Genomic DNA, 57,671 nt, shown 5'->3' on the forward strand with positions numbered 1-57,671 from the left:
GAGCACGGCGCGGATCTCCGGAAGCGGCATGTCCAACGCGCGCAGCCGCCGGATCAGCTGCGCCTGCTCTACCTGCGCCGTCGAGTACCGCCGATAACCCGAACTCGCGTCGATGTCGACCGGAGTGAGCAGGTCGATCTCGTGGTAGTAGCGCAGCGTCTTCACGCTGAGGTGGCTCAGCCTGGAGAACTCCCCGATCGGGACGGTCGCCGTCATGGCCTCAGCCAACACCCTCCAGTGACGGGAGGGTCAACCGCACCCCGGCGGCTAGGCGAGAACGAAGGTCAGCAGCAGGGTGGTCTGGAAGGCGCCGCGCCACCACGAGTAGCCGAACCACACGCCGGGGGTGACCTCGCGGATTTCGTCGTACACCTGAGGCGTCGGCGACGGCGTGTAGTTGAGCGCCCAGGCGGGGCCGCCGTCCAGCAGGGCGGGCGCGGCATAGACGTCGGCGCGCCAGCCTTCGATGCCCGCGCCGGTGAGACGGTTCATCAGATAACCGCCGTCCGGTCCGGTGTAGAAGGTCTTGCCGATCCAGAACGGCGGCGCGAGAGACTGCATGATCGGCGGGCGGGCCACCCAGCCTGCCTTCACGCCCATCGGGACCGCGCCGAGCGGCGCGTCGCGGAAGATGACGTCCTGCTGTTCCGGCGAGCAGCGAAACCGCAGCGAAGCGACGGTGGCCGCCTTGTCGTCCGGGTAGAGAACGCAGCCGCCGCCGTAGTCGGCCACGGCGGGAACGGGTTCCGCGTCGATGACTTCCGCGTCGAGCACCTCGGCCGCGGCCGCGGAGTCGGCGTCGGCGGACGCCGCCGGGCTGGCGGCGACCAGAAAGACGCCGGGGAGGATCGAGGTGAGCAGCACGCTGCTCAGGAAACGGTATGCCCTCATCGCTGTCTCCAGATTTGCCGCATCGGTCGCCGACCCGGTTCGATGGTAGGACGAGCTCGATGTTTCTCTACGGGAACTACCCAACCTGTTACCGGCAACGCGTCGAACACCTCGGACCGATCGGGCCGCGCCGGACATCCGGTGCGGCAGGACTAGGCTGGCCGATGACACCTTCTCCAGAGAGGACCCTCCCGTGCAGCCAGGTGGTCAGTTCGATATGCAACAGTTACTCGCCCAGGCGCAGCAGATGCAGCAGGCGGTGATGGAGGCCCAAGCCGAGATCGCGGCGAGCGAAGTGGACGGCGCGGCGGGCGGCGGGCTGGTCCGGGTCACGATCAAGGCGACCGGTGAGGTGGTGTCGCTGACCATCGACCCGAAGGCCGTCGACCCCGACGACATCGAGACGTTGCAGGACCTGGTGATCGGCGCGGTCAACGACGCGATGGCGAACGCGCAGCGTCTCGCCGCGGAACGGCTCGGACCGTTGTCCGGTGGTTTCGGCGGCGGATCGCTGCCCGGTTTCTGAGCCGAGGTAGCAGTTGTACGAGGGTCCGGTCCAGGATCTGATCGACGAATTGGGCAAGCTGCCCGGCGTCGGTCCGAAGAGCGCGCAGCGCATCGCCTTTCATCTGCTGCAGGTGGAGCCCCCGGAGATCGATCGGTTGCAGGCCGCCCTGCAGAAGGTGCGCGACGGCGTGCGGTTCTGCGTGGTCTGCGGGACGGTCTCCGACGGCGAGCTGTGCCGCATCTGTGCCGACCCGCGGCGCGACCGCACCATGATCTGCGTGGTCGAGGAGCCCAAGGACGTGCAGGCGATCGAGCGCACCAGGGAGTTCCGCGGCCGTTATCACGTGCTCGGCGGCGCGCTCGATCCGCTCAGCGGTATCGGCCCCGATCAGCTGCGGATCCGGGAGTTGCTGGCGCGCATCGCGAATCAGGAGGACGGCGTCGACGTCACCGAGGTGATCATCGCGACCGATCCGAACACCGAGGGCGAGGCCACCGCCACCTATCTGGTCCGGATGCTGCGCGACTTTCCCGGCCTGAGCGTGACCAGGCTGGCTTCGGGTCTGCCGATGGGCGGTGACCTGGAGTTCGCCGACGAGCTGACCCTCGGTCGCGCGCTGTCCGGGCGGCGCGCGCTGTAGCCGCTGATCGCGCGACAACCCATTGCGCCGGAGGGGATTGCGCGGCGGCGAACGTGGGTTACTGTGTCGGGGATGAGCATCGAATTCGTTCTGACGACGCTCGTCATCGTCGCCACTCCCGGTACCGGGGTGCTGTTCACCCTCGCGGCCGGTCTGTCGCGAGGCGCGAGGGCCAGCGTGATCGCGGCCTTCGGCTGCACGCTCGGCATCGTTCCGCACATGATCGCGGCGATCACCGGCTTGGCCGCGGTGCTCAACGCCAGCGCGGTCGCGTTCCAGACGCTGAAGTACCTCGGAGTCGCCTACCTGCTGTACATGGCATGGACCACGTTCCGGGACAAGGGCGCGCTCGCGGTCCCGGAGCAGACCGAGCAGGCCACGCCCTCGGCGCGGACGGTGATCACCTCAGCGGTGCTGCTCAACATCCTCAACCCCAAACTGACCATCTTTTTCTTCGCGTTCCTGCCCCAGTTCGTGCCCAGCGGCGCGCCGAACGCGTTGGCGCGCATGCTGGAGCTGAGCGGCATTTTCATGCTCGCCACCTTCGTGGTGTTCGCGATCTACGGCGCTTGCGCGGCCGCGGTGCGCGACCAGGTCATCTCGCGTCCGGCCGTGGTGACGTGGATGCGCAGAGCCTTCGGCGCTTCCTTCGTCGCCCTCGCGGGACGTCTGGCCACGCAGAACCAGTGAGCGGACGTCCGGAGCGGGGAGGCGCGCTCGGCGGTTGGCGATTCAGAGTTCGACGCGGGACCAGGGAAGGCTGGGGAAGCGGGTCCGGTTGTCGTTGGCCCATTCCCAGATGAGGGCGGCTACGGTGGCGGGATCGGCGACCGTGGTGCCGAAGTGCTTGTCGGGGGAGCCGTCCCGATATTCGAGGGTGTAGACCCCGGTGTTCTCGCGGTAGGTCTGGATATAGAACTGCTCGCCGCGCTCGACGACGAGGTACGGGTTCGGCGGGCTCAGCTCGGGAACCCACTGCTCGACAAGCGCTTTGGTCAGGTACGGGAACTCACCGGCGCCGCCGTGGGTGACAGTGGCCGGGATGTGCCCCGCGGGATCGATCAGCCAGGCCAGCTGCGGGTCGTAGACGGCGTAGTTCAGTGGCGTCGCGAGTTCGAACAGCAGGTGGCGTACGAATCCGATCGCGTCATACGGGCAGGAGACGTACAGCGCCGCGCCGGTCGCGGCGCCGCCCACCGGGGCGGTGCTGAGAAAGCTGTCCTCTTCGGGTAGCTCCGCGTCGCGTCTGTTGAGCTCGGCGGCGATCTGCGCCACCACCCCCGCTTCGGGTATGCCCTGCTGAGTGCTCAGGTAGGCGTCGACCTGCGCGATCGACGACGCGACACCGGAAGGCAGCAACACGTGGTCATAGCTCACCTCGGCCAGGGTACGGAACTGCGAAAACCCGCCGACGGGTCGCGTCGCCCTCGGTGCACCGGCAGCCGCCCGCGAGATCGCCGCAATCGATGACGAAGTCGTGTCGAGCATGGGCGGGATCGATGCACCGCTCATCGGTGCATTCGGAAATCCGGCCCGCATGCACGATCAAGGTTCCGTGGCAGTGGTCGAACGCTGAGTCGCAGGATGAACAACCTGTTGTGCGCATGTGACCTCCTGGAGAGATCGGAGTTGTCATTCGGTGATGTCGGCGCCGCAAGGGGTGCGGCGAGACCATTGTCGCGTGTGTTGCCACAGTTTCTCGATCATTCAGCAATCATGTCGCAACTTTTTCTCTGTGGCGGGTATCGTTCCTCACTCCGTCTGTCTCCGGGGCTGTTACGTGCGAAAATGGCAGCACAGCTCACCGATTCCAGTACGCGGGGCCCGCTCGCCGCATGTCTGATACGGAACGTATGCGGGATTCCGGCGACTGTTTAGCATCCTTGATGGCGGAAGTGAGGTCGGCGCGGTGGCGGTGCGCGATGAGCCGCGAGAGACGGCGACCGGTGCGAATGCGAGCGAGCAGTTCGCGCGCTACCGCGCCGAGAGTGCCGACAGCGCCGCGTATGACGAATGCGGCAGGCCCACCGCGGGTTACTACGACGAACTGGTCGATGCCGAGGGCAAGGTGCGGCCGATGTGGCGGGAGCTGTCCGCCGATTTCGTGAACCTCGGCAGCGACGGACTCGACCGGCTGGACAGCCGGGTGCGCAGGCTGGTCGATGACGACGGCATCACCTATTTCGAGGCGGGCGCGTCGGCCGAAAGCGCGGCGCCGAGCCCGTGGCGCCTCGACCCGATCCCCCTGCTGGTCTCCGCGGACGACTGGACCCGGCTGGAGGCGGGCCTGGAACAGCGTTCCCGACTACTCGACGAGGTACTCACCGACATCTACGGTCCGCGCAGGACACTCGGTTCGGGACTGCTCGCGCCGGAAGTCGTGTTCGGCAACCGCGGTTACGTGCGAGCCGCGCACGGCATCACCGTGCCGGGGCGGCATCAGCTGTTCCTGCACGCCTGCGACCTCAGCCGATGGAGCGACGGCCGGTTCCGAGTGATCGCCGACCGAGCGCAGGCGCCGTCCGGCGGCGGATACGCGCTGGCCGATCGCAGGGTCGTGGCGACCGCGATCCCGGAGTCGTTCGAGCACGCCAATCCGCGGCCGCTGACGCCGTTCGCCAGGGCGATGCGGGCGATGCTGATCGAGTCGGCACAGGCCGACGACGATGAACCGGTGATCGTGGTGCTCAGCCCGGGCGTGCACTCCGAGACCGCGTTCGATCAGGCGTACCTCGCTTCGACGCTGGGCTTTCCGCTGGTGGAAAGCGCGGATCTGGTGGTGCGCGACGGGTCGCTGTGGATGCGGTCGCTGGGCACGCTGAAGCGGGTGGATGTGGTGCTGCGGCGGGTGGACGCCGAGTTCTCCGATCCGCTGGACCTGCGCCCGGATTCCCGGCTCGGCGTGGTGGGACTGGTCGAGGTGCTGCGGCGCGGCGCGGTGACCGTGGTGAACACGCTGGGCAGCGGGCTGCTGGAGAATCCGGCGCTGGCCGGGTTCCTGCCTCGGCTCGCGCGCTCGCTGCTGGGGGAGGACCTGCTGCTGGAGAGCGCGCCGTCGTACTGGGGTGGCGACGACCGGGAGCGCGCACACCTGCTGGCGAATCTGGACACGCTGGTCATCCGCTCGGCGGTCGACGGCGCCACGCTGTTCGGACCGGAACTGAGCCGTGAGCAGCGTGACGACGTGATCGCCAGGATCCACGCGTGCGGATGGCAGTGGGTCGGTCAGGAACCGGCGCAGTTCTCCGTCGCGCCCGCCGTGCGGGAACATGGTGGACTCGCCGCTGCTCCGGTCGGCATGCGGCTGTTCTCGCTGGCCCGGCGGGGCGGCTACACCGTGATGTCCGGTGGTCTCGGCCAAGTGCGTGAGCGCGTCGCGCCCGATCGCGCCGTGATCAAAGTGGCCGCCAAAGACATCTGGGTACGGGCGGCGCCGACCACCGCCGCCGCGGTCGCCGCCGAGCCGCCGCGGGAGGAACGCGAGCGGCCCACCGTCCCGGTCGTGGAATCGATCAGTTCCCCGCGTGTGCTCAACGATCTGTTCTGGATGGGCCGCTACGGCGAGCGCGGCGAGGCCACCGCGCGGTTGCTGATCGCCACCCATGAGCGCTATCAGGAGTTCCGCTACCGTCCCTGGCTGGAGGGCGCGGACGCGCTGCCGGTCCTGCTGGCCGCCGTCGGCCGGACCACCGCCACCGCCGCGCCGACCGACGGGATGTTCGGCCCGGAGGTACAAGACCTTGCAGCGCAGCAGGATTCGGCCTCGCGCGAGGGGCACGACTACCTCGTCGCGTTGACGGTCGACCGGGAGCTGGCCGGGTCGCTGGCCTTCGCGGTCGACCGGTACGGCATCGCGGCGCGAGCCGTGCGCGACCAGCTGTCGGTGGACACCTGGATGATCCTCGGCGCGGTCGACCGAGCACTGGCCGACTACCGCGGAACCGCGAGCGACCAGGAGGCGGAGCTCTCGCAGGTGCATTCGCTGACCCTGGCCGGTCTGCTCGCACTGTCCGGCATCGACGCGGAATCGCTGGTACGCGAACCCGGCTGGTACGTCATGGACATCGGCAAGCGCATCGAACGCGGACTCACGCTGACCGCGCTGCTGTCGGCCGCGCTGGTCCAGGAGTATCCGGAGGAGACCGAGCGGGAGGTCACCGAATGGGTGCTGCGCGTCGCGGAGTCGTCGGTGAGTTACCGGCGCAGGCACCGGGATTCGGTGCGGATCGCCGCCGTCGCGGGGTTGCTGCTGTTCGACACCGGCAACCCGCGATCGCTGGCGTACCAACTGGACCGCCTGGACGCCGATTTCCGTGCGCTGCCCGGCGCGGCGCGATCGTCGCGCCCGCGGCGGCTACTCGCGGACGCGCAACGAATGCTGCGGCGCCTGGACCCCGACGACCTCGAAGTCACCGACACCGACGATCGGCGCGACGAGTTGGCCGAACTCCTGGACGGGGTGCACTCGCGGTTGCGCAAGCTGTCCGAATCGTTCGAGACCACCACATTGTCGCTGCCGGTCGGGTTTCAGCCACTCTGGGGCAGCACGCAGGTCGTCGGATGATCGTCGGCGGCGCGGCCCGGCGCTATCGAGTGGAGCACCGCACCACGTACTCGTATTCCGGGGAGGTCATCAGCTCGTACGGCCGCGCGTATCTGACGCCGCGTGACTTGCCAGGTCAACGGCTGCTGGCACACGACATCCACATCGAGCCGACGCCGTCGGACCGGTCGGTCGGCGCGGACGTGTACGGCAACATCACCTCCTTTTTCCATGTCACAGCCCAGCATCACGTCCTCGCCGTCACCGGTGCGTCGCTGGTGGAGGTGGACGCGCCCGTCATCGATCCGGCCGCCGCCGCGCAGCGGTGGGAGGTAGCGCGTCCGACCGGCGCGAATGGACCGCTGGCCGCGGAGTTCGCCCTCGACCTGCATCCGCAGGAGATCACTCCGGAGATCGTCGCGTACGCGGCCGAGTCTCTCCGGCCGGGCAGACCGCTGCTGGACGCGGTGGCCGAGCTGAACACCCGCATCTACACCGACTTCACCTACATGTCGGGCGCCACGACGGTGTCGAGCAAGGTGGCCGACGTGTTCGCCGACCGCGCGGGCGTCTGCCAGGATTTCGCGCGACTGGCCTGCGCCTGCCTGCGGTCGCACGGTCTGGCAGCCAGGTACGTGTCCGGCTACCTTGCCACCGATCCGCCCCCGGGCAAGGAGCGGATGGTCGGCGCCGACGCCACCCACGCCTGGGCGGCCGTGTGGCTGCCCGGCTCCGGCGAACACGACCGCGCCGGTCACTGGATCGATTTCGATCCCACCAACGACCAGTTCGGCGACGAGCGGTACGTCACCGTGGCGTGGGGCCGCGACTACGCCGACGTACCTCCGCTGCGCGGCATCATCTACACCGACGCAAAAGACAGCGTCATCACCGTCTCCGTCGACGTTTCCGAGGTCGACGGGTGAACTGTCTGGCTGGTCACAGGCTCGGCTCTCGGCGTGCGCGGGCCGGGAACTGTGGAAGCATCGTAGGTAACCCGTAGCCGACCGTCCGGCGGCGCCGCGGTACCAGCCGGAGTTTCGGGGACCTGACGCCGGAATGGGGACGTATGAACAGCGAGCACATGACCGACACGTGGACAGCGGACGAGCTCGGATTCCGGCCGGACATCTCCCAGGAGCACCTGCGCACGCTGGTGGAGCAGATCCGGGCGGAAGGTCTCCCGGATGCGCTGTGGCTGATCCTGCGGCCGTGGACCGCCGAACCACGCCGGTGGCACCCGGAGGTGTACGGCATCGATGTGCCCGAAACCGACGCCGGACCGTGGGTCTGCGAGCTCAACGCACCGGTCAGATGGCACTCGCTGATGGGTGGCCTGTCGTCGGTCGAGTGGGTGAACAACCGTCCGACCATCGACGAATTGGGCCGGGCCTGGGACGAACTCGAGACGGCAGGCCTGCGTCCCTCGGTCTGCGTCAACCTCGGCCCGGCCGGGCACGGCGGCCGCTGGCAGCTGCAAGTCGTGTCGGTGTCCGCGTTCGGCAAGATCGCCGACGACACCATGAGCGACGTCGGCGAGACCCTCGGTGGCCGACTGGGGTACTGGTCGATGAACCCCGAATGGATCTTGTGGCGAACCGACAACTGAGACTCGCCACACTGCGGACCGAGCCGTGGTTCAGGCGCGCAGGCGCTCGCGGCGGAGCTGGTCGACCTCGGGAAGGTCGAGGGGAGCCAGTTCGGTGACGCCGAGGGCGCGCATCAGCAGCAGATCGGCGAGTTCGGGGTTGCGGGCCAGCACGGGGCCGTGCATGTAGGTGCCGATCACCGAACCCTGGACGACGCCCTCCAGCCCGTCGCCGACACCGTTGCCGACCCCGCGCGAGACCCGCGCCAGGCCGGTCGCGTCGCCGCCGAGCTTCGTGCCACCGCGGTGGTTCTCGAAGCCCGTGAGCGGCGCGGTGAGCCCGTCGAGCAGCGGTGTGGTCGTCACCTCGCCGATGGCGCGCTTGTGCTGCGGCGACGTGGTGACGTCGATCATGCCGACGCCGTCCACCCGCTCGCCCGCCGAGGTCTCGTACCACTGGCCGAGCACCTGGATCGCCGCGCAGATCGCCAGCACCGGAGCGCCTTTCGCGGACGCCCGCTGCAAGCCGGGGTAGCGCTGGAGGTGCCGGGTGGCCAGCCGCTGCGCGGAGTCCTCCGCGCCGCCGAGGGTGTAGATGTCCAGCGAATCGGGCACCGGGTCGGGCAGCGTGATATCGACGATCTCGGCGTCGTAGCCGCGCATACGCAGCCGCTGACGCAGCACGAGCGCGTTGCCGCCGTCGCCGTAGGTACCCATCACGTCCGGCAGAACCAGGCCGATGCGAATGGTCGATTCACTCATACTGTGTCCTTTCTGGCCTGCGCGAATCCCTCCGTGGTCACGCTTCGCTGCCGCCTCCGGGCCTGCCCGCTCATGCCGGGTCCTTTCTGGCCTGCGTGGAGCCCTGCGCGGTCCGGCTCATGCCGTCCGCTGCTCGAGGTCGCGGTTGAGATCACGGAACGCGGTGTAGTTCGCCAGCACCTCGACGTGGCCCGCCGGGCAGGACGCGATCGCGCGCACCGGGTCCGGCACCGTGGTGTGCGCCACGCCGGCGTAGGTCAGCCGTACCGCGAGGTCGGTGGCGCGTTCGCCCGCCGCGACCACCTGCACGCCTTCGAAGTGCTCGAACCGCACGTCCCACAGCCAGGAGAGGTCTTCGCCGTCGGGCACCTGGCCGTTCACCGCGATGACCAGGCCCGCCGAGGCCGGGTCGATCATCGACAGCGCCTCCTGCCACCCGGCCGGATTCTTCGCCAGCAGCAGCCGCGCGTCGTGCTCGCCGACCTGCACGGTGCGGTAGCGGCCCGCGATCTCGCGCACCGTGCCCGCTGCCGCCACCGCCTGCGCGGCGTCGGCGCCCAGCGCGACGGCGGCGGCCACCGCCTGTGCGGCATTGCCGCGATTGGCCCGCCCCGGCAGCGCCAGCCGCAATGGGAAACGCGCGCCGCCGGGGCCGACCAGATCGTCTCCGTCCAGCCACCAATCCGGTTCGGGACGTTGGAAATCCGCGCCGGTGCTGCGCCAGTGCGCGCCCTCCCAGACGATCGGCTCGCCGCTGCGCGGGCAGCTGGTCGCGTCCATCGCCCAGCCGCTGCCCGCGGCTACCCACACCACATTGGGGTGGTCGTAGGCGATCGAGGTGACCAGCACGTCGTCGCAGTTCGCGATCACCACGGTGGCCGGGTGCTTCGCCAGGCCCGCGCGCAGTTTGCGCTCGATCATGTTGATCTCGCCGACCCGGTCGAGCTGGTCGCGGCTGAGGTTCAGCAGGATCACCGCCGAGGGGTTGAGCGCGTCGGTGACGTGCGGCAGATGCAGTTCGTCCACCTCGATCGCGGCCAGCGGCGCGCGCCGGTGCGCGTTGAGCGCGGCGACGATGCCCGCGTCCATGTTGGCGCCGTCGGCCTGGGTCGCGACCTGGCCGAGCGTGCTGAGCGCGGCGGTGGTCATCCTGGTGGTGGTCGACTTGCCGTTCGTGCCGGTGACCAGCACGGTGCGCCGCTGCCGTCCGAGCTGGTCCATGACCGTCGGATCGATCTTCAACGCGATCAGGCCGCCGATCATCGAACCCTTGCCGCGACCCGCCTTCTGCGAGGCCCAGGACGCCGCGCCCGCCGCCGCCAGCGCCAGTCGTCCGCGCACCGATATGTCTGCCACGTCGCGAGTCTATGTTCGCCCCGCGATCCGGGCGCGTCGCGGGCCAGTGGCGTGGACCACCCGGCTCAGTCGCGGTAGAGCTTCGCCTCGTAATTCTCCGGCGAGTAGTAGCGCTCCAGCTGCTCGACCGTCTCGGTGACGTCCTTCTGCACCTCTTTGACCAGGCAGGCCGGGCTCGGCAGGGTGTCGACGGGCCACTGTTGCGGCTCCCACAGATGGCTGCGCATGAACGCCTTGGCGCAGTGGAAGAAGATCTGCTCGATGTCCACCTCGACGGCGAGGATCGGGCGGTGGCCGCGCACCACCATGTCGTCGAAGTAGGGGGCGTCGCGCACCAGCCGGGCTCGTCCGTTGATCCGCAACGTCTCGCGGCGGCCCGGGATCAGGAACAGCAGGCCGACGTGCGGATTGGCCAGGATGTTGAGGTAGCCGTCTGCGCGCCGGTTGCCGGGACGCTCCGGGATGGCGAGCGTCCTGTCGTCGAGCACGTGCACGAACCCGGCCGGATCACCCTTCGGCGAGGCGTCGCAGTTGCCGTCCGCGTCGCTGGTGCTCATCACCAGGAACGGGGAGTGCGCGATCCACTCCCGGTCCCGCGCGTGCAGGGCGACCCGTTCCTTGGTGGCGGCGCGGGGCATGACTTCCCCGAGCAACTGCCGCAGGTCCGCCGCGTTGGTGATCTGGATCGGGACGGTGCTCTCGCGCATATTTCGATTCAAGCACCGCCCGGGACCGTGTGGCGATCGAATTGCGTTCGGGCGGAGGCGGACCGGTCGCCCGGCCGGGCTCAGACCGGCGTGTCGAACATGTTCGGCTGCCCGGCCGCGTAGCGGTCGGCGTCCATCCGGCGCAGCGGTTCCAGTTCCGGCGCCCGGTACAGCGTGAACAACCGGCAGCGCTGCGCGTTCGAACCGGCCACGTCCAGTAGCGCGTTCACCGCGGCGCGCGCGGATTCGTTGGCGCCCTCCATGGTGGCCAGATCGACGTTCGTGCGCACGTAATCGCCTGCCAGGAACAGGTTTTCCAGCGCGCCGTGCGGGGCGGGCCGGTACTCCCAGGAACCGGCCGTGTTGATCAGCAGCGGGTCGGCGTTGGCGTTGCGCCGCTGCCCCTGCTGCCAGCTGATGCCCGGGTCGAGGAACCAGGAGTGCAGGTCGGCGTCGCGCAGCACGTCACCGCGATCGTCGAGGTGAGCCTTGATCTGGGCCCATGCCTCGCGAGCGATCTCCTCGTGCGTGCATTCCTTGGCCGATTTGCCGAACAGTATGCCGGGGGTGTTCCAGTCGGAGATGTCCACCGACAGGCAGTCCTGCACGCTGCCGTCGCCGAATTCGGTGAGCTTGGTGCGCCAGTGCTGATTCTGGCTGATCGAGGTGAGCGACCACGGCGCGTCGATGTAGGCGGCGTGGCCGCGCGAGATGTCGGCCGGTCGGCGCAGGTAGAACTGGATGCCGTTCATCCAGTCGGTGACGAGCCGGTCCATCCCGGCCAATTCCGGCCGCACCGCGAGCACCTGCGGCGACCACAGCGTGCGGGCCTGCTCGGCGGGGAGCGCGACGACGAAGTAGTCGGCCTCGATGGTGCGCTCGGCGCCGGTCTCGTCCACCGCGCGGGCAGCGGTGATCCGGCGATCGCGCACCTCCAGCCCGCGAACTTCGGTGCCGAGCACGAATTCCGCGCCCAATTCGCGGATTCGCCGCGTCCACGGGTCGATCCAGACCGCGTTTGTCGGGCCGTTCAGCACACGGTCCAGTCCGCCGTCGTTGCCGATCTCGAAAGGATTGCCGAGGAACTGTTCGCCCATGGTGCCGATGGTGCGCACGCTCGCCACGTTTTCCTTCGCGGCGACCATGATGCTGGTCAGTGTGCGGGACAGCAGCGCACGGAACTCGTGCGAGCGCGCGTGGCCGCCGACGAAGTCGTGCCAGGAGGTCTGCTCCCACTGACCGAGCCTGCGGGCATCGCAGCTGGAGTTGAAGACCAGCAGGCGTTCGGCGAAGTAGATGCCTTCTCTGGGAGGCATTTTCAGTGCGGTCGCCAGGGTGGCGCCGAGCGTCTCGCGGAAGCCTTCCGGGGTGAACCCGGCGCGGGCGCGCGCACCGAGCGGCACGCGGAAGTCGTCGCCGCCGAGCCGGGCGAAGCGCGCCTCGGGCACCGCGACGAGGTTGTCCCAGACGCCATTCGGGTTACCCGGGAACGGGATTCGGCGCATGGTGTCCGGCACATGTTGATAGAAGCCGGGGAAGAAGCGAAACCCGTGTTCCCCGGGGAGGTCCGGCCGTCCCTCTGCTCCGGTGCCCGGCACTCCGACGCTGCGGGCTTTGCCGCCCCAGGCGCGCTTTTCGTAGACGGTGACCCGGAATCCACGTTCGGCCAGCTCATGCGCCGCGGTCAGACCGGCGACACCGCCGCCGAGGACCGCGACCCGCGGACCGCCCGGACTCGCCGCTACCGGCGCCGGTCGCAGCGCGCCCGCCGTCAGTCCCCCCGCCGTTGCCACCCCTGCCGCCACCGTGCCACGAAGCAATGCCCTTCGCGAGACGGTCCACCGATGTTCTGCCATGCGCCGATCTGCTGTCTAGCTTCGGGACCAACTTTCACGCTCGGGCACTACTGTAAAGCCGCAAATCTTCCCGGGCGCATCGACCCCGCAAACCCAGTTGGGGGATATCTCGAGCGGTCGAGCGGTACCGAACGTGCCGAGCATCCGCCTGCCCGTGGAGGACGAGCAGCGCCTCGGCCGGTCGGTTCTCCCTGACCGGCGCATCAGCACTCAGCAAGCTGATCGTCCCGTTTCCTCAGGTCCCGGCGGGTCGTCCCGCACCTATCAGAGCTTGCGTCGGCGGGACGGTGGCGTCCACGGGTGCCGGACGCGGCTTGCTCGCCGTCGCGGCAAAGGCTCCTGTGATCACCACCACACCACCGGCAAGCGACAGCACGGTAGGGGCCTCGCCGAGGAATGCCCAGGCCGCGGCTATCCCGACGACCGGAACCAGTAGCGAGAACGGGGCGACCATGCCCGCCGGGTAGCGGCCCATCAGATAGGTCCACAGTCCGGTGCCGACGACCGTGGCCATGACCGCGATATAAGCCAGCGCCACCAGGGCGGGCCAACCGGCGAGTGAGAAGGAGTCGGCGAGGGCGTGCAGACCGGTGGTCGGCCCCTCGGTGAACACCGACAGCGCGAACAGCGGCACCGGCGGGATGGCGGTGGTCCACAGCATCAGGTGCAGCGGCTTGACACCGGGGGCCTCGGTACCCGCCAAGCGCGCGCCGATGTTGCCGAATGCCCAGCCCAGCCCGCCCGCCAGCGTCAGCAGCACCGGAAGCAGCGTGGCGTGTTCCAGCCGGTCCCAACCGATCACCGCCATTCCGGCGACCGCCACGGCGATGCCCGCGACTTGCACCGGCCGAATCCGCTCGCCCAGCATGAGGGCACCGAGTACCACGGTGAACGGCGCGGAGGATTGCAGCACCAGGGAAGCCAGCCCGGTCGGCATGCCCACGCGCATGGCGGTGAACAGGAACGCGAACTGCAAGATGCCGAAACCGACGCCGTACAGCAGGATCCAGCGCATCCGCACCGGCGGGCGCGGAATGAACAGCAGCGCGGGAATCGCCAGCACCGCGAAACGCAGTGCCGCGAAGAAGAACGGCGGGAAGTGGTCGAGCCCCACCCGGATGGCGAGGAAGTTCAGGCCCCAGAGCAGGACGACGGTGCAGCCGAGCAGGCGATCGCGAGTGGTCACGCGTTTCATCGTGCGGCCGACCAACCATCAGAACAATCGAATAAATATGGACAAATAATGTAGTGTCGCTTAATGGTCTCCGGATCCGAGAAGGCTGTGCCAGGCCCGCCCATGGCCGTGGAACGGCTGCGCGTGCTGCGTGAACTCGCCGATCGCGGCACCGTCGCCGCCGTCGCCGCCGCGTTGTCGATGACGCCTTCCGCGGTCTCCCAGCAGCTCAAAGTGCTGGCCAGGGAAGCGGGCGTGGCACTGCTCGAACCCGACGGCCGACGCGTCCGGCTCACCGACGCCGGGCGCGCGTTGGTCGTGCGCGCCGACGAGGTGCTCGCGGCGATGGATCGCGCGGTCGCGGAGATGGCGCACTATCGCGGTTCCCCGCGCGGCCGGGTCCGCGTCGCGGTATTCCCTTCGGGTGGCGCGCTGTTGCTGCCGCACGCGCTGCGCGGCATGGCGGACAGCGGTGTGGACGTGGTCGCACGAGACGAGGACGTGCCCCCTTCCGAGGTGGCGCGACTACTCGCCGACTACGACGTGGTGCTGACCCATCGCGACGAACGCGCCGCGCCGATCGCCGATCCACGCGTCGCGACCCGGGTGCTCATGCGCGAACCGATCGATGTGGTCGCGGCCGCGACGCATCGGCTCGCCGGGCGCTCGGCCGTCGCGCCGGAGGAACTGGCCGACGAGACCTGGCTGAGTGTGCGCGGCGGTTTCCCGGTCGACGACGTGCTGCGCTCGATCGCCACCGTGACCGGCGTGCAACCGCGCATAGCGCAGCGTCTCAACGATTTCCGCGTCATCGAGGCGTTGGTCGCCACGGGCTACGGCGTCGCGCTCATGCCGCGCTACGCGGTGGGCGATCCCACGCTCGCGGTGCTGCGGCTGTCCGGTGTGCGCGCCGCCCGGATGTACGAACTGGCCACCCGCCCGCGCGCCGACGCGCGTCCGGCCATCGCCGCGGTGCTCGCGGCCTTCGAGTCGGCCGCCGCGCTGGCGACCGCCGACTCCGCGAAAGCCGGTGGATAGGCCGGTTTCCCGAGCGTCACGACATCACCGCGCCGCGGTGATGTGCGGTGTCGCGCGAACCGGTCACATTCCGGGCTGCCCAGGGTAACGGTAGGATTGCTGGGACTGCGTGCCGACGTAGTTGAAGTCGTCGGCCACCATCGCGGCCAGCTCGAGCAGCGCCCGCCGTGTGGGCTTGCTCACCAGTTCCAGATCGATCTCGGCTCCCTCGGCGAGGTGGTCGTCGAACGGCACCACCTGCACCGCGCGGGTGCGGTCGAGGAACAGCTTGCGCAACTGGTCGAGATCGACGGTCGACGCGCCGCGCCGGGAAGCGTTCACCACCACGACCGTTCGTTCCACCAGCTTGCCGTAGCCGTGGTGGTCGAGCCAGTCCAGGGTGGCCGACGCGCTGCGCGCGCCATCGATGGCCGGGGAGGTGACCAGCACCAGCGAACTGGCCATGTCGAGCACGCCCGCCATCGCGGAGTGCATCAAGCCGGTGCCGCAGTCGGTCAGGATGATGTTGTAGAACGACTGCAGGATGCCGATCGCCTTGCGGTAGTCCGCCTCGCTGAACGCCTCGGAGACCGCCGGGTCCTGTTCACTGGCAAGTACTTCCAGACGACTCGGCGCCTGCGAGGTGTGCGCCCGCACGTCCGAGTACCTGCTGATGTTCTGGTCCTCGAGCAGGTTGCGCACGGTGGACCTGGTCTGGCGCGGCACGCGATGCGCCAGCGTGCCGAGGTCGGGGTTGGCGTCGATCGCGATCACCCGGTCACCGCGCTGCGATGCGAACGTGGAACCGAGACCGACCGTCGTCGTGGTCTTGCCGACGCCACCCTTCAGCGAGAGGATCGCGATCCGATAGTCGCCGCGCACAGGCTGATTCACCCGGTCGACCAAGTCTTGATAGACGATGTCGGCGGCCGACTCGCCCGGGTTGATCATGCCGCCGGAAACCTTGTGCACGGCACGGCGCCAGCCACTGCGCGGCGCCCTGCGGGCCCGCCGGAGCAGATTCAGATCGTTCACCGAGTGCCCCGGCTGCCCGGGTTGCGGCACGTGCTGCGGCTGGAACGGCTGTGCGGCCTGGTGCGGATTCGGCCCGCTCTGCCAACCCGATCCCTGGGGTTGCCCGACCGGTGACGCAGGCGGCGGCGCTTGATAGGCGGGCGGCGGTGGCTGATGCGTCACCGGCGGGGGCGGCGGAGCCCAGCTGTAGATCGGCCCGCCGGGTTGATCGTGCTGCGGCGCAGCTGGTTCCGGCTGCGCGGGATCGACGGGTACGCGCCGGACCAAGCCGTCGGGACCGATCTCCTGGCGGTACTCGTCGTAGCTGTGCTCGTGACCCTGCCCGGGGATGGGGTGGCTACCGCTGTGGCTCGGCGAAGGTTGAAACGCGCCGGTAGGGAACGGCTCCCCGGGGAAGGTCGGTGGCGCGTACACACCGGCGCCCGGTGCGGAGTACGGACCGTACGACTCGGTGGGACCGGACGGCGGCGGACCGTACGACTCTGGGGGGCCGTACGACTCAGGAGGCCCGGACGGCGGGGGACCGTAGGACGACGGCACGGGTCCGGCGGCATGCGGGTAGACAGTGGTCTGCTCGGTCGAGCCCTGCGGCTCCGGCTGTTCGGGCTGTGCGTCCGGCTGATCCAGCCCATCCGCCACGTCGGCTTCCTTCGCTTCCACACCGCCGGTGTGCTCGGTCGACGGGCCGGTGGCCGACGACTCCGCCTCGGTGACTTCGGCCGTGTCCACGGAATGACTCTGCAGCCAGGGCGGAGAGGTCGGATTGTGGTCGTTTGTTGTCACGGTTCCCCCATCTGCTCGGGAGTTCGAGCAGAGAGCTCGGCGCTTGGAGTGCGAATCCACGCTAGCACGGGGTTCGCTACGCCGTGTCACGGTAGGGAAGGGCAGACGCGCCGCGCGACACGCCATCGACAAGCGGTATGCGCCAGCGAGATCGGGCGCCGCGCGGACGAACCGCCGCGGCGCCCTCGCCGGACACCTTGCGGGACAGGAGTACCTGCGCCTTCGCTCCGGCCGTGCCGTGCGATCAGTGCGCTCGGTTGACCGCCGACACCACCGCACGCAGCGACGCGGTGGTGATCGAGGTGGCGATGCCGACGCCCCACACCACCTTGTCGCCGATCGCGCATTCCACGTAAGCGGCGGCCTGCGCGTCATCGCCCGCGGACATCGCGTGCTCGGAGTAGTCCAAGACCTCGACGTTGTAACCGACGCTCGCGATCGCGTCGACGAACGCGGCCAGCGGGCCGTTGCCCTTGCCGGTGATCTCCTGCTCGACGCCGTCGACCTTCACCACCGCCACGATCGAGTCGACCCCGCCGTCGGTCTCCGACGCGGTGACCCGCTGGCGCATCCGCTCCAGCGGACGGATCGGGCTCAGGTACTCCTCGGAGAAGACGTCCCACATCTCCTTGGGCGTCACCTCGCCGCCCTCTCCGTCGGTGATGCGCTGGACCACCTGGGAGAACTCGATCTGCAGACGCCGCGGCAGCGCCAGCCCGTGATCGGTCTTCATGATGTAGGCGACGCCGCCCTTGCCGGACTGCGAGTTGACCCGGATGACCGCCTCGTAGGTGCGGCCGACGTCCTTCGGGTCGATCGGCAGGTAGGGCACTTCCCAGACGATGTCGGCGACGTCGGCTCCCGCGGCGTCCGCCGTGGCCTTCATCGCGTCCAAGCCCTTGTTGATCGCGTCCTGGTGGCTGCCGGAGAACGCGGTGTAGACCAGGTCGCCGCCGTAGGGGTGGCGCTCGTGCACGGGCAGCTGGTTGCAGTATTCGACGGTGCGGCGGATCTCATCGATGTCGGAGAAGTTGATCTGCGGGTCGATGCCGCGGGAGAACAGGTTCATCCCCAGCGTGACCAGGCACACATTGCCGGTGCGCTCGCCATTGCCGAACAGGCAACCCTCGATCCGGTCGGCCCCGGCCTGGAAGCCCAGCTCGGCGGCGGCAACAGCGGTGCCGCGGTCATTGTGTGGGTGCAGCGACAGCACGATCGCCTCGCGCCGGGCCAGGTTGCGGCTCATCCACTCGATCGAGTCGGCGTAGACGTTCGGCGTCGCCATCTCGACGGTGGCGGGCAGGTTGATGATCAGCGGCTTCTCCGGCGTCGGCGCGATGATCTCCGAGACCGCGTCGCACACCTCCTTGGCGTACTCCAGCTCGGTGCCGGTGTAGGACTCCGGGCTGTACTCGTAACGCCAGTTGGTGTCCGGGTAGCGCTTCTCGATCTCCAGGCACAGCGTGGCGGCGTCGGTCGCGATCTTCTTCACCGCCGCGCGATCGGCGCGGAAGACCACTTTCCGTTGCAGGATCGAGGTCGAGTTGTAGAAGTGGACGATGACGTTCTGCGCGCCGGCGCAGGCCTCGAAGGTGCGTTCGATCAGCTCGGGGCGACATTGGGTCAGGACCTGGATGGTCACGTCGTCGGGGATCGCGCCGTCCTCGATGATCTCGCGGACGAAATCGAAGTCGGTCTGGCTGGCCGAGGGGAAGCCGACCTCGATCTCCTTGTAGCCCATCCGCACCAGCAGATCGAACATGCGGCGCTTGCGAGCCGGGCTCATCGGGTCGATCAGCGCCTGGTTACCGTCGCGCAAGTCGACCGCGCACCAGCCGGGCGCCCGGTCGATGACCTTCTCCGGCCAGGTGCGGTCGGGCAGGCTGATCGGCTCGACCTCCTCGGCGAACGGCCGATAGCGGAACGTCGGCATCGAGGAGTTCTTCTGCTTGTTCCACGCCGGTTGGTCGGCGGGGGCGGGTTTGCTCGGCGCCGTGATGGTTTTGGCACCGGATACGAACGCGTCAGCAGGGGACATGGGGAATCTCTCCGTGGGTGTGGTTTTTCCCAATGGGCTGGGTCGACCGGCGCGGCAAAACCCCGCGACGGGAGCCGGTCCGATCAGACCCCGTCGCGGCGGTCGAGAAGAAGTGCCCGCTGCATGATGTTCGCGAGCTTACCGTGCCGCGAGACCGCCGGGAAGGGCGGTGCCGTCGTCGGGTGATCCGACGACCCGCTACCGTTCGGTCCCAGAATGGACGTCGAAGGATAGCTATGACCTGGCTGGAGCAACTGGCCGTCTTCGGTGCCGGCATCGCGGCGGGCGGTATCAACACGATCGTCGGCTCGGGCACATTGATCACTTTTCCGGTTTTGCTGGCCTTCGGCTTGCCGCCGGTTACCGCGAATGTGTCCAACACCATAGGTCTGGTCCCCGGTTCGCTCAGCGGTGTGCACGGCTATCGCCGGGAACTCGCCGGGCAGCGGGACCGGCTGCTACGGCTGGGCACCGCCTCGCTACTCGGCGGCATCACGGGGGCGGTGCTGCTGCTGGTGCTTCCGCCCGCGGCGTTCAAGGCGATCGTGCCGGTGCTGATCGCGTTGGCGTTGGTCCTGGTCGTGGTCCAGCCGCGGCTGGCGAGCTGGGTGAAGCGCAGGCGGGAGAACGACGGCGCACCGGTGCCGGAGCACGGCGGCGCCATTCTCTTCGCCGCGATCTACGCGGCCGGTATCTACGGCGGGTACTTCGGCGCCGCGCAGGGCGTACTGCTGATCGGGTTGCTCGGCGTCTTCGTGCACGACGACATCCAGCGCCTCAACGGGGCGAAGAACGCGCTCGCACTGATCGTGAACGCCGTGTCCGCGGTGATCTTCATCGTGATCGCGGACGTCGACTGGCGGGCGGCGGGGTTGATCGCGCTCGGTTCGATGATCGGCGGCCAGCTCGGCGCCAAGATGGGCAGGCGGATGCCGCCGACAGTGCTGCGCGCGGTCATCGTCGTGGTCGGCCTGATCGCGGTGATCCGGCTGGTGACGTCATAGGCGGCTGCCTCTGCCTTCGCTCGGCCTGGCGTGGGGCTTCGGACGGACTTGGTTCGGCGGCGCCTTTTGTGCGGCTGCCTCTGCCTTCGCTCGGCCTGGCGTGGGGCTTCGGACGGACTTGGTTCGGCGGCGCCTTTTGTGCGGCTGCCTCTGCCTTCGCTCGGCCTGGCGTGGGGCTTCAGGCGGAGTTCGTTCGGCGGCGCCTGTTGTGCGGCTGGCTCTGCCTTCGCTCGGCCTGGTACGGGCTGGGGCGGAGTTCGTCCGGCTGCGTTTCGGGAGCGTTGATGCAGATACCGAGTTGCAGGGCGTCTGCCCGAACTGCGGCGGTGCACTGGTGGGGCGGCCGCGGCGGGCGGCGGCGTAGTGGGGATCCCGGGAGGGCGGCCGGGGAATCTCAGGGTCCGATGTCAGCCCTGAGGAGGACGACGCCCGCCCGTGCGTGGGCCCAGGATGATGTCCGTGCGTAGCTGGAAGTCGGTCGTCGTCGCCCTTGTCATCGTGCTACCGGCGGCGAGCGGCTGCGCCGGGACGCCGAGCCGCCAGGAATCGGCGGTCGCGGATCTGGTCGCACAGGCCGATGCGGCGCCGACACCGCGGCTGGAGTGGGCGCCGTGCGCCGAGCCGCGGCTGAGCAAGTTCGAGTGCGCGACCGCGGCCGTGCCGGTGGACTATGCCCGTCCCGACGGGCCGATCCTCCCGCTCGCGGTCGTGCGTCAGCGGGCCGCCGATCCCGAGCGGCGGATCGGCACCTTGTTCGCCGCGGTCGGCGGTCCTGGGGGTTCGGGATTGCGCTGGGCGGCGGAGGGGGAGTTGTTCGGCGGCGAGATCGCGCGCCGGTTCGACGTGGTCACCTTCGACCAGCGCGGCGTCGGCGGCAGCGGACAGGTGCGTTGCTTCCCGAATGCCGAGCGGCAGCGACGGTTCTGGTCCGGCGTGTGGTTGCCGCCGACGAATCCGGAACAGGAGCGCGAAGCCGCCGCGTCGAGCCGTGCGCTGGCCGCGGGATGCGCCGAGCACGGCGGCGAACTGCTCGGGCACCTCACCACCGTCGACGTGGCGCGCGATCTCGACCTGCTGCGCCGCGCGGTCGGCGAACCGCGGCTGACGTACGAAGGCGGTTCCTATGCAAGCTATCTCGGCCAGGTGTACGGCGCGCTGTTCGGCGACCGGGTACGCGCGCTGCACCTGGCCTCGATGATCGACCCGGACGCGTACACCAACGACACGCGAAGCTCGATCGAGAGCACCGCCGCCGGTACCGAACAGGTGCTGAGCGAGTTCCTGCGACTGTGCGCGGAGGCGGGACGGCCGCGCTGCGCATTTGCGGCCGAAAGCGGCTCGAACGAGGCTGTAGCGCAGGGTAGTACCGGTCTGCGCTCGCGCAACGACGCTGTGCTGCACCGCCTTCGGGAAACGCCGATCGTGGTGGGGGCGGGTGAGCGGGCGCGCACGGTCACCTACTCCGAGGCGATGTCATCACACGCGCTGCTGCTGTACGACCCGGAAGCGGGCTGGCCCGCACTGGCCGAATTGCTCGCCGAGCTGGAGCGCGGTCCGGAGGGCAACCCGGACGCCGTTCGCGAGATCTTGACGGCGACGGCCGTATCGGAGGACTTCCTCGACTCGTTCACCGCGATCTCCTGCGCGGACAACGCCTTTCCGCGACAGGCCGACCAATGGCCTACCCTGGCACGGGATCTCGCCGCTGTCAGCCCCACTTACGGCGAGTTCTGGCTGTACATGCGCCAATCCTGCGCGTCTTGGCCATCGCCGCCCGAGGGGTATCGCCAGCGCTACACCGGACCGTGGATCCTGCGGTCGGACACCTCTGCCCTGCTGGTCAACAACCGATTCGATCCGGTCACCCCGCTGACCGCCGCACGGCGCGCACAGCAGGAATTGGTGAACGCCAGGCTGGTCGTCGTGGACGGGGGCTATGGGCACACCCCGCTCAACGACTGCACCCGGAAGTTGCGGGAGCGCTACCTCATCGACTTGCAGCTGCCCGCTCCGGGGGCCACCTGCCGCGCCGACGAGACGCCGTTCGGTCGATAGCAAAATCGGATATCTGTTCACAAAACGGGAATACCGGTAGTCTGCGCACGCTAGGTGTGATGATGGAAGGTGACTGGTGCGTAGACGTGCCTTGTTCAAGGCGGCGGGCACGGCCGCGATGCTCGGTGCTATGGGGACGATGGCCGGTACGAGCGCGGCGTCCACGGACCCGGCCTGGGAGGCCCTGTTCCGCGGTTGGGTACCGGAAATCTTTGCCCCCCTTCCCGATCCACCTCAGCACTCGCCCGCGATAGTCATCGGCTCCGGCTTCGGCGCCGCGGTCACCGCGTTGCGCCTGGCCGAGGCCGGGATCGTCACCACCGTGCTGGAACGCGGTTCACGCTGGCCGAACGACCCGTGGCGGGAGATCTTCACCGGCGACGACCTGCCCGACGGCCGCGGCTTCTGGCACCGCACCCACTTCACCGGCGTCACCAAGGTGCCGATGCGGTTCGCCAGCTTCGGCGGCGTGCTGGACTGCACGGAGTACCCGGGCATCGATGTCTGGCGGGCGGCGGCGGTCGGCGGCGGATCGGTGATCTTCAGCGGAGCCATGATCGCCCCGGAGCGCCGTTTCTTCGACCACGTCTTCGGCGGCACCGTCGACTACGGCGAGATGGAGCGCGTCTACTACCCGCGGGTGCGAGGGATGCTGCGGCTGAGCGCGATGCCGGCGGACATCTACCAGTCCTCGCCGTTCGCCCACTCCCGTGCCTGGGACGACCAGGTGCGCAAGGCGGGCTATAACCCGCAGCCGAACGACTCGATCTTCAACTGGGACATCCTGCGCGCCGAACTGGCCGGGGCCTCACGGCCTTCGGCCACCGCGGCCAGGAGCAATCTGGGCAACTCCAACGGCGCCAAATTCGACCTGAACCAGAACTACTTGCGGTACGCGCAGAACACCGGCCGCTGCGCGATCTTCCCCGGCCACCGCGTCGACGCCATCGCGCAGGACGGCGACCGCTACGCGGTCACCGTGGCGAAGCTGTCGCCCACCGGAGACGTACTGGCCACCCGCACCCTCACCTGTGATCGGCTCTTCCTCGGCGCTGGTTCGGTCGGTACCTCCGAACTCCTGGTCCGCGCCCAGGCCACCGGCGCGCTGCCGCGCCTGAACGAGCACATCGGCGACGGATGGGGCACCAACGGCGACGTGGTGCTCGCCCGCGGCGCGAGCGCGCTGGCCGGGCACGGTCAAGGCGTGCCGAGCGCGAGCCGGATCTTCGACGAATCCGCGGTGCCGCTGACCCTGGAGAGCTGGTACATCCCCGGTATCCCGTTCGAGACCGGCGCTCTGGCCTCGCTCGGCATGGTGCTCGACCCGACCCGCGCCCGGTTCGGCTACAACCCGGCCACGAACGGCGTCGGGCTCAGTTGGTCGGCGAAGAACCGCGACGACATCGTGGCCGCGGCGCGCGCGATCGACCACCGGATCGCCGAACGCGCGGGCGCGCTCGTCGAGTACGGCGCTCTGGGTTACGACGCGAACGCGTTGTTCACCGCGCATCCGCTCGGCGGCGCGGTGCTGGGGCGGGCCACCGACAACTACGGGCGCGTGCACGGCCACCCCGGCCTGTACGTGATGGACGGCGCCGCGGTGCCGGGCAGCACCGGAACGGTCAACCCGTCGCTCACCATCGCCGCACTGGCGGAACGCAATATCGAGGCGATCGTCCGCGCCGGTCGCTGATCACATCTGTGCCGGGTGGTCGGCACCGCTTCCCGGTAGGCGTACCTCCGCCTCCGCTCCGGCCGTGCGCGGTATGCGTACTCCGCCTCCGCCCTGCTGCGGGCTGGGGACGTAAGACAGCGCCATCAGGTTTTCTCAACCGTGCCGAGCGTGCTTTCGGCGTACTACTGTCGGCGGCACCGTTCGGCGTCGAAGGGATCCACAGTAGTGTCCGCTCCCACCTCCAGCTCGGGCATCGATGGCTCGCCTCGCGAGCGATACGGTCTGCGGGAAGCGCCGCAATCGCAGGAGTATCCGCGCAAGCCGCCCATGCTGTGGACCGATTTCGTGATGCTGGCGCTGGCCGTCGTCTCGGTGGCGCTGGTCGCTTGGATCACCTTCTTCCCGGTGTCCGGGCACACCTACCGCGTGGTCGTGTTCGTCGACTGGTCGGTGTGCGCGGTGTTCGCCGCGGAGTTCCTATGGCGCTGGCGCCGCGCGGGCTGGCCGTGGACCTTCCCGCTCGTCTACTGGTACGAAATCCTCGGCATGATCCCGGTGACCAGCCCGTTCTTCCGTGGTTTCCGGCTGCTGCGGATCGTGGTGATCGTCGTCCGCCTCGCCCGGGTGGCCGACCGGGTGTTCGGCGACCGCGTGACGGCCGCGGTGGTGAACCACTTCGTGGCGACCATCGTGGACACCATCCGCCGTCCGATGACGATCGCGGTGATGGACGAGGTGGCGAACGTGCTGCGCGCCGGCCACTACACCCGCAATATCGCGGCGGCACTGGAGGAGAACCGCGCCGAACTGGACGAGATGATCGTCGAACTGATCAAGAAGGACCCGCAGGCGGGCCGGGTGCGCTACATCCCGTTCCACGACGAGATCATCCGTTTGATCGCCGACACCACCTTCCGCATCGTGTTCCAGGTGCTGGAAGACCCGCGCACCGACGAACTCGTGTCGGACATGTTGCGGGAGAACATCGATCAGATCCGCGACGCGGTCCGCGACGGCGTCCGCGTGCCGCCGTCCGCGTACGGCCCGACACCCCCGGAGAACGGCGTGCGGCACCAGCTCAATCGGCTGCCGCGTGCCTGATCTCGTCCCTCGGCTGCGCGAATCGGACGGTCTCCCAAGCGATCAGCCCGATCAGGACGACGCACAGCAGGGACAGCGACGCGAGTGCTGGCAGCGCGCAGGCCAGCGGGACGAGCGCGAGCAGCACCGCCGCGGCGACCACCCGGGGCACCGTGACGGTGCCCGTGGCGTAGTGTTTGAACCCGACCAGCGCGATCAGATACAGCACCACGCCGCCGTAGAGGGAGTACAGCGGAATTCCGTAGAGCGCGTCCTTCAGAGTGTGGTGTGAGGAGTCGCCGACGTAGTACAGCACCTTCTTCATCCCGAGCGACAGCGCGATGATCCCGGCGATCATCGGGAAATGCCAAAAGGTGTAGGAACCGCGCGCGATCTTGATCTGCCGGGTGCCGTCGGCGCGCACGAGTTCGTGTTCCACCGATAGGGCGGCCACGTCGAAATACGCCCACCACAGCAGACCGGAAATGGCCAGCCCCAGCATCGAGCCCAGTGCGATCGGCCAGGAGATCGGCAGCCCCGCCACGCCGATGCCGATCGAGACGATGGATTCACCGAGCGCCACGATGATGATCAGCCCGTACCGCTCGACGAAATGGTTCGCCGAATTCAGCCGCCAATCGGTCCCGGCGAACAGCGTCCACAGGTAGTCGCCCGCGATGGCGGCGATCCACAGCGCGATCTGCACGCGGCCGGAGGTCATTGCGGCGATGACCAGCAGCGTGGTGCCGATGGTGATCGAGCCGAGCGCCCAGCGCAGCACCTGGTTGCGCAGCTGGGAGTCTTCCGAGCTGGCCAGCCAGAACATCCCGACGTGCACCAAACGGACGACCAGGTAGGCGATGGCGAAGACCAGCGGGCCGAACCAGCCGCCGGGCTTGTCGTCGAACGCCTCGGGAATGGTGAGCGCGGCCAGGAAGCCGCCGCCCATCGCCGCGAACATCGCGACCCGCGCGATGCCTTCGTCGGCGCGGACCACGTTGCCGAGCCAGGAGTAGGCGATCCACAGCCACCACATCAGCGCGAGTACCAGCACGGCGCGCAGCATGTTCTTGGCGCTGGTGTCCACGGCGGCCAGGCCGGTGACCATGGTGAACGCGAAGACGAGCACGAGGTCGAAGAACAACTCGAGCTGGGTCACCGATGCGCCTTCGGCCATCGGTTGGAACCGAACCCGCTTGGTACTGATCATGGTGCATATCGTCGCACTCCGGCCGGTTCGGCGGGGTTTCACCGTCTGGCGGGGTCGGCGATTTCGCGCACAGCGCAGCGCGACCTTCAATTATTTGCTTTGGCTATATGTGTTGATAGGTTTCCGGCTCGTGGAAACGCTCGGCGAAATCGATGAAGCACTCCACCACTACTTCATTGGCCTTGCGAACGGTGCGTTTGAGCAGAAATCCGGGAACCGGGATGGGCAGATACAGCTCGACGTGGTACCAGACGTGCGTGCCCTCGACGCTGTCGGACACCTCGAACCAGCCGCCGCCCCGGACGCCGCGAGTGCTGTCGGCGACGACCCATGAGCACCGGTCCTCCGTCCAATCGTATTCCAGCACTTGCAGATCCGCACTGCCGAGCAGCTCCGCCTTGACGAAGACGCGCCGCGGCCTGCGCCACCGGTCGCGCGTCGCGACCCGCACGTCGCTGTAGGAGGACGACCATTCCGGTAGTGATTCGACAGCAATCAGGGCGTCCATGACCTGTGCGGGGTGGGTGTCGACGAAGAATCGGATATCTGTTTTGGTGCGCATGGCATACCTCCGACCCCCGCGTGGACAAGTCGGCCGATTGTCGCCGCGATTTGTCGGCGTCGTCAACCTGACCGCTGACGCCGATTCTCGATTACCCGGATAACGTGCCGTTATCTCCTCGAGATCGGGGATTGGCCACTGCGCGAACAACTTCCGAGTAACAAGATTTCGCGCGGAAGGGGGCGCGCCGGGCTCGCTCGCATACGATCGGATCGGAACGAGCGTCGCAGTCCGACGCCGTCGGTACGGGTGGGAGGTTTGTCATGAAGTACGCCGAACTGCTGGCGCAGGTGCGGGACACGATCACGGTGCGCCGGGTTTACGGGGAGCCGTACGAATCCGATGGGGCGGTGATCATTCCGGCCGCCTCGGTCGGCGGCGGTGGTGGGGGTGGCGGTGGAACGGATCCCGAAGGTCGGAGCGAGGGCGAAGGAGCGGGGTTCGGTGTAGGCGCCAAGCCCGTCGGCGCGTACGTACTGCGCGACGGTGAACTCACCTGGCACCCGGCCGTGGACGTCAACGCGATCATCGAGATGGCCGGCAAGGTGCTGATCGCGGGAATCCTCGCCTTCGCGCTGACGCGCATCCGTACCCGACGCGGCTGATATCCGCCGGGCGAAGGTTGTCCGTCGCTCGCGCCGGGCGACGGGCAGATACCGCTGACGCGAGGGCGGCGGGAGCAGTTCGTCTCCGTCGACGGCTGAGGTAGCGGCCGCGCCGAGGCCTAGCCGCAGGAATGGCGCTGCCGGGCGAAGTCCGTCGATAGATTCGCGCCGGGCCGAGCGCAGGCGACGGGCCGCCTGACGCTCGATCCGGCGTGGCGCTCAGTTGGCGGGCTCGACCACCGCGTCAGGCCCCGGATATACCAAGGACTCGTGACCGTCGGAGTAGCGCACCAAGTAGGGCGGCGTCCCGTCCGGGCCGCGGACCTCGATGATCTCGGCCAGGTGATCCACTTCTCCCACCACGTGTCCGTGTACGCAGAGTCGATCTCCTACATGTGCGATCATCGCCCCATTATCGAACGGAGTGCTGCGCGTCACAACCGTTCCGCGAAGCTATGGGCGTGGCGATTCAGTCGGCTCCGCCGATGACCCGCTCGACCGCGGCCTCGATCAATGCCTGGCTCTGTTCCTCGGTGAACACCTCGGGCAGCGTGAGCCGATCGACGATCAACCAGTTGAGCGCCAGGTAGAGCAGCAGCACCGATTTCTCGTCGCCGGGCAGGCCGGACTCGAGGTGGTTGCGCACGTTGAACTCGATGTCCTTGCGCACCCGTTCGGTGAGCACCGCGCGCAGTTCCGGTCTCCGGGTCGCCTCCAGGCGCAGTTCGAGCAGGGCCAGGTAGCCGGTGCGGAACGCCTCGATGCGTCCGACCGTCTCCCGCATGAGTTCGATGATGTTCGCGCGGGTCTTCGGCCCCTCGGTCAGCTTGGCCATGGTCGCTTCGCTCGGTTGCAGCCGCTCGTAGAACCGGGCGCCCGCTTGGGTCAGCAGGTCGTCGCGGTTGGCGAAGTAGTTCGACGCCGTCCCCGCGGGTACCGCGGCCTCTTTGTCCACCGCGCGGAAGGTCAGTCCGCGTGCGCCGTCGCGCGCGAGGACTTCGATCGCCGCGTCCACCAGCGCCTGTCGCCGTTCCGGGTTGGTCCGCACTTGACACCACTCCAGTCGTAGTACTACATTTCAAATCACTACAGACAGAGTACAACGAGTTAGGCGGTATGGGTATGCGAAAGCTTGTCTACTACGTGGGCGTGTCGCTCGACGGCTACATCGCGGGCCCCGCGGGGGAGTACGACTTCTACCCGTTCGACGACGAGATGACAGCCTGGGTCATCGCCGAATACCCGGAGTTCGTGCCCAGCTTCCTGCGTACGCAGTCGGGTATGGCGGTGGATGAGCCGAACAAACGGTTCGACACGGCGGTGATGGGCCGTGGTACCTACGAGCCCGGGTTGTCCCTTGGTGTGTCCAGCCCGTACGCGCACATGAGGCAGTACGTGGTGTCCAGCACGCTCGGTCCCGTCGATGATCCGGCCGTCGAAGTGGTCGAGCGCGACCCGGTCGAGTTCGTGCGGGGGCTGAAGCGGGCCCAGGGTGGGGACATCTGGCTCGTGGGTGGCGGCAAGCTCGCCGCCGAACTGCTCGGCGAGGTCGACGAGATGATCATCAAGAGTTACCCGGTCGTCGCGGGCGGGGGCATCTCCGCGTTCTCCGGGGCCTTCCGCCCGACGCTGTTCACTCCGGCCCGGCGCAAGGAATTCGGCAACGGCGCGCAGGTCACCTGGTTCACCAGGATGTGAGCCAGGTCAGCCCGCGTCGGAGAGGAACGACAGCCGCACCTGCCGGTCCGGATTGTCGATATTGAGATCGACCAGCGCGATCGACTGCCAGGTGCCGAGGGCCAGCTTCCCGCCGAGCACCGGGACCGTCGCGTACGGCGGGATCAGCGCGGGCATCACGTGGGAGCGTCCGTGGCCGCGCGAGCCGTGCGCGTGCCGCCATCGATCGTCGGCGGGCAGCAGATCGCGCAGCGCGGCCAGCAGGTCGTCGTCGCTGCGTGCGCCCAATTCCATGATCGCGATCCCGGCGGTGGCGTGCGGCACGAAGACGTGCAGCAGCCCGTCGCCGCCGGCTTCGCGGACGAATGTCGCGCACTGCGGTGTGATGTCCTGCACCACCTCGCTGCGGCCCGTTCTCACCTCGAGCAGCGTGCTCTTCATACGCTCATGGTCCCTCATCGCGCGCGGGCCGCGCGTCCGGCCCGGGATCGGATGCGGCTGTGGCTTTTTCCACAACCCGGGTAGGTATCGGCAAAACCGCTGGCACCCGGCCGGTAGTCTGGATGACTGTTACCAGTTTGTTGTCGATCTTGGAGGACCCTGTCGTGGCTCTCGTGGTTCAGAAGTACGGAGGATCCTCGGTGGCGACCGCCGAGCGCATCCGGCGCGTCGCTGAACGGATCGTGGAGACCAAGAAGCAGGGCCACGACGTGGTGGTCGTCTGCTCCGCCATGGGCGACACCACCGACGAACTGCTCGATCTCGCCCAGCAGGTGGCGCCCGCGCCGCCCGCCCGCGAGATGGACATGCTGCTCACCTCCGGCGAGCGCATCTCCAACGCGCTGGTCGCCATGGCCATCCACTCCCTCGGCGCCGAGGCCCGCTCGTTCACCGGTTCGCAGGCGGGTGTGATCACCACGGGCGCGCACGGCAACGCCAAGATCATCGACGTGACCCCCGGCCGCGTCCGGGACGCGCTCGACGAGGGCTTGGTCGTGCTGGTCGCGGGCTTCCAGGGTGTCAGCCAGGACAGCAGGGACGTCACCACGCTGGGCCGGGGCGGTTCGGACACCACTGCGGTCGCGCTGGCCGCCGCGCTGAACGCGGACGTCTGCGAGATCTACACCGACGTGGACGGCGTCTTCACCGCCGACCCGCGGATCGTGCCCGACGCGCAGCGGCTCGAGCAGGTCTCCTACGAGGAGATGCTGGAACTGGCGGCCTGCGGCGCGAAGGTGCTGATGCTGCGCTGCGTCGAATACGCCCGCCGTTACAACGTCCCCGTGCATGTGCGCTCGTCCTACACCGACAAGCGGGGCACCTACGTTTCTGGATCGATGGAGGACATCCCCTTGGAGCAAGCAATCCTCACCGGCGTCGCACACGACCGCAGCGAGGCCAAGGTGACCGTGGTCGGGCTGCCGGACGAGCCGGGCTACGCCGCCAAGGTGTTTCGCGCCGTCGCCGACGCCGAGATCAACATCGACATGGTCCTGCAGAACATCTCGAAGGTCGAGACCGGCAAGACCGACATCACCTTCACGCTGCCGAAGACCGAGGGCGCCCGCGCGGTCGAGATGCTGACCAAGCGCCAGGCCGACATCGGTTTCTCCCAGGTGCTCTACGACGACCACATCGGCAAGGTGTCGCTGGTCGGCGCGGGCATGAAGAGCCACCCCGGGGTCACCGCCACATTCTGTGAGGCGCTGGCCAAGGCGGGTGTGAACATCGATCTGATCTCCACCTCGGAGATCCGGATCTCCGTGCTGGTCAAGGACACCGAACTGGACGAGGCGGTCAAGGTGCTGCACAAGGCGTTCGACCTCGGCGGCGACGAGGTAGCGGTGGTCCACGCGGGAACGGGGCGATAGGCCATGGGCGTTCGCGTAGGAGTGGTCGGCGCGACCGGACAGGTCGGCGCCGTCATGCGCAAGCTGCTGGACGAGCGGAATTTCCCCGCCGACGAGGTGCGGTTCTTCGCCTCCGCGCGTTCGGCGGGCAAGACGCTGCCGTGGCGCGGCCGCGAGATCGTCGTCGAGGACACCGAGACCGCCGATCCGTCCGGCTTGGACATCGCGCTGTTCTCCGCCGGGGCCACCATGTCCCGGGTGCAGGCACCGCGTTTCGCGGCGGCCGGCGTCACCGTGATCGACAACTCGTCGGCGTGGCGCAAGGACCCCGAAGTCCCGCTGGTGGTCAGCGAGGTCAACCCGGAACAGACGCGCAATCTGGTCAAGGGCATCATCGCCAATCCGAACTGCACCACCATGGCGGCCATGCCGGTGCTGAAGCCGCTGCACGACATCGCGGGTCTGCGCCGCCTGATCGTGTCCAGCTACCAGGCGGTGTCGGGCAGCGGCCTTGCCGGTGTCGAAGAATTGGCCGGTCAGGCGCGTGCCGTGATCGATGACGCGGAGAAGCTGACCCACGACGGCCGCGCCGTCGACTTCCCGCCGCCGAACAAGTACGTCGCGCCGATCGCGTTCAACGTGCTTCCGCTGGCCGGTTCGCTGGTCGACGACGGCTCCGGCGAGACCGACGAGGATCAGAAGCTGCGCAACGAGAGCCGCAAGATCCTCGGCATCCCGGATCTGGCGGTGAGCGGCACCTGCGTGCGCGTCCCGGTCTTCACCGGCCACTCCCTGTCGGTGAACGCCGAGTTCGCCGAGCCGCTCTCCGTCGAGCACGCCAAGGAGATCCTGGCCAAGGCCCCCGGCGTCAAGCTGGTCGACGTGCCGACCCCATTGGCCGCCGCCGGTGTCGACGATTCTCTCGTCGGCCGCATCCGCCAGGACCCCGGCGTCCCCGACGGTCGCGGTCTGGCCCTGTTCATCTCCGGCGACAACCTGCGAAAGGGCGCCGCCCTCAACACGATTCAGATCGCCGAGGTATTGCTCAGCACCCGCTGAATCACCAGCGCCGCGCCCAGGCCCAGTGGTACCATATCCGGTACGACTGGGCCTGGAGGCATCATGGCTGCGGCGATTACGGCGAGTGAAGCACGCAAGAATCTGTTTCCTCTGGTCAAGAAGGTCAATGAGGATCACGACACGATCGAGATCGTGTCGAAGGGGGGAAATGCTGTGCTGATGTCCAAGGAAGACTACGACTCGCTGATGACGACCGTCGAGTTGTTGAGCGGGCGCGATGAGGCGCGCCTACGTCGCTCGATCCAGGAACTCGAGAACGGTGGCGGTGTCGATCGCGACCTCATCGAATGAGAGTCGTCTTCTCCGAGTCCGCATGGGAGGAATACTCGGCATGGCTTCAGCGCGACCGCGTTGTGCTGAAGAAGGTCAATGTGTTGATCAAGGCTATTCTGTCCGATCCTTTCGAAGGCATCGGCAAGCCTGAGCCGTTGAAGCACGATCTGGCGGATTACTGGTCTCGTCGCATCACGCAGGAGCACCGGCTCGTCTACCGAGTGGTGGATGATGCGCTCTGGATCGCCAAGGTCGGCAAGTACTACGAATAACCTGCTGAAAGCCTCTTGTCCGTCACCGGGCGCGTAGACCGTCGAAGACGACGGCGAAGGCGCGGTGGCGCTGGGCGGGGGTGGCGGCCGTACCGTGGGTGGCTAGGAAGGCGCCCTTGATGATTCGCTGAGGTGAGTGATCAGCGCGTCGGTGATCCGGGTCAGTTCGGCGCGGTCGTGGTCATCGAGCACCGACAGCATGTCGCTTTCGTTGGCGACGTGACGGGTGACCGCGGCCTCGACGAGTTCCAGCCCCGCGGGAGTGAGTTCGACGATGACGCCGCGTCGGTCGTCCGGGTTCGGTACCCGGGTGATCAGGCCGCGTCCTTGGAGTCGGTCGAGGCGGTTGGTCATCGTGCCCGTGGTGACCATCAATGATTCGGCCAGCTGTGTCGGCGTCAACCGGAACGGTGCGCCCGCGCGGCGCAGCGTGAACAGGACATCGCCTTCACTGCGGTGCAGTCCGTATTCGGCGGCCAAGCCATTGATCCTGGCGTCGATCAGTTGCCCCACCGTCAGCAGCCGGACCGCCAAGGCCATGGCCTTCAGGTCCAGGTCGGGCCGCTGGGCCGCCCACTGGCCGACCAGTTGATCGATGCGCTCGGGATGATGCACCGGCCCACCTTATCGACTGGTAGAGCCCGCTTCCCATCTAGCTTGGCTTCAAGTAACTTGATATCAAGCTAAATGGAAGGGTTGGTGCCATGACGGACACTTTGAAGCTCACCGGCAGCGAATCCGTGACGATCCGCTTCGCCGCGCCGGACATGCTCGAGGTGGAGGCGACCTACGCGCCGACGGCCGACAAGCCGCCCCGGCATTACCATCCGGAGCAGGACGAGCACTTCGAAGTCCTCGCCGGAACCATCCGGGTCTGGATCGAAGGAACGGAACGCACACTCGGTGCCGGCGAGACGATCGACATCCCGCGCGGCGCCGTGCATCAGATGTGGAACGCGGGCGACGAGCCCGCGCGGGTGCGCTGGCAGACCATGCCCGCTGGCCGCACCCAACTGTGGTTCCGCAGCATCGACGCGCTGCATCGGCAGGGCAGGGTCGGCGGCAGCGGTATGCCGGGGCTGTTGGCTTTCGCCTCCTTCCTGACCGAGTTCCGTGACACCTTTCGGCTGGTCACCCCGGCCGCCCCGGCGGTGCGGCTGCTGTTCGCCGCGCTTGCGCCGATCGGCCGGATGCGCGGCTATCGCCCGCTGTCGTCTCCGGCCGGTTCGAAATAGGTTCGCCCGCCCGGCGCCGCGCTGTTAGCCTGCGGCGATGGCTAACCCTCATCCCCACGTGTATCTCGGCGACCGGATCGTTGCGGCCGATGCGGCCGTGGTCGGTGTCGCATCGTCCGCGGTGTTGTACGGACTGAGCGTCTACACCGTCTTCCCGGTGCACGTGGAGGGGGCGGCACGAACCGCGTTCCGGCTGGATGACCATTTCCGGCGGATCGAGGAGTCGTGCAAGATCATCGGAATCGATCGGTTCGCCGTCGAGTGGGATTTCGCCAGGTTTCGCGCCGCCGTCGTGGAATTGATCGCGGCGAACGCCCCGGAAGACGATGTCTTCGTGCGGGCGACGGTGCACGTGGTCGAATCCATTCCCGGCACCCGGGTGCGTGGCTGTGCGATCCAGATGAGCATGTTCGTCTACGACGCGGTGCCGATCGTCCCGCAGGACGGGATGCGGCTGAAGTCGAGCCCGTGGCGGCGCATTCCGGACAACGCCATCCCGTCCCGCGCGAAAGTCAATGGCGCGTACGTGAATTCGGTCCTCGCCAAGCAGGACGCGATCGACAGCGGTTACGACGACTGCGTCTTCCTCGACGGCAACGGCCATGTCTGCGAACTCAGCGCGGCCAATATCTTCCTCGTCCGGGGCGGCACGCTGATCACCCCGGACGTGTCCTGCGACATCCTCGACGGCATCAACCGCAGGACCGTGCTCACGCTGGCGGCCGAGGACGGCATTCCAGTGGTCGAACGCACCGTTGACCTCACCGAGCTGTACATCGCCGACGAGGTCTTCGTGACGGGAACCTCCGCCGGTGCGGCTCCGGTCGTGGAAGTGGATGGACGCGTGATCGCCGACGGCGCGCCGGGGCCGATCTCGCAGGCGCTGCGCAAGCGCCACTACGCCGCGCTGCGCACCGACGAGGTGCACGGCTGGGTCACGGATCTGTCCGCGTAGCCCGTGGGGACCGACCAGTCCGGTGCGGACCGGTCGGCGGGAAGAAGCGGCTCCCGCAAGGGTCAACGGGCCCAGGGGTGATACCGCGTCAGCGAATGCCCGGGGTGCGCGGATCCGCCCCGAGGCAGGCCAAGATGGCGCAGCCCGGCGGCGTGTCTGCGAAGGGCGGGTCCAACGGCTGATTCAGGCAGGCGAAGACGTTGCACCCGGGATAGGCGGCGGGACCGAGGCCGAAGACCGCGATCAGGATGTCGTTGTCGACGAAACGGCGGGGGTCCAGCCGCACCGGCGGCTCGATGTAGGGGCCGGGGTCGGGTACCGGCCGCTCGCCGAACGCGTCGAACACTTTGCGGAAGAATTCGTAGGGCAGTTCCTGGGTGTTCTGGATGATCCCGCTCACGCCCTGGCTGCTGACGTTTCCGAAGACGCCGGTCCACACCACCGTGAGATCCAGGCTCGGAATGATGAAGACGTTCTGCATCCCGAGCCCCGCCATCGTGTAGACGTCGCCGGGTAGGTAATCCGCGGTCTCGGCGCAACCGGGCCCTAGCCAGAACAGGTATCCATAGCACGGGTTCGTAGACGAGGGCGTTCGCGCTTTCCTCAGGTATTCGGCGGAAACTATCCGCTGGTCGCCCCACTGGCCGTTGTTGCTCACCAGCAGTCCGAGCTTTGCGAAATTTTTCGGCGGAATCATCAGGTGTGCGTAACCGTAGGTGTGTCCGGAACGGTCGCGGGCCCAGTAGTAGTCGCTGCGCGGAATGCCGAGCGGATCGAACAATTCACGCTGCGCGAACTGCTGCAGTGGTTCCCCCACGGCGAGTTCGAGCACGTAAGCCAGGAGGTCGACATTGCGCTGGCTGTAGGTGAAGACCGTGCCCGGCGGATTGTCCAGGGGCACACCGAGCGCCTGCACCGCGCTGTTCGGGTCGATGGGGATCACGCCGGTGATGCCCTCGGTCACCACCCCGACCCGCATGCCCGAGGTTTCGGTGAGCAGATTCTCCACGGTGATCGACCGGTGCGCCGGGCCGCCGAGGCCGGCGGGCAGATACCGGTCGATCGGCGCGTCGAGTTCGAGTTCGCCTTGGTCCCAGGCTATTCCGGCGAGCACCGAGACGATGCTCTTGGTGGCGCTCCAGATATTCCACGCGACGTTGTCGGTCTGATTGTTCGTCAGCCCCTCGCCGATCAGGCAGTTGTGCCGGAACACCTGCACGTTGAACCGGTTTCGCCCGGAGGCGAAGCGCAGCGCTTCTTGCAGCCGCACCGAATCCAACCCGACCTGCTCCGGGACGGCCCGCTCCAGGTCACGGCCCGAGGTGACCGCGCAGCGCACCTGATCATCGGGCGCGGCGTGCGCACTCCCGACGAGCAGATTGCCCGCTACCAGCGAAGCCGCCGCGATCCCCGCCAGGAATCCACCGAAACGCCCCATGTGCAAAAGGCTAGCGCTCCGCGGTCTGATCACACGTTCAACAGGCGGGACGAAGGAGCGCGAACTCGCCGAACTCGGGCGGCCATGCGCGTCGGCCGAAGGACGCAGGCTTCGCGCTGGCGCTGCGAGTTCGTCCTATCCACGCGATCGCGTACGCAGCGCGTACAGTCCGGCGCCGAGAGCAAGTGCGCCGAGTCCGGTGAGGACGGAGCCGAGCGGCAGCGAGAATCCGACAATGACGCAACCCGCGGCGCCGACGATGGGAATCCACCGGGGCGGGCGGTTCTCCTCGGGGGTCAGGGTCGCGGCGGAGATATTCGCGATCAGGTAGTAGACGAGCACCGTGAACGAGGAAAAGCCGATGGCCGCGCGCAGATCGAAGACCGCGGCGATCACCGCGACCACCGCGCCGACCACCAGTTCCGCGCGATGCGGCACACCGAATCGCGGATGCACCGCGGCCAGCGCGCCCGGCAGATAGCGATCCCGCGCCATGGCCAGCACCGTGCGGGACACACCGAGGATCAGCGCGAGCAGCGATCCGGCCGCCGCGAGCACCGCGCCGATCCGCACCACTGGAGCCGCCGCCGGGACGCCCGCCGCGGTGACCACTCGCGCCAGCGGGTCGCTCGCCTGGGCCAGTCCGGCGGACCCGAGCACGCTCAGCGCCGCCACAGCGACCAGCGCGTAGACCGCGAGAGCGAGGCCGAGCGCGATCATGACGGCGCGCGGAATGGTGCGTTCGGGTTCGCGCACCTCCTCGCCGAGGGTGGCGACGCGGGCGTATCCCGCGAACGCGAAGAACAGCAGCCCGGCCGCCGTGAGAATGTCGCGCGGACCGATCCGGTCGGGCAACGCCGCTGCTGCCGAGTGGGTTCCGAACACCCCGGCCACGACCACCACCACGAGCACCGCGAGCACCACCGCGACCAGCACCCGAGTGGCCAACGCCGATTTCTGCACCCCGGTGTAGTTGATCGCGGTAATCGCCACCACCGCCCCAACCGCCACCGCATGCGCCTGCTCGGGCCAGGCGTAGCTGCCCACCGTCAACGCCATCGCCGCACACGAGGCTGTTTTTCCCGCGACGAACCCCCACCCGGCGAGGTAGCCCCAGAACGGTCCGAGCCGTTCCCGCCCGTACACGTACGTTCCCCCGGAAACCGGATATCGCGCCGCCAGCCGCGCCGACGACATCGCATTGCAGTACGCGACCAGCGCCGCCACCGCCAGCGCGAGCAGCAACCAGCTCCCAGCCGAGGCCGCCGCGGGCGCCAGCGCCGCGAAGATGCCCGCCCCGATCATCGCCCCGAGCCCGATGATCACCGAATCGGTGAGCCCGAGCCTGCGGTGCAAAGTGCCATCGTGCGACGCCATAAGCTGCATCCTCCCGCACCCTCGTCGCCGACGCAGGGCGAGCCCAACTCGCCGAAGACCGTCGGTCGGACGAACCGGCCCTGCCCAGTGTCAGCGAGTACGCTCGTCGAGTGATTTCGTGCGACGGGCTGTGCACTCGTCCGCTCGACACGACGGAACTGCGCGCCTTTCTGCGGAGATGCTTCGAAGTCCCCGAGTCGGAGATTTTCGTCAGCAGCCACGACCTGGCGGACAAGGCGCTCGGGGATGTCGAGAGGGATGGTCCTTTCGCGGTCTTCGGCACGCACGGACCAGTCGGCGGGGACTTCGCTGCAACGTTCTCGGTCAGTGCCGACCCACCGCCATCCACACGGGATGCACTGGACAGCCGAGGATTCATCGCCCTGCTCGCAGCACAGACCGGCGGCGACATCCTCTGCAGCTTCGGCGACGAGCCGCAGCCGTGGTTGTGGACACTCACCCGATCCGAAGGCGTCCGCGTGATGGTCCACCTCGCTGAAGGCTTCGGCGGATTCGACAGCGAACCTCCGTGCTCATGCGAATACGCCCATCGCAAGGTCTTGTATCCCAGCCCGTGAATTCACCGGATGGTCCAGGGCACAGCGGTGCGTGCTATCCGCGATGCGGCCGAGGATTGTCCGTTAACATCCATCTGCAGAGCGTCAAGCATCGCGCGTTGGCATAGAGCATGTGGGCGGTTTCGACTTGCCGAGCTGATGGTTGGTCAGGTCGGGAGTTCGGCTGTCGCGCCGGGGCAAGGGCAGCGAGCTGCACGACTTCGGCGGGAATGTCCCGTTAGCCGAGGAGGTGGCGTGAGCGCGTCCAAGCCCTACCTGCTGTTGCAGTTGCGGCCCGAGCGAGAGGCGGCGGACGATGAGTACCGCGCCGTGCTGCGCTTTTCCCATCTCGATACCGGCGAGCTGGTGCGAATACATATGGACGAGGGATTGCCGGATATAGATTTGGACAATTTCTCGGCTGTCATTGTGGGCGGCGGCCCGAGTAATGTCAGTTATCCCCCCGATCGGAAATACGATTACCAAAAACGGTTCGAGCCGAAACTGCGGCAGCTGGTCACCGAGGTCATCGCCAGGGACTTTCCGTATTTCGGCGCCTGCTATGGATTGGGCATCCTGGCCGTTGTGCTGGGCGGTGAGGTGAGCGACAGACGCTACGCTGAAACAGCCGGTGCGCAAACGATGGTCCTGACCGATGCCGGCGCTGAAGACCCTCTGCTGGGCGGTATTCCGCGTTCGTTCCGGGCATTCGTCGGACACAAGGAATCGTGCCAAGAGGTGCCACCAGGAGCGGAACTGCTGGCCGAGTCGGCGGGTTGCCCGGTGCAGATGATCCGGGTCGGGCAGAATGTCTACGCGACCCAGTTCCATCCCGAGTTGGACAGTAAGGGATTGGCGCTCCGTATCGAAACCTACCGTGACGCGGGTTATTTCGAACCTGGCGAGGCCGAGTACTTGACGGCCCTCGGCCACCGAGAATCTGTCCCCGTTCCCGGGGAGATACTGCGCCGGTTCGTCGCCCGGTACCGAACCGAATAGACGGATGGCCGTTCGAGCCCGATCGACCCGGCACAGGAAAACGCCGCCAGGTCGCGAGACCTGACGGCGTTCGGCTGTCGGACGCCACGCCAACGTCACGACTGGGGTCGACGTCCCACAAGCGCCTCTCGGCGAGTGGTCGCTCGAAGCGACGAAGGGTGCGGCCCGGGGCTGTCCGGACGCCGACAGGGAGCTTCAACGACGAGTCGCCGGAACCTATTCCGCCGCGATTTCGTGATGCCGGTCACTGCGGCGGGAGTCTCCGGCGGGGCGAGCCCGGGGGCGCTGTGCCGAGGTCACGCCGGGTCGCTTCCCGCGTGCGTTGACAAGGCCGACTCGGACGCCCTGGCGACCTGCATGTCGACCTCCTGGATCTGGAGCGTCACGCCGTCCGGATCGACGACCCGCAGGCTGCGGCCGAAGTCCTCGTCGAAGATTTCGTAGTCGTAGCCCTGCTCGCGCAATCGGCTCGCGACCACTTCCAGCTTCTCGTCGGTCGCGAATCCGAGTTCGACCGATCCAGCCGGGCGTCCCTTCGACACCGTGAAGTCGTGCAGGCCGACCGCCCCGGCATCGGCCGAAAGTTGCGCCCAGACATCGAGACTCGCATTCGCATCGAACGCCAGTCCCAGACCGGCGTAGAACTTGCGGCACGCTTCGACATCGGAGACGTACCTGATGGGCAGGACGGTCAGCATCTCTCACTCCTTCTTGGAACGGTTGCGACCGAGTGTGGATCGACGCCGCACGCCACGACCCTTTCCGTGGGGAATGAGCCGGGATCCGACACGCAATGCGGTCTCTATGACGCATTCGGTCATGGTGGAACGGTTCGCGGCCGTCGCGCCAATGCGCGGGCAACGAGTAGGTCAGAGAACCGTGACCTGATCAAGTAGTAGACCTGGCCGGGTGGGCGACCAGGTTCGTCGATTTACAGCAGGCCCCACCAGTAGAGCAGGCTGGCCAGGATCCAGACCAACACGGTTTCCATCGTCGCTCCCCATCTCATTGGCGCTCTTGTCTCCATCATCCCGCGATCGGTGGCCGTCCGGTAGCGGCTTCCCGCGTCACCACTTGGTAACGGGCCCTAACCTGCGGATTTGATCTTGCAAGGTCTTGTTAAGGGCGCGCCAAGCCCGCGCTTGCATTCTTTGTCTCGCGGGGAGGCAAGCCACCACCAGGGGTTTGGGAACCGGGGAGCGACCTGTCTCGAGGGGTGACAGGTCGAGCCTCGGAGGTGGGGCCCGCCGGGCCGGTCTACGAGGGGTGGCCGGTCCGGCGGACAAGGGGTGCGGAGCGGTCGCTCGCGCCGGCTCTTCCTGGAGCTGACCGGCAACGAAATCAGTTGTTGCGGCTGCCGAAGGTAACCCACGGGTGTGCGGCACCGGACCCGACACGGGGGCGGCCGGGCTGATGGTGAGCGTGATCGGCCCGGCCGATATGAAACCTGTTCTAGACAGATCTTATATTTTGTCTTACTGTCGATACATGGTGAACGTTGCGTATCGGACGGCTCCCGTTTTCGAACTTCGCTCCGGGCCCACCTGGGCGTCGCCGTGGGAGATGTACACCGCGCTGCGCGAGCAGGACCCGGTGCATCACGTCGTACCCGCCGCGCGACCGGAGCACGATTACTGGGTGCTCACCCGGCACGAGCACGTGTACGCGGCGGCGCGCGACAGCGAGACGTACTCCTCGCGCGACGGACTCACCGTGGAATACGGCGAACTCGACGAACTCGGCCTGACCGACAACCCGCCGCTGGTGATGCAGGATCCGCCGCGGCACACCGACTTCCGCAAACTGGTCGCCCGCGGGTTCACGCCGCGCCAGGTGGAGGAGGTCGAACCGGTGGTCCGCCGATTCGTGCGCGATCGGCTGGACGACATCGCGGGCCACGGCGGCGGCGACATCGTGAAACAGCTGTTCAAGCCGCTGCCCAGCATGGTCGTGGCGCACTACCTCGGCGTGCCCGCGCAGGACCGGGCGAGGTTCGACGGGTGGACCGACGCCGTCGTCGCGGGGAGCATCGACCGTACGAACACCCGAGCCCAGGCGGCGTCGGCGGAGATGATGGGGTACTTCGCCGAGCTGATCAAACGCCGCCGCACCGATCCAGGCGACGACACCGTGTCCCTGCTCGTCCAAGCGGGAATGGCCGCCGACGACACGGACGTGCGCGGACTGGTACAAATCCTGGCCTACACCTGGACCATGGTCGCGGGCGGAAACGACACCACGACGGGTCTGCTCGGCGGCGCGGTGCAGCTGTTGCAACAGCATCCGGACCAGCGCGCCGCCCTCGCCGCCGACCCGGACCGGATTCGGGTCGCGGTGGAGGAATTCGCCCGGCTGACCTCGCCGGTGCAGGGGCTGGCGCGCACCACCACGCATGATGTGGAGCTGGCTGGAAAGACGGTGCCCGCCGGGCGCAAGATTCTGCTGGTGTTCGGGTCCGCCAACCGGGACGAGCGAGCGTTCGGCGCCGACGCCGCCACCCTCGACATCGACCGGAATCCGCAGCGCATCCTCACGTTCGGGCATGGGCCGCACCACTGCCTCGGCGCGGCAGCCGCCCGGATGCAGGCCCGCGTCGCGCTGGAGGAACTGCTCGACCGGTTCCCCGAGTACGTGGTCGACATCGACGCGGTCGAGTACGCGAGCGGTCCCTACGTCCGCAGGCCGACCACCGTGCCGTTCCGGTGCGCGGCATGAGCGGTCCGGCCGGGAGGCGGCAGCGAAACATGACCATGAAGCGCCATACTCGTGCGCGAAAGGCTGAGCACGAGGTTGCCGGTGGGGCAGCGGACTGTGATCGTGGAGTGTTCCGGAAAGGCGCGTGGCATGAGCGGTGATTGGCTGGCCGACGGCCGCGCCGAGTTGGCCGGTGAGCGCATCCTCGACGCGGTCCGCGCGCTGTTCATCGACAAAGGGGTCAGCGGAGTCGGGATGGCCGAAGTCGCGGAGGTCGCCGGTTGTTCCAGGGCGACGCTGTATCGCTACTTCGAGAATCGGCAGGCGCTCTACGTCGCCTTCGCCGGTCGCGAGGCGCGTCAACTGGTCCAGCGGGTATGGCGGGAACGCGCGGTCTCGGCGAGCGGGACGCCGGAGGAGCAGCTGCTCGATGCGTTGACCGCGCTGCTCGCCGAGGTGCGCAAGACGCCGCATCTAGCGGTCTGGTTCGCACCGGCCAACGCCGGAATCGTTGCTCAACTGGCGAATTCACCGGGTGTGGTCGACGCACTCGCGACGGACTTCGTCGCCGGATTCCGTCCCGAACTGTCCGCGCGGGCGGCCAAGCGTGTGGGGCAGTGGGTGGTGCGCGCAATGGTGTCGCTGCTGACCTTGCCCGGTGCGGGAGAAGACGAGGAACGCACCATGCTGCGCACTTTCGTGCTGCCTTTCTTGCTCGACGGTCGGACGGCGATCGACTGACGGAGCCGGTCGGGCGCACGAAGTGGGTGCAACGATGCGTCCGATCGTCCGGCCGACATGTCGACGACCGGAGCCGCACGGGACTCCGGTCGACAACAGGGGTCTAGCCGATGGTCACCCCTGAGTAGTCGGGCAGGTCGTAGGACTCGGTCTTGCTGAGCATCCGCATCATGACCGGCCGCATCGCCTTCGACATCATCAGCTTGCTGACCAGATGCCCCGCGCGAATGCCGAAGCGGGTCTTGGGCGTCATGGCGTGCAGCCCGCCCGGCTGCAACTGCTGCGCCGTTTTCACGAAGGGGCGCAGGACCTCTTCGTAGCGGGCCAAGCCGCGTTCCGGATCGGCGGCGTGCCCGGCGATCTCACCGGCGAGGACGTACGCGCCGACCAGCGCCATGGCCGTCCCCTGCCCGGTCAGCGGCGAACCGCAGTAGCCCGCGTCGCCGAGCAGCACCACCCGGCCCCGGACCCAGCTCGGCATGTCGATGCGTGCCAGCTCGTCGAAGTAGAAGTCCGGTGCATCGGCCATCGCCGAGGCGATGCGGGCCGACTCCCAGCCGCCTCCGGCCAGTCGGTCCCGAATGAACCGCTGCTGCGCTTCGACATCCCGGCGCAGTGCGGGATCCGCCTCGGCGCGGATCACGACGAGCGCTTTGCAGGTGCCGAGGTCGGCGTCGGGGCGCATGCCCAATCCGGTGGCTCCGACCAGCGAGTGCATCGTGAACCAGTGCGGCTCCAGGTCTTCCGGCCGCGGCAGCGTGAAGAAGGACATGTATCCGCCCAGGTAGGTGGCGAATTGCTCTTCCGGGCCGAACACCATGCGGCGGGTCGCGGAGTGCAATCCGTCCGCGCCGATCACGATGTCGAATCGCTCGGTGGCGCCGGAGGCGAAGGTCACGTCGACGCCCGCGTCGTCTTGTTCGAGCGCGGTGATCCACTCCCCGTAGCGGTAGTCGACGCCGCCCTCGGCGGCGAGCAGGTCCAGCAGAACCTGATTCAAATCCCCACGGGTGATCTCGATTTCGGCGACCCCGCCCTTCCCGTCGAAGAGTTCCATCGGCATGCGCAGGATCTCGCGGCCCGTGTCGTCGACGTACTTCATACCGCGCTCATCGAGCTGATAGGTGCGGATACCCGGCATCATCCCCATCCGCTCGGCCACCTCGCGGCTCGGCCCGCGCAGGTCGACAGCCTGCCCGCCGGGCCGCGGCGCCGCCGCCCGCTCCGCGACGGTGACCCGGATGCCGGACCGGAGCAGTTGCAGCGCAACGGCATTGCCGCCGATGCCGCCACCGGCGACCAGCACGCGGAACTGACTGCTTACAGACTTGGCGCTCATAACTTCCCTCGACTCCCACTGCGTTGTCCAAACGTCTCAGACATATGTCTAACACACGTCTAAAACGTTTGTCTAGCACAAACGTCCAAATTCGCGGACATGCAAACGAGTGGCACATGGTTGCGGGGAAGTCCGAGAGGACTCCACCACCATGTGCCACTCAGGGCGTTATGCGCGGTGGTGTAGGTAGGTTCGCCAGCTGGCGTGATGGGTGATGTCGAGGGCGGTATGGGCGGCGTCGTGGGTGCAGCTGAAGCCGATGACGCTGCGGCCGTCGGCAAGGTCGATGCTGGTCAGCGCCATGGGTGCGGGGAGGTCGGCGAGGAAGCGGCCGAGCCCGGCCTCGGAGATCCGGAAGAGTTCCCCCGCGATCGGTGCGCCGAGACCAGGCCCGTGACGCACCAGGCCCGGCTTGGGCGGTGTGGTGTCCAGCGCGGTGAGGCGGTAGGCGTCGGTAGTGCGGATCTCGCCGACGAAGCGGGCGCCGAGCTGTTCGAGCTGCCAGTGCAGCGGTTGCCCGCGCAGGTGCGCGCCGAAGACGGCGAGGTCGACGCCACGATCGACCAGCAGCGGCGCGCTTTCGCGGCCGAGCAGGCGAGCGGCCACATCTATGGCCACCTGGTCGGCGAAGGCCGGGGTGACCAGCATGACGCCGAACGGCGCACCGTCGGCGGTGGGTGCGCCGGGGATGGCGACAGCGGCCATGTCCAGCAGATTGCAGAAGTTGGTGTACGTGCCCATCCGCCGGTTGATCCCGATCGGATCCGCTTGCACGGCAGCGATACCGGGGTGCTCGGTGGTGGTGGGCAGCAGCAAGGCGTCGAAGCCGTGCAGTAGTTCGGCGGCCGACGCTTTGGCGCGGGCGAGCGTGTCGAGGTCGGCCGCGAACGCGGGGCCGGTCTTCTCCCGCGCCGCGCCGATTATGGCGGTGACGGTAGGGTCGGCGCCCGCCGGTGCGGTGTCCAGGAACGCGCCGACCGCCGCGTAGCGTTCCGCGACGATCGCGCCGTCATAGAGCAGCAGCGCGGCGTCGAGCAGGACGGAGATGTCGATCTCTTCGGTTTTCGCGCCCGTGTCGGCGACCCCGGCGACGGTGCGGGCGAATGCCTCCCGATACGGCTCGCTGAGCGCGGCCAAGTCCTCGGCGCGCGGCACGGCGATGCGCGGCGCGAGCGGAGCGGACAGCCGGACGTCGACGGGCCAGGTCCGGCTGCGCGGGTCCCGCGGCTCCGGTCCGGCCATCACCGCGGCGGCGGCCACGGCCAGATCCAGGTCGGCGGCGAACACCGTGACGGCGTCGTAATCCGCACAGGCGGGCACGGTTCCGTGCGCCGGGATGACGCCCAGCGTGGCCTTGATGCCGACGATCCCGTGCAGCGCGGCGGGCACCCGTCCCGACCCGGCCGTGTCGGTGCCGATTCCGAGGTCCGCGACGGCGAGCGCCACCGCCGCCGCGGACCCCGAGCTCGACCCGCCGGACACCAGATTCGGGTCGAGAGCGTTGCGCACCGGGCCGTACGGGCTGCGCGTCCCGACCAGCCCGGTGGCGAATTGGTCCAGATTCGTCTTGCCCAGCACGAGCGCGCCCGCCGCGATCAGTCGCTCGATCGCCGCCGCGGTCACGTCCGGGGTGTAGGCGAACTCGGGACAGGCCGCGGTGGTCGGCAGACCGGCCACATCGATGTTGTCCTTCACCGCAACCAGCACCCCGGCCAGCGGCAAGGCCGCACCGGCGGCGAGCCGCTCGGCGACGACGGCCGCTTCGGCGGCGACCTCGCTTTCCGGCCGCAGCGTGATCCACACCTCCGGACGATCCACCTCGGCTATCCGCCGATAGGCGGCCGCGACTCGTTCGACGGGATCGGCCGCCGTGCTGCCTGGGACGCCTCGGGGCATTCAGTCGACTCCGATCACTACGAGGGGTGTGCCCGGCTCCACCTTGGCGCCGGGTGCCGTCAATACCTTCAGCACGGTGCCGTCACCAGGGCTCTGCACGGGTAACTCGAGTTTCATCGCCTCTAGCACGGCAACCGGTGCTCCGGCGGTGAGCCGTTGTCCCGCCTCGACTTCCACCCGCCAGACATTGCCGATCATCGGCGCGGTCACCACGGTCGCGTCCGCGGGCAGCCCGGCCAGCGGATCGTCGATCGGTGCGGCGACCGGCGCGACGGTGGTGCGTTCGAATTCGCCCGCCGCGCGCCACGCCGCCTTCTCCGCCTCGAACGCGGCCGCCTGCCTGGCTTCGAACTCGGCGATGGAGTCGGCTTCGGTGCGCAGCAGTCGCACATGGTCGGCGAGGGCGAAGCTGCCTTCGCTCACCTCCGCGTCGAACCGGCCCGCCTCGGCCGCCGCCCGGTACTCGAGCAATTGCTCCGGGCTCACCGGTTCCCAGACGATGCGATCGAAGAATCGGAACAGCCAAGGCGTGCCCGGTTCGAACGGCGCGGACTGCCGGTAGCTCGACCAGATCGGCACGGTGCGGCCGATCAACTGGTAGCCGCCCGGCGAGGCCATCCCGTAGACGCACAGGTACTTGCCGCCGATGCCGACGGCGTCGGACGGCGTCCACGTGCGGGCCGGGTTGTATTTCGTGGTGACCAGCCGGTGCCGCGGATCGAGCGGAACGGCCAGCGGCGCACCGAGATACACGTCACCCAGACCCAGCACCAGGTATTCGGCGTCGAACACGGTGGTGCGCACGTCCTCGACGCTGTCGAGCCCGTTGACGCGACGAATGAACTCCACGTTCGACGGCAGCCAGGGCGCGGTGTCGCGCACGCCGCTGCGATAGCGGTCGATCGCCTCGGCGATGGACGGGTCGTCGAACGAGAGCGGTAGGCGGATGGTGCGGCTCGGCACCACGAGGTCGGTGGTGGCGGGCAGGTCGAGTTCGAGCTCGGCCAGCGTGCCGAGCAGTCGATACTGCGGCAGCACGTCGGGATCGAAGTGGATGTGCAGGGATCGGACACCCGGGGTCACGTCGAGAATGCCGGGAAGCCCGGCGGCGGCGAGTGCTTCGGACAGCGCGTGCACCCGCATGCGCAACCCGAGATCGAGCACCATCTCGCCGTATTCCACCAGGACGTTGTCGTCCCCGCCGCGCAGGTAGCGCACGCGTGGAAGGTCCGGGGACGCATCGACGCCGCCCAAGATGCCGCGATCGGCAAGGGCCGCAAGCGAATCCGGGACGAGGTCGGGCACGCGGTTGCTGTTGGAGGCGCGCAATTCGGCCGCTTTGTCGTCGTCGACCGGCACGAACCGCACCGTGTCACCGGGACGGAGCTGGCCGAGTCGCCAGCGATGCGCGGACACCACCGTCAGCGGGCAGGCGAAGCCGCCGAGACTCGGGCCGTCGGGACCGAGCAGGATCGGCGTGTCGCCGGAGACGTTCAGCGCGCCGACGCTGTACGGGTTGTCGTGCAGGTTGGACGGGTGCAGCCCGGCCTCGCCGCCGTCGGTGCGCGACCAGGTCGGTTTCGGGCCCTCCAGGCGGATGCCGGTGCGGTTGGCATGGCTGCCGACCCGCCAGGGATGCGTGCAGAACTGGGTCATGTCGGCGTCGGTGAAGTACGCGGGCGCGGTCTGCGGTCCCACGCCGACGGCGAGCCGCCAGTCGTGGGTGAATTCCGGTCGCTCGCCCGGCGGCACCGTGGCGGGCGAGCCGAGCGCGTCGCCGGTGATCCGGGCAATGCCGAGTACGTCTCCGGTGGCTATCGCCTTTCCGGTGACACCGCCGAATCCGCCAAGGGTGAAGGTGGCGGCGCTGCCGTGATAGAGCGGAGCATCGATACCGCCGCGCACGGCCACGTAGGTGCGCAAACCGGTGTCGGTGGGCGTGCCGATATCGAGCACGGCACCGGCGGGCACGGTGATGGGCTCCCACATGTCCACTGGGCGGTCGTCGACCGTCACGGGGGTCGGCGCGCCGGTCACACACACGATGGCGGCGTCGGCGAAGCGCAATTGTGGCCCCTGCAAGGTGCATTCGAGCGCGGGGACGCCGATCGGATTGCCGACCGCGGTGTTGGCGAGGGTGAAGGAGAGGTCGTCCATCGGGCCGGACGGCGGAATGCCGACCTCCCACAAGCCGATTCGGCCCGGATAGTCCTGCACCGTGGTCATCGTCCCGCTGCGCAGCACGTCGATGCGATGCCCGGCCGGGCGGATCTCGGCCAGTGTGGTCGTGGTGTGCTCGATGCGCAGCACCCGGGGGTCGTCCGACGCCTGACGCAATTGCGGCAGATTCGTCTGCACGCCGTAGATCCGCGTCGTGCCGAGCGCGGCGCGCACCGTGGCGAAGGCGTCCGCGCGGTTCGCGCCGGAGCCGATCACCTTGGCCAGCAGCGGGTCGTAGTACGGGCTGACCTGCGAGCCGGTCTCCACCCAGGTGTCGACCCGGACGTCGGCCGGGAACCGCGCGGACGTCACCAGACCCGCGCTGGGCCGGTAATCGTGGCCAGGGTCCTCCGCGTACACGCGAGCCTCCACCGCGTGACCGGTGATCGGTGGCCCGCTCTCGGGCAGCTCGTCCACCATCGAGGTGTCGCCGCCCGCCAGCCGCAGCATCCATTCGACCAGGTCGACCCCGGTGACCGCCTCGGTGACCGGATGCTCGACCTGTAGGCGGGTGTTCATCTCCAGGAACGAGGCGGTGTCGTGGTCGGCGTCGTAGACGAACTCGACCGTCCCCGCCGACCGGTAGCCGACCGACCGGGCGAGTTCACGCGAAGCGGCGAGCAAGCGCTCCGACAGCTCCGTGCCGAGTCCCGGCGCGGGAGCCTCCTCGATCACCTTCTGGTTGCGGCGTTGCAGCGAGCAGTCCCGGGTGCCGAGACTGACGACTCTGCCGTGGCCGTCGCCGAACAGCTGCACTTCGACGTGCCTGGCCCGCGTGACGAAACGTTCCAGGAAGACGCCGGTCGAGCTGAAGTTCGCCGCCGCGAGGCGCTGCACGCGCTGGTAGGCGGCGCGCAATTGGTCCGGGCCGAAGCAGGCCTGCATCCCGATGCCGCCACCGCCGCCGACCGCCTTCAGCATCACAGGGAAACCGATCCGCTCCGCCTCCGCGATCGCGTGATCGGCCGAGTCGAGCAGGTCGCTGCCCGGGATGAGCGGCACGCCGACCGCACGCGCCTTTGCCCGCGCGGTGTGTTTGTCACCGAAGACGCGCAGCTGCTCGGGGGTAGGTCCGACGAACGCGATTCCCGCCGCCTCCACCGCAATGGCGAAATCCGCGTTCTCGGAGAGAAATCCGTAACCGGGATGGATGGCGCCCGCGCCGGTCGACAGCGCCGCTTCGATCACCGCGTCGGCCCGCAGATAGGACTCCGCCGCAGGGCTCGGCCCCAGACGCACGGCGACATCAGCCATTTCGACGTGCGTCGAACCCACGTCGGCATCGGAGTACACGGCCACCGTCTTCAAGCCGAGCGCCCTTGCGGTGCGCATGATGCGGCACGCGATCTCACCGCGATTGGCCACGAGAACCGTATCGAATTCCAGACTCACTGCTGCTCCCCGCTAATCGGTGGCCAGCGACATCGCCGCGATCGCGCGCGTGACGCGTTCGAGCACCACGTCCAGCGACTCGCCGATGTGGGTGTGCAGCAGCCGGTAGGCCAGGGGAAGGTCGTCGGCCAGCACCGCTTCGAGAATTCCGAGATGCTCGGCGATGGTGGTCTCGATCCGGTTGTTGACCATGAAGTCGTACATCCGCACGTGGCGGATGCGCGAGTTCACCGCTTTCAGCGCGCGCACCATCTCGGTGTTGCCCGCGGCGGTGAGCAGCGTGACGTGGAATTCCTCGTCGCGCACTACGAAACCGGGTTCTTGTTCCGGAGGATCGGCGCGCAGTTCCAGCCACGCGGCGCGTTCGGCTTCCAGCAGCTCCCGGTCGTGGGTGACGGCGGGATTGGTCATGGCGCGCTGTAAACCGCCCAGCTCCAAGGTGATTCGCAGCTCGTACAGGTCACGGATCAGCGGGATGCTCGGGCGCACCGGGCTGAAGCCGTATTCTTCCCGTTGCAGCAGTCCATCCGAGCACAAGACGGTCAGGGCCTCGCGGATCGGTGTGCGCGAGATGCCGAATCGGGCAGAGAGTTTCGGCTCGGTCAGCCGCTCGCCGAACTTGATGTCCCCGTTCATGAGTTCGCTGCGCAGGGCCGCGTAGACCACGTCGCGCAGCGGTTTGCCCGCCGCGTCCGCCAGAGTGGCTATCCGTGTCGACATACCTGTATACGCTATTGACCTCGGATGTCGATGGCGTGTCCGTAGGTTATCGCCGCGTTAGCGTCTCCTCACCGCACCGGTCCGGCCGCTGTGCCGGGTGGGTATTCGAAGGGGCGAAACGGAATCCGATGCCGGGCCGACAGAGTCAGCGGGTCGGTCAGCGAATTCACCAAGGAGAGAAGGCATGAAGCGCAGCACGAAGTTCGCCGGAGCACTCGCCGCCGCGGCCGTCGCACCGCTCATCGCGGCCGGGAACGCCCAGGCCGACGCGGGCACGGTCTATTTCTCGGCGGGCAGCACGAACTGCGCGATCTTCGGGGACGGGTCAGTGGGATGCGATTTCGGCTACCCCCTGTTCCTGAGCTACCACGTGGGCGACTCCTACATTCCGGTGCCGGTGAAGGTGAGCGAAATGGTGATCGACCAGCCGTGGCTGCCCGCGCACCCCACCTTCGACCCCGGCACGCCGTACACGTTGCCGGGCGGCAATCCCAGCATCTACGACATCAAGACCGGCTCGGGCCAGTGGGGACCGATCATCGAGCACGCGGGCGCGTCGTGTGCGGTGGGATTCCACGGGAGCTTCACCTGCCAGGCGAAGGGCCGTGGATTCAGCGCCTTCGGTGGGAACGTCGTCGCGTAATCCGGCTACCGCGGCGCCTGGGCCGCCCCGCCCAGCCGGATGGCCTGCGCCGTGACCGTGCTCGCCGCTTCGCCGGCCAGATAAGCCGCCACCGCGGCGGGCTCGGCCGGATTCATCGCGGCGATGGCGGTCTCGAGTTCGGCGTTGTCGGTGGTGCCGACGCCGTGGCTGATCGTGTTGACGGTGATCCGCCGCGGCACGAACTCCGGCGCTACGGCCTGGCCGAGTTGCTCGACCGCGCCCCGGGTCGCGTCGTAGACGGCGCCGCTCGGGGTGGGGGAGTCACAGACGGTGATGATCCGGCCGCCCTCGGCGAGATGCGACGCGGCCAGTTGGATCCCGTGGAACACGCCCCGCACCGTCGTGACGAAGCCCGCGTCGAACGCGTCCGCGCTGATCTGCGCGAACGGTACGGCCTCCGGCACCGCCGCGGTGTGGACCAGCAGGTCCCACCTGCCGCAGTCCTCGAGCACCGCCTCCACCAGCTCCTGGTATTCGGCGCGGTCGGCGACATCCGCCGACAGCGCGAGCGCCGCACCACCGGCGGCGGTGATCTCCTTGACCACGTCCGCCGCCCACTCCGGGATATGCGGATTGTGCACCACAACTTGCGCCCCTTGCGCGGCAAGCGTTTTCGCGATGTTCTTACCGATTCCGGTGTGGGCCTCCGTGACCAGCGCGGTTTTCCCGGCTAGCGGTTTGTCTGCGGGCACACTATCGACAGGCTCGCTCATTTGCCGACCTTTCGTCGATCGCGGGAGTTTGTTTCTGCGCATGGTATTCGCTCGGATACCACCCGACCGCCACATCGAACGTCATCGTGTCGGGTTCGGGCGACGGCGAGCGGTGCATCTGGACCGAAATCGCGGGGCCGTCGTCATTGGTCGATACACGGCGGTCCTGGGATGTGCTGACGAACAGGTCTGGCGAAACAGAACGGCTCCCAGCCGGTGAAGGCTGGGAGCCGTGTCGTGTCTCAACCACACGAGTCGGGGTGACAGGATTTGAACCTGCGACCTCTTCGTCCCGAACGAAGCGCGCTACCAAGCTGCGCCACACCCCGTGAAGCGAACCTGGAGTAGCTTACAACAGCGGGGGGTGAGACGTTAAACCGGCAGGTCAGTCAGCCTTCTAGGGCGCGGATGCTGGTGCAGATGCGTTTGGCGGTCTCGGCGTCGAGAGCGTGCGGGACGCCGGTGTCGGCGGCGATCACCATGACGAAGGTTCCGCTGTCGGTGGGGAACGCCGCGGTGTAGATGGAGTACGCCTTCGCGCAGCCCGGCTTGGCCTCGGCGACGGTGCCGGTGGTCTCCACGAACACGCCGTGCTGGGATCCGTCCAGGGACGCCAGCGGCACGGGCGCGCCGGGTGTGCCGCCCGGGGTGCCCTGGTAGGCGAGGGCGGCGGTCTTGGTGCCGAGTTCGGTTGCCGCGCGAGCGGGGTCGGCGGTGTCCGAGCCGGTGAGGAAGGCGACCGTGCGGGTCGAGCCGGGGCAATAGCCCTTGCCCTCGCTGGCATAGCCTTTGCCCGCGACGGTGTTGGGCGGGTGGCCGAAGCCGCCGATGGTCTCCTGCGGGGCGATGGTCCAGTCGGCGGGCACGTCGTAGGCGGCGCCGTTCCCGGGCGCCGCGACCACCTGGAAGCCGGGGATGAGCGGGGTCATACCGCTCGCCCGGCCCGCGGTCGTCGTCGGCGCGCTCTTGGTGGCAGGTGCGAGCGGGCCCGTCGAGGTGAGCGCGCTGACCAGCGAGGGCGAGCCGCCCTGCGCGGAATCGTTCGATCCCTTCTTGGTCAGCGCCACGGCGCCCGCCGCGATAACGGCGACCAGCAGCACGACCGATCCGACCAGAAGCAGCGTCTTACCTCGGCCGCTCTCGTTCGGACGGTAGGGCGGCGATCCAGCGGACCCGTAGCCGGGCTGGTACTGCTCACGCGGGGCAGCGCCGTAGGACCCCGGCCCCTCGGCCGGTTGCCATGGGTAGTTCTGTTGCACGAACCGATCGGCGGTCGGGTGCCGGAGCACGACCGCGCCACCCCCGTCCGGATCGGGGGCCGAGGAGCTGCCGGAGGGCGGGGGTTGGTCGAACGCGCCCACCGGACGAGCGAACATGGGCGGATCCGCCTGCGGCGGCCACTGCCCAGGTGCCGCGGGTTCGCCGAGGGACTGGGCCAGCATCGTCGGATCGTTACGGCCGTCCTGCTCCGGGTGCGGGCGTCCGTCACGCAGGGACTGGGCGATCATCGTGGGGTCGGCCGTGCCGGGCGGCGTGACCGGACCACCCTGAGCAGCGGACCACTGAGGCGACGTTGGTTGCCCGGGTGGTTGCCATTGCAAGGTGGGGTTGGGGTGAGGCGGTGTGGGTTGCCCGTGCGGCTGCCATTGCATGGTCGGGTCGGGTTGGGGTGGCGCGGGTTGCCCGTGCGGCGCCCACTGCATGGCCGGGTCGGGCTGGGGATTCGGCTGCCCTGCGCTAGGTGATCGGCTCTCGCCTCCGTCACCGGAGGTAGCTGGCTGCCATTGCATTGTGGGGTCACTCTGCGCCGCAGACCCGGTTCGACTCTGGTGACCTGGTTGCTGTGCGTTCGGCGATTGCCCCGTATTCCCCGCGGCTCCGCGGTAACCGGCCGACTGCCAGGGATAGGACGGTTCGGGTCCGTCACCCGTCGCATGCGAACCGGGCCACTGGGACGTCGGGGGATACTCCGCCTGCCGGTCGCCGCCCGTGCTCGGCCGCCACTGCTCCGAATCACGGTCTGTCCCCTGCGGATTCGAGTCACGCTGCCATGGCGTGACCGGGCGCGCCGGTTCGTTCACCTCTGATGGCTCGGTGCCGGTCGGTGGCCACTGCGAAAACGGTTGCGGTGCATCGGATGGCGCGCCCGGATGCGTTCCGGACGCTGGGCGCCACGCGGCACCGGCATCATGATGCGCCGGGTCAGGATCGAAATGCGGTGCGCCGAACGGCTGTTGCCAGGGAGACGGGGGGGCGGCGGGCCGTCCGAGAGCTGGGTCGTCGCGCCGGTCGTCGAATTCGCTCACGACTGCCCCTCGCTAAGGATCGGCGCTGTCGTGCGCGAGGGCGCGTTGTGTTCCCGGTTCACCGGCTGGCGCTCGCTCACGACTGCGCCGCGCTGGGGCTCGGTTCTGTCGTGCGCGAGGGTGCGTTGTTTCCGGTTCACCGGCTGGCGCCCGCTCACGACTGCGCCCGGCTGTGTCGTGCGCGAGGGTGCGCTGGGTTCTCGGTTCACTCGCCGGCGCACGCTCACAATCTCCCCTACCTGACACAGCTCGTGGCAGGGGACTTTAGCGGGCGACGGCCTCCGATGCCGACACATCCCGGCCCGTGTCGGCTGCCGGTCGTTTCGGCGGCGCGGCGACCAGCGTCAACAGGGTTGCCTCCGGACGGCAGCAGAATCGGTACGGCGCCCATGGCGAGGTGCCGACGCCCGCGGAGACGTGCAGCTGGGTGTGCTCGCCCCACTTCGACGGGCCCTTCACCCGGGACCGGTCGATTCCGCAGTTGGTGACCAGCGCGCCGTAGCCGGGCAGGCAAAGCTGACCGCCGTGGGTGTGTCCGGCCAGCACCAGGTCGTAGCCGTCCTCGGCGAAGCGGTCCAGCACCCGCGGCTCGGGCGAGTGCGTGAGACCGATTCTCAGCTCGGCCATCGGATTCGGGGCGCCCGCGATGGTGTCGTAGCGGTCGCGCTGCAGGTGCGGGTCGTCCACACCGGCGGTGGCGATCCGGATACCGGCCACTTCGAGGTCGCGGCGCACGTGCGTCAAGTCCAGCCAGCCGCGCTCGGTGAAGGCCGCGCGGAGGTCCTTCCACGGCAGCGGCGCGCCGAAGGTGCGGCGGTGGTTCTTCTTGAAGTACTTCAGCGGGTTCTTCGCCACCGGCGCGAAGTAGTCGTTGCTGCCGAAAACGAAAAGACCAGGACGGGAAAGCAGTCCGCCGAGGGTCTGGACCACCGCGGGCACCGCCTTCTGGTGCGACAGGTTGTCGCCGGTGTTGATCACCAGATCCGGTTCCAGCCGGTCCAGCTCCCGCAGCCACTGCTGCTTGAGCTTCTGCCCCGGCATCATGTGCAGGTCACTGAGGTGCAGTACCCGCAGCGACGACGACCCCGGCGCCAGCACTGGCATGGTCGCCTCCCGAAGGATGAAGGCGTTGCGTTCGACCAGCGAGGCGTAGCCGATTCCGGCCACCGCGGCCCCGGCGGCTCCCAGCGCGGTCGTGCGTACAGCAGAGGTCGAGATCACGGGCATTTGCCCAGCATAGGTGACCTCGCTCGAGAGCGCCGAGTGTGTTTCGGCATAAGCGCCCAGTTCATGCCCGGGAAATCCGGGCGCCGCGGCGGAATGTAGTGGGACCGCCGCGTCGAAGCGGCTACCGTGAGCGGCATGTCGGAACTCAAATCGCAGCTGCGCGCGGACTTGACCGCCGCGATGAAAGCCAAGGACACGCTGCGCCTTTCCACGTTGCGGATGCTGCTTTCGGCGATCCAGACCGCCGAGGTCGCCGGCACCGAGGCGCGTGAGCTCACCGACGCCGAGGTCATCGCCGTGTTGCAGAAGGAGTCGAAGAAGCGCAACGAATCGGCCGAGGTCTACACACAGGCCGGGCGCGGCGACCTGGCGGCGAACGAGCACGCCGAGGCGCACATCATCGACGAGTATCTGCCGACCCAGCTGACCGACGCCGAGGTCGCCGATCTCGCCGACACCGCGATCGCTCAGGTCGCCGAGGAGATCGGCGCGCGGCCGGGCATGCGCCAAATGGGCCAGGTCATGAAGGTCGCCACCGGACTGGCCGCGGGCAAAGCCGACGGCTCGCGCATCTCGGCCGCGGTGAAGGCGCGGCTGTAGCGTCGAATCCGCGCCGCGACCTCAGGCCAGGAGGCGGTAGCCGCCTGATCACCGAGGGCTCCAGGGAGCGCATATCGAATAGAGAAAGGGGCCGCGAACCAAGTTCGCGGCCCCTTTCGTCTGCTCAGCGGGGGAGCGGGATCGGGATCGGGATAGGTGGCAGCCGCGGCAGTGGCGGCAGTCCCGGCGCTCCCGGCGGCGGTGGCGGCGGACCCGGCGGCGGCGCGGCCCGCACGGTGCCGTCGCTGATGTAGAGCGTGATCACCGAGCCGGGAATGGCCGAGCCGTTCGGCGCGGTCCCCATCACGGTGCCCTTGGGCCGGTCACCGGCGCCGGTCACCGGCGACACCTGGAAGCCCGCGGCGACCAGTGCGGCGGTGGCCTCGGCCTGCGTCTTGCCGACGACGTCGGGCACCTGGGCATTGTTGGCGCCGCGCACGTACTTGTCGTCCAGCGGCGGCAACGCGGGCGGCGGGAACAGCGTGATCACGGGCTTGATCGCGTTGAACCAGGTGCGGGCCGGTTCGTTACCGCCGAACAGGTTGCCGTCGCCGCAGTTGCGCAGCGGGAACGAGCAGATTTCCCCGGGCGTGGGGCTGTCGCCGTAGACGTAGGCCGCCGCGGCCAGCGCGTTGGTGAAGCCGAGGAAGGCCGAGGAGCGGTGACTCTCGGTGGTACCGGTCTTGCCGGACATCGGGTAGTTCCACTGCACCGACTGAGCCGCGGCCGCCGCGGTGCCCGCGGTGTCGTCCTTGCTCATCGCGTTCGCGAGGGTGTTCGCCAGGCCCGGCTCGACGACCTGCTCGCACGCCTGCTGGGTCAGCGGCACCTGCTTGCCCTGACGGTCGATGACCTCCTTGATCGGGTTCGGCGGGCACCACCGGCCGCCGGAACCCAGCGTCGCGGCGACGTTGGACAGCTCGAGCGGGTTGATCGCGACCGGACCGAGGGTGAACGAGCCGAGGTTCTGGTCCTTGATCATGTCGGCCAGGCTCTGGTTGCCGTGACCGGACGATCCCGGTTCGGTGAACGAGCGCATGCCCAGCCGGATCGCCATGTCGACGGTCGGGGTGACGCCGACGGCCTGGATCAGCTTGACGAACGCGGTGTTCGGCGAGGTGGCCAGCGCTTCGGTCACCGACATGGGCGACTTGTACCTGCCCGCGTTCTCCACGCAGTAGGTGGCGGGCGGGCAGCCGCGCGCGCCGCCGTTACCCATGCCCTTGGCCTCGAAGCGGCCCGGCACGTCGAGCTCGGCGCTGATGCCGAGGCCCTTCTCCATGGCCGCGGCGGTGGTGAAGATCTTGAAGATCGATCCGGCGCCGTCGCCGACCATCGAGTACGGCTGCGGCTGCACGGTCTCGTTCGCGTCCCGGTTCAGGCCGTAGGTGCGACTGCTGGCCATCGCGACCACCGGATGCGAGTCCTGTCCCGGCGCGACCACGGACATGACCTCGGCGATGTTGTCCAGGTTCGGGTTGGCCGCGTCCGTCACCGCCCGCTTGACCGAGTCCTGCACGGCGGGATCCAGGGTGGTCCTGATGAGGTAGCCGCCCTTGTCGATCTGCTCGCGGCTGATGCCCGCGTTCGCCAGGTATTGCAGCGCGTAGTCGCAGAAGAAGCCGCGATCGTTGGCGGCGATGCAGCCGCGCGGCAGGCCCTTGGGCTCCGGCAGCACGCCCAGCGGCTTGGTCTTGGCCTCGCGGAACTCGTCGGCGCGGCTGGGGATGTTCTGGATCATGGTGTCCAGCACCGTGTTGCGCCGGGCCAGCACGCCGTCGGGGTTGGTGTACGGGTTCAGTTTCGACGAGCTCTGCACCATGCCCGCCAGCATCGCGGCCTGTGACACGTTCAGATCGGCGGCGTCGACGCCGAAGTAGGTCTTCGCGGCGTCCTGCACGCCGTAGGACGAGTTACCGAACGGGACGAGGTTCAGGTACCGGGTGAGGATCTCGTCCTTGGTCAGCTCGCGGTCCAGCGTCAGCGCCATCCGGATCTCCCGGATCTTTCGCGCGGGGGTGGTCTCGATGGCGGCGCGCCGCTCGGCGTCGGTCTTGGCGACCACGAGCAGCTGGAAGTTCTTCACATACTGCTGATCCAGCGTCGACGCGCCCTGCTGCACTTCGCCGCTGGTGGTGTTGGTGAGGAACGCGCGCAGCGTGCCCTGCCAGTCGACGCCCTCGTGCTCGGCGAAGCGGCGGTCCTCGATGGACACGATCGCCAGCTTCATGTCGTTGGAGATCCGGTCGCTGGGCACCTCGAAGCGGCGTTGCTCGTACAGCCAGGCGATCGGATTGCCCGCCGCGTCGACCATGGTCGAGACCGCGGGCACCGTCCCCTCGACCAGCTCCGCGGAG

At 68.3% G+C, this 57,671-nt stretch carries 52 protein-coding genes and 1 tRNA gene (1 of these 53 running past the window's edge); 25 read left to right on the top strand and 28 right to left on the bottom strand.

Annotation, left to right across the window (positions count from 1 at the left end):
* Positions 1–216, bottom strand: a 216-nt coding sequence (locus ON34_RS01130) for a MerR family transcriptional regulator (RefSeq protein ID WP_040772975.1), incomplete at its 3' end; no start/stop codon positions are given.
* Between the two features lie 51 nt (positions 217–267).
* The gene (locus ON34_RS01135) at positions 268–891 is read right to left on the bottom strand and encodes a hypothetical protein (RefSeq protein WP_040772976.1); all 624 of its coding nucleotides are present in this window, start codon (positions 889–891) and stop codon (positions 268–270) included.
* A 193-nt stretch (positions 892–1,084) separates the two neighbouring features.
* On the opposite strand from ON34_RS01135, the gene ON34_RS01140 reads away from it, so the two are divergent.
* From ON34_RS01140 to ON34_RS01150, 3 genes are all read left to right on the top strand, one after another.
* Entirely contained in the window at positions 1,085–1,417 is a 333-nt protein-coding gene (locus ON34_RS01140; RefSeq protein WP_040772977.1) for a YbaB/EbfC family nucleoid-associated protein, read from the top strand.
* A gap of 13 nt (positions 1,418–1,430) precedes the next feature.
* Positions 1,431–2,039, top strand: coding sequence for a recombination mediator RecR (gene recR, locus ON34_RS01145; RefSeq protein ID WP_040772979.1), 609 nt, complete (start codon positions 1,431–1,433; stop codon positions 2,037–2,039).
* 72 nt (positions 2,040–2,111) lie between these two features.
* Positions 2,112–2,729: a LysE family translocator gene (locus tag ON34_RS01150; RefSeq protein WP_040772981.1), complete on the top strand. Its 618-nt coding sequence runs from the start codon at positions 2,112–2,114 to the stop codon at positions 2,727–2,729.
* A gap of 42 nt (positions 2,730–2,771) precedes the next feature.
* On the opposite strand, the gene ON34_RS01155 is transcribed toward ON34_RS01150, so the two are convergent.
* Complete coding sequence (locus ON34_RS01155) at positions 2,772–3,416, bottom strand: hypothetical protein (RefSeq protein ID WP_040773095.1); 645 nt, start codon at positions 3,414–3,416, stop codon at positions 2,772–2,774.
* A gap of 532 nt (positions 3,417–3,948) precedes the next feature.
* Between ON34_RS01155 and ON34_RS01160 the strand changes: the two genes are divergently transcribed.
* From ON34_RS01160 to ON34_RS01170, 3 genes are all read left to right on the top strand, one after another.
* Positions 3,949–6,603: a circularly permuted type 2 ATP-grasp protein gene (locus ON34_RS01160; protein WP_085996991.1), complete on the top strand. Its 2,655-nt coding sequence runs from the start codon at positions 3,949–3,951 to the stop codon at positions 6,601–6,603.
* Entirely contained in the window at positions 6,600–7,508 is a 909-nt protein-coding gene (locus tag ON34_RS01165) for a transglutaminase family protein (RefSeq protein ID WP_040772983.1), read from the top strand. The genes ON34_RS01160 and ON34_RS01165 overlap by 4 nt, the downstream gene beginning before the upstream one ends.
* A 158-nt stretch (positions 7,509–7,666) precedes the next feature.
* On the top strand, positions 7,667–8,191 hold the full coding sequence (locus ON34_RS01170; protein ID WP_157172138.1) for a hypothetical protein: 525 nt from the start codon (positions 7,667–7,669) through the stop codon (positions 8,189–8,191).
* A gap of 30 nt (positions 8,192–8,221) precedes the next feature.
* On the opposite strand, the gene ON34_RS01175 is transcribed toward ON34_RS01170, so the two are convergent.
* The 5 genes from ON34_RS01175 to ON34_RS01195 form a co-directional block, all read right to left on the bottom strand.
* Entirely contained in the window at positions 8,222–8,932 is a 711-nt protein-coding gene (locus tag ON34_RS01175) for a type 1 glutamine amidotransferase (protein WP_040772987.1), read from the bottom strand.
* Between the two features lie 117 nt (positions 8,933–9,049).
* Positions 9,050–10,288: a MurT ligase domain-containing protein gene (locus tag ON34_RS01180; RefSeq protein ID WP_040772989.1), complete on the bottom strand. Its 1,239-nt coding sequence runs from the start codon at positions 10,286–10,288 to the stop codon at positions 9,050–9,052.
* A 65-nt stretch (positions 10,289–10,353) separates the two neighbouring features.
* Entirely contained in the window at positions 10,354–10,995 is a 642-nt protein-coding gene (locus tag ON34_RS01185) for a pyridoxamine 5'-phosphate oxidase family protein (RefSeq protein WP_040772990.1), read from the bottom strand.
* An 80-nt stretch (positions 10,996–11,075) separates the two neighbouring features.
* Positions 11,076–12,851, bottom strand: a complete 1,776-nt coding sequence (locus ON34_RS01190; RefSeq protein ID WP_051022034.1) for a hydroxysqualene dehydroxylase — start codon at positions 12,849–12,851, stop codon at positions 11,076–11,078.
* Positions 12,852–13,086: 235 nt separating this feature from the next.
* Positions 13,087–14,037, bottom strand: a complete 951-nt coding sequence (locus ON34_RS01195; protein WP_040773103.1) for an EamA family transporter — start codon at positions 14,035–14,037, stop codon at positions 13,087–13,089.
* A 111-nt stretch (positions 14,038–14,148) separates the two neighbouring features.
* Between ON34_RS01195 and ON34_RS01200 the strand changes: the two genes are divergently transcribed.
* Positions 14,149–15,063 carry a LysR family transcriptional regulator gene (locus ON34_RS01200; RefSeq protein WP_040773106.1) on the top strand — a complete coding sequence of 305 codons (915 nt, stop codon included), beginning with the start codon at positions 14,149–14,151 and terminating at the stop codon, positions 15,061–15,063.
* 63 nt (positions 15,064–15,126) lie between these two features.
* Here the strand turns inward: ON34_RS01200 and ON34_RS01205 are convergent, their stop codons facing one another.
* Entirely contained in the window at positions 15,127–16,806 is a 1,680-nt protein-coding gene (locus tag ON34_RS01205) for a MinD/ParA family ATP-binding protein (protein WP_085996992.1), read from the bottom strand.
* 298 nt (positions 16,807–17,104) lie between these two features.
* Complete coding sequence (gene leuA / locus ON34_RS01210; protein ID WP_040772992.1) at positions 17,105–18,898, bottom strand: 2-isopropylmalate synthase; 1,794 nt, start codon at positions 18,896–18,898, stop codon at positions 17,105–17,107.
* Between the two features lie 236 nt (positions 18,899–19,134).
* Here leuA and ON34_RS01215 point away from each other — a divergent pair, with 236 nt between their 5' ends.
* The 5 genes from ON34_RS01215 (at position 19,135) to ON34_RS01230 (ending at position 24,733) form a co-directional block, all read left to right on the top strand.
* On the top strand, positions 19,135–19,902 hold the full coding sequence (locus tag ON34_RS01215) for a sulfite exporter TauE/SafE family protein (RefSeq protein WP_040772993.1): 768 nt from the start codon (positions 19,135–19,137) through the stop codon (positions 19,900–19,902).
* A gap of 208 nt (positions 19,903–20,110) precedes the next feature.
* Entirely contained in the window at positions 20,111–20,266 is a 156-nt protein-coding gene (locus ON34_RS38405; RefSeq protein ID WP_157172139.1) for a DUF1272 domain-containing protein, read from the top strand.
* A gap of 89 nt (positions 20,267–20,355) precedes the next feature.
* Positions 20,356–21,957, top strand: a complete 1,602-nt coding sequence (locus ON34_RS01220) for an alpha/beta hydrolase (RefSeq protein WP_083889079.1) — start codon at positions 20,356–20,358, stop codon at positions 21,955–21,957.
* Between the two features lie 76 nt (positions 21,958–22,033).
* Positions 22,034–23,650 (top strand): GMC oxidoreductase, encoded by a 1,617-nt coding sequence (locus ON34_RS01225; protein WP_040772995.1) that lies wholly within the window; start codon positions 22,034–22,036, stop codon positions 23,648–23,650.
* Between the two features lie 207 nt (positions 23,651–23,857).
* Entirely contained in the window at positions 23,858–24,733 is an 876-nt protein-coding gene (locus tag ON34_RS01230) for an ion transporter (protein WP_245547834.1), read from the top strand.
* Here ON34_RS01230 and ON34_RS01235 read toward each other — a convergent pair.
* Both ON34_RS01235 and ON34_RS01240 read right to left on the bottom strand, forming a co-directional pair.
* Positions 24,711–25,922 carry a low temperature requirement protein A gene (locus ON34_RS01235; protein WP_040772998.1) on the bottom strand — a complete coding sequence of 404 codons (1,212 nt, stop codon included), beginning with the start codon at positions 25,920–25,922 and terminating at the stop codon, positions 24,711–24,713. The two genes, ON34_RS01230 and ON34_RS01235, sit on opposite strands and share 23 nt — an antisense overlap.
* Before the next feature lie 103 nt (positions 25,923–26,025).
* Complete coding sequence (locus ON34_RS01240) at positions 26,026–26,484, bottom strand: SRPBCC family protein (protein WP_040772999.1); 459 nt, start codon at positions 26,482–26,484, stop codon at positions 26,026–26,028.
* A gap of 263 nt (positions 26,485–26,747) precedes the next feature.
* Here ON34_RS01240 and ON34_RS01245 point away from each other — a divergent pair, with 263 nt between their 5' ends.
* A complete protein-coding gene (locus tag ON34_RS01245; protein WP_040773000.1) occupies positions 26,748–27,089 on the top strand; it encodes a spore germination protein GerW family protein in 342 nt (113 codons plus the stop codon).
* Positions 27,090–27,308: 219 nt separating this feature from the next.
* Here ON34_RS01245 and ON34_RS01250 read toward each other — a convergent pair whose 3' ends face one another.
* Positions 27,309–27,494 carry a DUF1918 domain-containing protein gene (locus tag ON34_RS01250; protein WP_040773002.1) on the bottom strand — a complete coding sequence of 62 codons (186 nt, stop codon included), beginning with the start codon at positions 27,492–27,494 and terminating at the stop codon, positions 27,309–27,311.
* Positions 27,495–27,558: 64 nt separating this feature from the next.
* On the bottom strand, positions 27,559–28,137 hold the full coding sequence (locus ON34_RS01255) for a TetR/AcrR family transcriptional regulator (RefSeq protein ID WP_040773004.1): 579 nt from the start codon (positions 28,135–28,137) through the stop codon (positions 27,559–27,561).
* A gap of 74 nt (positions 28,138–28,211) precedes the next feature.
* Between ON34_RS01255 and ON34_RS01260 the strand changes: the two genes are divergently transcribed.
* Positions 28,212–28,787 carry a dihydrofolate reductase family protein gene (locus ON34_RS01260; protein ID WP_040773006.1) on the top strand — a complete coding sequence of 192 codons (576 nt, stop codon included), beginning with the start codon at positions 28,212–28,214 and terminating at the stop codon, positions 28,785–28,787.
* Positions 28,788–28,793: 6 nt separating this feature from the next.
* Here ON34_RS01260 and ON34_RS01265 read toward each other — a convergent pair whose 3' ends face one another.
* On the bottom strand, positions 28,794–29,207 hold the full coding sequence (locus ON34_RS01265; RefSeq protein WP_040773117.1) for a secondary thiamine-phosphate synthase enzyme YjbQ: 414 nt from the start codon (positions 29,205–29,207) through the stop codon (positions 28,794–28,796).
* Between the two features lie 164 nt (positions 29,208–29,371).
* Between ON34_RS01265 and ON34_RS01270 the strand changes: the two genes are divergently transcribed.
* The 4 genes from ON34_RS01270 (at position 29,372) to ON34_RS01285 (ending at position 32,241) form a co-directional block, all read left to right on the top strand.
* Entirely contained in the window at positions 29,372–30,637 is a 1,266-nt protein-coding gene (locus tag ON34_RS01270) for an aspartate kinase (protein WP_040773009.1), read from the top strand.
* 3 nt (positions 30,638–30,640) lie between these two features.
* Positions 30,641–31,675, top strand: a complete 1,035-nt coding sequence (locus ON34_RS01275; RefSeq protein WP_040773011.1) for an aspartate-semialdehyde dehydrogenase — start codon at positions 30,641–30,643, stop codon at positions 31,673–31,675.
* Between the two features lie 63 nt (positions 31,676–31,738).
* Complete coding sequence (locus ON34_RS01280) at positions 31,739–31,987, top strand: type II toxin-antitoxin system Phd/YefM family antitoxin (RefSeq protein ID WP_040773013.1); 249 nt, start codon at positions 31,739–31,741, stop codon at positions 31,985–31,987.
* Complete coding sequence (locus tag ON34_RS01285) at positions 31,984–32,241, top strand: Txe/YoeB family addiction module toxin (protein ID WP_040773015.1); 258 nt, start codon at positions 31,984–31,986, stop codon at positions 32,239–32,241. The genes ON34_RS01280 and ON34_RS01285 overlap by 4 nt, the downstream gene beginning before the upstream one ends.
* A 102-nt stretch (positions 32,242–32,343) precedes the next feature.
* On the opposite strand, the gene ON34_RS01290 is transcribed toward ON34_RS01285, so the two are convergent.
* Positions 32,344–32,856: a MarR family winged helix-turn-helix transcriptional regulator gene (locus tag ON34_RS01290; protein ID WP_040773017.1), complete on the bottom strand. Its 513-nt coding sequence runs from the start codon at positions 32,854–32,856 to the stop codon at positions 32,344–32,346.
* 89 nt (positions 32,857–32,945) lie between these two features.
* Between ON34_RS01290 and ON34_RS33270 the strand changes: the two genes are divergently transcribed.
* Both ON34_RS33270 and ON34_RS01300 read left to right on the top strand, forming a co-directional pair.
* Positions 32,946–33,476 (top strand): cupin domain-containing protein, encoded by a 531-nt coding sequence (locus ON34_RS33270; RefSeq protein ID WP_051022036.1) that lies wholly within the window; start codon positions 32,946–32,948, stop codon positions 33,474–33,476.
* A 37-nt stretch (positions 33,477–33,513) separates the two neighbouring features.
* Positions 33,514–34,431: an aminotransferase class IV gene (locus ON34_RS01300; RefSeq protein WP_040773019.1), complete on the top strand. Its 918-nt coding sequence runs from the start codon at positions 33,514–33,516 to the stop codon at positions 34,429–34,431.
* Positions 34,432–34,519: 88 nt separating this feature from the next.
* On the opposite strand, the gene ON34_RS01305 is transcribed toward ON34_RS01300, so the two are convergent.
* Positions 34,520–35,869: a serine hydrolase domain-containing protein gene (locus ON34_RS01305; RefSeq protein WP_040773021.1), complete on the bottom strand. Its 1,350-nt coding sequence runs from the start codon at positions 35,867–35,869 to the stop codon at positions 34,520–34,522.
* A 135-nt stretch (positions 35,870–36,004) separates the two neighbouring features.
* Positions 36,005–37,246 (bottom strand): APC family permease, encoded by a 1,242-nt coding sequence (locus ON34_RS01310; RefSeq protein WP_040773023.1) that lies wholly within the window; start codon positions 37,244–37,246, stop codon positions 36,005–36,007.
* An 812-nt stretch (positions 37,247–38,058) separates the two neighbouring features.
* On the opposite strand from ON34_RS01310, the gene ON34_RS01320 reads away from it, so the two are divergent.
* Positions 38,059–38,802 (top strand): glutamine amidotransferase, encoded by a 744-nt coding sequence (locus ON34_RS01320; protein ID WP_040773027.1) that lies wholly within the window; start codon positions 38,059–38,061, stop codon positions 38,800–38,802.
* 296 nt (positions 38,803–39,098) lie between these two features.
* Here the strand turns inward: ON34_RS01320 and ON34_RS01325 are convergent, their stop codons facing one another.
* Entirely contained in the window at positions 39,099–39,500 is a 402-nt protein-coding gene (locus tag ON34_RS01325; RefSeq protein ID WP_040773029.1) for a VOC family protein, read from the bottom strand.
* A 790-nt stretch (positions 39,501–40,290) separates the two neighbouring features.
* Here ON34_RS01325 and ON34_RS01330 point away from each other — a divergent pair.
* Entirely contained in the window at positions 40,291–41,517 is a 1,227-nt protein-coding gene (locus ON34_RS01330) for a cytochrome P450 (RefSeq protein WP_040773031.1), read from the top strand.
* A 129-nt stretch (positions 41,518–41,646) separates the two neighbouring features.
* Positions 41,647–42,237 carry a TetR/AcrR family transcriptional regulator gene (locus ON34_RS01335; protein WP_040773033.1) on the top strand — a complete coding sequence of 197 codons (591 nt, stop codon included), beginning with the start codon at positions 41,647–41,649 and terminating at the stop codon, positions 42,235–42,237.
* Between the two features lie 103 nt (positions 42,238–42,340).
* Here the strand turns inward: ON34_RS01335 and ON34_RS01340 are convergent, their stop codons facing one another.
* The 4 genes from ON34_RS01340 to ON34_RS01355 all read right to left on the bottom strand — a co-directional run bounded on the left by ON34_RS01340 (position 42,341) and on the right by ON34_RS01355 (position 49,804).
* On the bottom strand, positions 42,341–43,576 hold the full coding sequence (locus tag ON34_RS01340; RefSeq protein WP_040773036.1) for an FAD-dependent monooxygenase: 1,236 nt from the start codon (positions 43,574–43,576) through the stop codon (positions 42,341–42,343).
* 168 nt (positions 43,577–43,744) lie between these two features.
* Positions 43,745–45,472, bottom strand: coding sequence for an allophanate hydrolase (gene atzF / locus ON34_RS01345; protein WP_040773038.1), 1,728 nt, complete (start codon positions 45,470–45,472; stop codon positions 43,745–43,747).
* Positions 45,473–49,084 (bottom strand): urea carboxylase, encoded by a 3,612-nt coding sequence (uca, locus tag ON34_RS01350; RefSeq protein ID WP_040773041.1) that lies wholly within the window; start codon positions 49,082–49,084, stop codon positions 45,473–45,475. It abuts the gene before it with no gap.
* A 12-nt stretch (positions 49,085–49,096) separates the two neighbouring features.
* Positions 49,097–49,804, bottom strand: a complete 708-nt coding sequence (locus ON34_RS01355; RefSeq protein ID WP_040773044.1) for a GntR family transcriptional regulator — start codon at positions 49,802–49,804, stop codon at positions 49,097–49,099.
* 184 nt (positions 49,805–49,988) lie between these two features.
* Between ON34_RS01355 and ON34_RS01360 the strand changes: the two genes are divergently transcribed.
* The gene (locus tag ON34_RS01360) at positions 49,989–50,447 is read left to right on the top strand and encodes a hypothetical protein (RefSeq protein ID WP_040773047.1); all 459 of its coding nucleotides are present in this window, start codon (positions 49,989–49,991) and stop codon (positions 50,445–50,447) included.
* A gap of 5 nt (positions 50,448–50,452) precedes the next feature.
* On the opposite strand, the gene ON34_RS01365 is transcribed toward ON34_RS01360, so the two are convergent.
* The 4 genes from ON34_RS01365 to ON34_RS01380 all read right to left on the bottom strand — a co-directional run bounded on the left by ON34_RS01365 (position 50,453) and on the right by ON34_RS01380 (position 54,714).
* Positions 50,453–51,181 carry an SDR family NAD(P)-dependent oxidoreductase gene (locus ON34_RS01365; RefSeq protein ID WP_051022037.1) on the bottom strand — a complete coding sequence of 243 codons (729 nt, stop codon included), beginning with the start codon at positions 51,179–51,181 and terminating at the stop codon, positions 50,453–50,455.
* A gap of 255 nt (positions 51,182–51,436) precedes the next feature.
* Positions 51,437–51,510, bottom strand: a tRNA-Pro gene (locus ON34_RS01370).
* A 60-nt stretch (positions 51,511–51,570) separates the two neighbouring features.
* A complete protein-coding gene (locus ON34_RS01375) occupies positions 51,571–52,689 on the bottom strand; it encodes a DUF8017 domain-containing protein (RefSeq protein WP_040773049.1) in 1,119 nt (372 codons plus the stop codon).
* Between the two features lie 1,062 nt (positions 52,690–53,751).
* Entirely contained in the window at positions 53,752–54,714 is a 963-nt protein-coding gene (locus tag ON34_RS01380) for a metallophosphoesterase (RefSeq protein WP_051022039.1), read from the bottom strand.
* Positions 54,715–54,849: 135 nt separating this feature from the next.
* Here ON34_RS01380 and ON34_RS01385 point away from each other — a divergent pair, with 135 nt between their 5' ends.
* On the top strand, positions 54,850–55,314 hold the full coding sequence (locus tag ON34_RS01385; RefSeq protein WP_040773052.1) for a GatB/YqeY domain-containing protein: 465 nt from the start codon (positions 54,850–54,852) through the stop codon (positions 55,312–55,314).
* 124 nt (positions 55,315–55,438) lie between these two features.
* Here ON34_RS01385 and ON34_RS01390 read toward each other — a convergent pair whose 3' ends face one another.
* A protein-coding gene (locus ON34_RS01390) for a penicillin-binding protein (protein WP_040773055.1) crosses the window boundary here: on the bottom strand, positions 55,439–57,671 show its 3' portion. It continues 137 nt past the right edge of the window; only the last 2,233 of its 2,370 coding nucleotides appear in the window; the start codon falls outside the window, past its right edge; its stop codon occupies positions 55,439–55,441.

The organism is Nocardia pneumoniae NBRC 100136 (assembly GCF_000308755.1).
Lineage (GTDB): Bacteria > Actinomycetota > Actinomycetes > Mycobacteriales > Mycobacteriaceae > Nocardia > Nocardia pneumoniae.

Coding starts and splice junctions, on each gene's coding strand:
- ON34_RS01265 (WP_040773117.1), bottom strand. CDS start 29,207: ATGAAGAGCACGCTGCTCGAGGTGAGAACGGGCCGCAGCGAGGTGGTG.
- ON34_RS01170 (WP_157172138.1), top strand. CDS start 7,667: ATGACCGACACGTGGACAGCGGACGAGCTCGGATTCCGGCCGGACATC.
- ON34_RS01235 (WP_040772998.1), bottom strand. CDS start 25,922: ATGATCAGTACCAAGCGGGTTCGGTTCCAACCGATGGCCGAAGGCGCA.
- ON34_RS01300 (WP_040773019.1), top strand. CDS start 33,514: ATGGCTAACCCTCATCCCCACGTGTATCTCGGCGACCGGATCGTTGCG.
- ON34_RS01335 (WP_040773033.1), top strand. CDS start 41,647: ATGAGCGGTGATTGGCTGGCCGACGGCCGCGCCGAGTTGGCCGGTGAG.
- leuA (WP_040772992.1), bottom strand. CDS start 18,898: ATGTCCCCTGCTGACGCGTTCGTATCCGGTGCCAAAACCATCACGGCG.
- ON34_RS01240 (WP_040772999.1), bottom strand. CDS start 26,484: ATGCGCACCAAAACAGATATCCGATTCTTCGTCGACACCCACCCCGCA.
- ON34_RS01355 (WP_040773044.1), bottom strand. CDS start 49,804: ATGTCGACACGGATAGCCACTCTGGCGGACGCGGCGGGCAAACCGCTG.
- ON34_RS01310 (WP_040773023.1), bottom strand. CDS start 37,246: ATGGCGTCGCACGATGGCACTTTGCACCGCAGGCTCGGGCTCACCGAT.
- ON34_RS01280 (WP_040773013.1), top strand. CDS start 31,739: ATGGCTGCGGCGATTACGGCGAGTGAAGCACGCAAGAATCTGTTTCCT.
- ON34_RS01380 (WP_051022039.1), bottom strand. CDS start 54,714: ATGCCCGTGATCTCGACCTCTGCTGTACGCACGACCGCGCTGGGAGCC.
- ON34_RS01150 (WP_040772981.1), top strand. CDS start 2,112: ATGAGCATCGAATTCGTTCTGACGACGCTCGTCATCGTCGCCACTCCC.
- ON34_RS01200 (WP_040773106.1), top strand. CDS start 14,149: ATGGCCGTGGAACGGCTGCGCGTGCTGCGTGAACTCGCCGATCGCGGC.
- ON34_RS01385 (WP_040773052.1), top strand. CDS start 54,850: ATGTCGGAACTCAAATCGCAGCTGCGCGCGGACTTGACCGCCGCGATG.
- ON34_RS01175 (WP_040772987.1), bottom strand. CDS start 8,932: ATGAGTGAATCGACCATTCGCATCGGCCTGGTTCTGCCGGACGTGATG.
- ON34_RS01305 (WP_040773021.1), bottom strand. CDS start 35,869: ATGGGGCGTTTCGGTGGATTCCTGGCGGGGATCGCGGCGGCTTCGCTG.
- ON34_RS01340 (WP_040773036.1), bottom strand. CDS start 43,576: ATGAGCGCCAAGTCTGTAAGCAGTCAGTTCCGCGTGCTGGTCGCCGGT.
- ON34_RS01360 (WP_040773047.1), top strand. CDS start 49,989: ATGAAGCGCAGCACGAAGTTCGCCGGAGCACTCGCCGCCGCGGCCGTC.
- ON34_RS01165 (WP_040772983.1), top strand. CDS start 6,600: ATGATCGTCGGCGGCGCGGCCCGGCGCTATCGAGTGGAGCACCGCACC.
- ON34_RS01325 (WP_040773029.1), bottom strand. CDS start 39,500: ATGCTGACCGTCCTGCCCATCAGGTACGTCTCCGATGTCGAAGCGTGC.
- ON34_RS01215 (WP_040772993.1), top strand. CDS start 19,135: ATGACCTGGCTGGAGCAACTGGCCGTCTTCGGTGCCGGCATCGCGGCG.
- atzF (WP_040773038.1), bottom strand. CDS start 45,472: ATGCCCCGAGGCGTCCCAGGCAGCACGGCGGCCGATCCCGTCGAACGA.
- ON34_RS01245 (WP_040773000.1), top strand. CDS start 26,748: ATGAAGTACGCCGAACTGCTGGCGCAGGTGCGGGACACGATCACGGTG.
- ON34_RS01375 (WP_040773049.1), bottom strand. CDS start 52,689: ATGATCGCCCAGTCCCTGCGTGACGGACGCCCGCACCCGGAGCAGGAC.
- ON34_RS01190 (WP_051022034.1), bottom strand. CDS start 12,851: ATGGCAGAACATCGGTGGACCGTCTCGCGAAGGGCATTGCTTCGTGGC.
- ON34_RS01135 (WP_040772976.1), bottom strand. CDS start 891: ATGAGGGCATACCGTTTCCTGAGCAGCGTGCTGCTCACCTCGATCCTC.
- ON34_RS01185 (WP_040772990.1), bottom strand. CDS start 10,995: ATGCGCGAGAGCACCGTCCCGATCCAGATCACCAACGCGGCGGACCTG.
- ON34_RS01260 (WP_040773006.1), top strand. CDS start 28,212: ATGCGAAAGCTTGTCTACTACGTGGGCGTGTCGCTCGACGGCTACATC.
- ON34_RS01220 (WP_083889079.1), top strand. CDS start 20,356: ATGTCCGTGCGTAGCTGGAAGTCGGTCGTCGTCGCCCTTGTCATCGTG.
- ON34_RS01285 (WP_040773015.1), top strand. CDS start 31,984: ATGAGAGTCGTCTTCTCCGAGTCCGCATGGGAGGAATACTCGGCATGG.
- ON34_RS01330 (WP_040773031.1), top strand. CDS start 40,291: ATGGTGAACGTTGCGTATCGGACGGCTCCCGTTTTCGAACTTCGCTCC.
- ON34_RS01250 (WP_040773002.1), bottom strand. CDS start 27,494: ATGATCGCACATGTAGGAGATCGACTCTGCGTACACGGACACGTGGTG.
- ON34_RS01275 (WP_040773011.1), top strand. CDS start 30,641: ATGGGCGTTCGCGTAGGAGTGGTCGGCGCGACCGGACAGGTCGGCGCC.
- ON34_RS33270 (WP_051022036.1), top strand. CDS start 32,946: ATGACGGACACTTTGAAGCTCACCGGCAGCGAATCCGTGACGATCCGC.
- ON34_RS01365 (WP_051022037.1), bottom strand. CDS start 51,181: ATGAGCGAGCCTGTCGATAGTGTGCCCGCAGACAAACCGCTAGCCGGG.